The 56,915-nt window shown below is 71.0% G+C and carries 48 protein-coding genes (2 of these 48 running past the window's edge); 28 read left to right on the top strand and 20 right to left on the bottom strand.

The features are described 5' to 3' along the window. The 3 genes from TSO221_RS09775 to panC form a co-directional block, all read left to right on the top strand. Positions 1–1,070: the 3' portion of an aldehyde dehydrogenase family protein gene (locus tag TSO221_RS09775; RefSeq protein WP_109118298.1), read on the top strand. Its footprint begins 427 nt before the window's first position; the window shows 1,070 of its 1,497 coding nt (coding positions 428–1,497); its start codon lies off the left edge, out of view; the stop codon is at positions 1,068–1,070. 311 nt (positions 1,071–1,381) lie between these two features. Beyond that, positions 1,382–1,546 carry a hypothetical protein gene (locus tag TSO221_RS35310; RefSeq protein WP_158284040.1) on the top strand — a complete coding sequence of 55 codons (165 nt, stop codon included), beginning with the start codon at positions 1,382–1,384 and terminating at the stop codon, positions 1,544–1,546. 121 nt (positions 1,547–1,667) lie between these two features. Further along, positions 1,668–2,522 carry a pantoate--beta-alanine ligase gene (gene panC, locus TSO221_RS09765; RefSeq protein ID WP_109118296.1) on the top strand — a complete coding sequence of 285 codons (855 nt, stop codon included), beginning with the start codon at positions 1,668–1,670 and terminating at the stop codon, positions 2,520–2,522. 1 nt (position 2,523) lies between these two features. On the opposite strand, the gene TSO221_RS09760 is transcribed toward panC, so the two are convergent. Next, complete coding sequence (locus tag TSO221_RS09760; protein WP_109118295.1) at positions 2,524–4,146, bottom strand: ATP-binding protein; 1,623 nt, start codon at positions 4,144–4,146, stop codon at positions 2,524–2,526. 238 nt (positions 4,147–4,384) lie between these two features. Here TSO221_RS09760 and TSO221_RS09755 point away from each other — a divergent pair, with 238 nt between their 5' ends. The 4 genes from TSO221_RS09755 (at position 4,385) to gor (ending at position 8,804) form a co-directional block, all read left to right on the top strand. Continuing rightward, on the top strand, positions 4,385–6,070 hold the full coding sequence (locus TSO221_RS09755) for an L-lactate permease (RefSeq protein WP_109118294.1): 1,686 nt from the start codon (positions 4,385–4,387) through the stop codon (positions 6,068–6,070). A gap of 178 nt (positions 6,071–6,248) precedes the next feature. Continuing rightward, on the top strand, positions 6,249–6,716 hold the full coding sequence (locus TSO221_RS09750; protein ID WP_247877985.1) for a flagellar basal body-associated FliL family protein: 468 nt from the start codon (positions 6,249–6,251) through the stop codon (positions 6,714–6,716). Between the two features lie 171 nt (positions 6,717–6,887). Next, on the top strand, positions 6,888–7,355 hold the full coding sequence (locus TSO221_RS09745) for a flagellar basal body-associated FliL family protein (RefSeq protein WP_109118292.1): 468 nt from the start codon (positions 6,888–6,890) through the stop codon (positions 7,353–7,355). A gap of 81 nt (positions 7,356–7,436) precedes the next feature. Beyond that, a complete protein-coding gene (gene gor, locus TSO221_RS09740; RefSeq protein ID WP_109118291.1) occupies positions 7,437–8,804 on the top strand; it encodes a glutathione-disulfide reductase in 1,368 nt (455 codons plus the stop codon). Positions 8,805–8,807: 3 nt separating this feature from the next. Here gor and TSO221_RS09735 read toward each other — a convergent pair whose 3' ends face one another. Further along, positions 8,808–10,169 (bottom strand): AmpG family muropeptide MFS transporter, encoded by a 1,362-nt coding sequence (locus tag TSO221_RS09735; protein ID WP_109118290.1) that lies wholly within the window; start codon positions 10,167–10,169, stop codon positions 8,808–8,810. 87 nt (positions 10,170–10,256) lie between these two features. Next, positions 10,257–11,216, bottom strand: coding sequence for a methyltransferase domain-containing protein (locus tag TSO221_RS09730; protein ID WP_109118289.1), 960 nt, complete (start codon positions 11,214–11,216; stop codon positions 10,257–10,259). 211 nt (positions 11,217–11,427) lie between these two features. Here TSO221_RS09730 and TSO221_RS09725 point away from each other — a divergent pair, with 211 nt between their 5' ends. Then, complete coding sequence (locus tag TSO221_RS09725) at positions 11,428–12,822, top strand: 3-deoxy-7-phosphoheptulonate synthase class II (RefSeq protein ID WP_109118288.1); 1,395 nt, start codon at positions 11,428–11,430, stop codon at positions 12,820–12,822. A gap of 133 nt (positions 12,823–12,955) precedes the next feature. Further along, on the top strand, positions 12,956–14,107 hold the full coding sequence (locus TSO221_RS09720; RefSeq protein ID WP_109118287.1) for a nicotinate phosphoribosyltransferase: 1,152 nt from the start codon (positions 12,956–12,958) through the stop codon (positions 14,105–14,107). A 136-nt stretch (positions 14,108–14,243) separates the two neighbouring features. Here TSO221_RS09720 and egtB read toward each other — a convergent pair whose 3' ends face one another. From egtB to TSO221_RS09705, 3 genes are all read right to left on the bottom strand, one after another. Next, positions 14,244–15,581 (bottom strand): ergothioneine biosynthesis protein EgtB, encoded by a 1,338-nt coding sequence (gene egtB / locus TSO221_RS09715; protein ID WP_109118286.1) that lies wholly within the window; start codon positions 15,579–15,581, stop codon positions 14,244–14,246. Between the two features lie 144 nt (positions 15,582–15,725). After that, complete coding sequence (locus TSO221_RS09710) at positions 15,726–16,340, bottom strand: hypothetical protein (protein WP_109118285.1); 615 nt, start codon at positions 16,338–16,340, stop codon at positions 15,726–15,728. Positions 16,341–16,517: 177 nt separating this feature from the next. Beyond that, positions 16,518–19,121, bottom strand: coding sequence for a glycosyltransferase (locus TSO221_RS09705; protein WP_109118284.1), 2,604 nt, complete (start codon positions 19,119–19,121; stop codon positions 16,518–16,520). Between the two features lie 393 nt (positions 19,122–19,514). On the opposite strand from TSO221_RS09705, the gene TSO221_RS35910 reads away from it, so the two are divergent. Together TSO221_RS35910 and TSO221_RS09700 are read left to right on the top strand one after the other, a co-directional pair. Continuing rightward, entirely contained in the window at positions 19,515–19,685 is a 171-nt protein-coding gene (locus TSO221_RS35910; protein WP_199229427.1) for a hypothetical protein, read from the top strand. A gap of 114 nt (positions 19,686–19,799) precedes the next feature. Next, positions 19,800–20,213 (top strand): hemerythrin domain-containing protein, encoded by a 414-nt coding sequence (locus TSO221_RS09700; RefSeq protein WP_158284039.1) that lies wholly within the window; start codon positions 19,800–19,802, stop codon positions 20,211–20,213. Positions 20,214–20,258: 45 nt separating this feature from the next. Here TSO221_RS09700 and typA read toward each other — a convergent pair whose 3' ends face one another. Next, a complete protein-coding gene (gene typA, locus TSO221_RS09695; RefSeq protein WP_109118282.1) occupies positions 20,259–22,091 on the bottom strand; it encodes a translational GTPase TypA in 1,833 nt (610 codons plus the stop codon). A gap of 252 nt (positions 22,092–22,343) precedes the next feature. On the opposite strand from typA, the gene TSO221_RS09690 reads away from it, so the two are divergent. After that, a complete protein-coding gene (locus tag TSO221_RS09690; protein ID WP_109118281.1) occupies positions 22,344–24,176 on the top strand; it encodes an autotransporter assembly complex family protein in 1,833 nt (610 codons plus the stop codon). Between the two features lie 260 nt (positions 24,177–24,436). Then, the gene (locus TSO221_RS09685) at positions 24,437–28,789 is read left to right on the top strand and encodes a translocation/assembly module TamB domain-containing protein (RefSeq protein WP_109118280.1); all 4,353 of its coding nucleotides are present in this window, start codon (positions 24,437–24,439) and stop codon (positions 28,787–28,789) included. Between the two features lie 7 nt (positions 28,790–28,796). Here the strand turns inward: TSO221_RS09685 and TSO221_RS09680 are convergent, their stop codons facing one another. The 4 genes from TSO221_RS09680 to TSO221_RS09665 form a co-directional block, all read right to left on the bottom strand. Next, positions 28,797–29,624: a methyltransferase domain-containing protein gene (locus TSO221_RS09680; protein ID WP_247877984.1), complete on the bottom strand. Its 828-nt coding sequence runs from the start codon at positions 29,622–29,624 to the stop codon at positions 28,797–28,799. Positions 29,625–29,648: 24 nt separating this feature from the next. Continuing rightward, positions 29,649–29,960, bottom strand: a complete 312-nt coding sequence (locus TSO221_RS09675; protein ID WP_109118279.1) for a hypothetical protein — start codon at positions 29,958–29,960, stop codon at positions 29,649–29,651. Between the two features lie 145 nt (positions 29,961–30,105). Further along, positions 30,106–30,441: a hypothetical protein gene (locus TSO221_RS09670; protein WP_109118278.1), complete on the bottom strand. Its 336-nt coding sequence runs from the start codon at positions 30,439–30,441 to the stop codon at positions 30,106–30,108. A gap of 136 nt (positions 30,442–30,577) precedes the next feature. Further along, positions 30,578–32,155, bottom strand: a complete 1,578-nt coding sequence (locus TSO221_RS09665; protein ID WP_109118277.1) for a gamma-glutamyltransferase family protein — start codon at positions 32,153–32,155, stop codon at positions 30,578–30,580. A 106-nt stretch (positions 32,156–32,261) separates the two neighbouring features. Between TSO221_RS09665 and TSO221_RS09660 the strand changes: the two genes are divergently transcribed. Next, on the top strand, positions 32,262–32,999 hold the full coding sequence (locus tag TSO221_RS09660) for a protein phosphatase CheZ (RefSeq protein WP_146208749.1): 738 nt from the start codon (positions 32,262–32,264) through the stop codon (positions 32,997–32,999). Positions 33,000–33,003: 4 nt separating this feature from the next. Here TSO221_RS09660 and TSO221_RS09655 read toward each other — a convergent pair whose 3' ends face one another. Next, positions 33,004–33,954 (bottom strand): transglycosylase SLT domain-containing protein, encoded by a 951-nt coding sequence (locus tag TSO221_RS09655; RefSeq protein WP_109118275.1) that lies wholly within the window; start codon positions 33,952–33,954, stop codon positions 33,004–33,006. A gap of 664 nt (positions 33,955–34,618) precedes the next feature. On the opposite strand from TSO221_RS09655, the gene TSO221_RS09650 reads away from it, so the two are divergent. Further along, the gene (locus TSO221_RS09650; protein ID WP_247877983.1) at positions 34,619–35,323 is read left to right on the top strand and encodes a sigma-70 family RNA polymerase sigma factor; all 705 of its coding nucleotides are present in this window, start codon (positions 34,619–34,621) and stop codon (positions 35,321–35,323) included. A 209-nt stretch (positions 35,324–35,532) separates the two neighbouring features. On the opposite strand, the gene TSO221_RS09645 is transcribed toward TSO221_RS09650, so the two are convergent. Continuing rightward, positions 35,533–35,697, bottom strand: a complete 165-nt coding sequence (locus tag TSO221_RS09645) for a DUF1328 domain-containing protein (RefSeq protein ID WP_109118274.1) — start codon at positions 35,695–35,697, stop codon at positions 35,533–35,535. Between the two features lie 269 nt (positions 35,698–35,966). Between TSO221_RS09645 and TSO221_RS09640 the strand changes: the two genes are divergently transcribed. Beyond that, the gene (locus tag TSO221_RS09640) at positions 35,967–36,542 is read left to right on the top strand and encodes a hypothetical protein (RefSeq protein ID WP_109118273.1); all 576 of its coding nucleotides are present in this window, start codon (positions 35,967–35,969) and stop codon (positions 36,540–36,542) included. A gap of 24 nt (positions 36,543–36,566) precedes the next feature. On the opposite strand, the gene TSO221_RS09635 is transcribed toward TSO221_RS09640, so the two are convergent. Together TSO221_RS09635 and TSO221_RS09630 are read right to left on the bottom strand one after the other, a co-directional pair. Further along, positions 36,567–38,636, bottom strand: coding sequence for a YjbH domain-containing protein (locus TSO221_RS09635; protein WP_247877982.1), 2,070 nt, complete (start codon positions 38,634–38,636; stop codon positions 36,567–36,569). Between the two features lie 103 nt (positions 38,637–38,739). After that, positions 38,740–39,954 carry a pentapeptide repeat-containing protein gene (locus TSO221_RS09630; RefSeq protein ID WP_109118331.1) on the bottom strand — a complete coding sequence of 405 codons (1,215 nt, stop codon included), beginning with the start codon at positions 39,952–39,954 and terminating at the stop codon, positions 38,740–38,742. Between the two features lie 285 nt (positions 39,955–40,239). Here TSO221_RS09630 and TSO221_RS09625 point away from each other — a divergent pair, with 285 nt between their 5' ends. From TSO221_RS09625 to TSO221_RS09595, 7 genes are all read left to right on the top strand, one after another. After that, positions 40,240–41,892 carry a L,D-transpeptidase family protein gene (locus TSO221_RS09625; protein ID WP_109118272.1) on the top strand — a complete coding sequence of 551 codons (1,653 nt, stop codon included), beginning with the start codon at positions 40,240–40,242 and terminating at the stop codon, positions 41,890–41,892. A gap of 379 nt (positions 41,893–42,271) precedes the next feature. After that, on the top strand, positions 42,272–42,727 hold the full coding sequence (locus TSO221_RS09620; RefSeq protein ID WP_247877981.1) for a DUF882 domain-containing protein: 456 nt from the start codon (positions 42,272–42,274) through the stop codon (positions 42,725–42,727). 85 nt (positions 42,728–42,812) lie between these two features. Next, on the top strand, positions 42,813–43,133 hold the full coding sequence (locus TSO221_RS09615) for a substrate-binding domain-containing protein (RefSeq protein ID WP_109118270.1): 321 nt from the start codon (positions 42,813–42,815) through the stop codon (positions 43,131–43,133). Next, the gene (locus TSO221_RS09610; protein WP_146208748.1) at positions 43,126–45,702 is read left to right on the top strand and encodes an ATP-binding protein; all 2,577 of its coding nucleotides are present in this window, start codon (positions 43,126–43,128) and stop codon (positions 45,700–45,702) included. The genes TSO221_RS09615 and TSO221_RS09610 overlap by 8 nt, the downstream gene beginning before the upstream one ends. Before the next feature lie 84 nt (positions 45,703–45,786). Next, the gene (locus TSO221_RS09605) at positions 45,787–46,329 is read left to right on the top strand and encodes a tetratricopeptide repeat protein (protein WP_247877980.1); all 543 of its coding nucleotides are present in this window, start codon (positions 45,787–45,789) and stop codon (positions 46,327–46,329) included. A 74-nt stretch (positions 46,330–46,403) separates the two neighbouring features. Then, entirely contained in the window at positions 46,404–47,204 is an 801-nt protein-coding gene (locus TSO221_RS09600) for a methyltransferase domain-containing protein (RefSeq protein WP_109118267.1), read from the top strand. Between the two features lie 41 nt (positions 47,205–47,245). Continuing rightward, positions 47,246–48,058 (top strand): AraC family transcriptional regulator, encoded by an 813-nt coding sequence (locus TSO221_RS09595; protein ID WP_199229426.1) that lies wholly within the window; start codon positions 47,246–47,248, stop codon positions 48,056–48,058. Here TSO221_RS09595 and pyk read toward each other — a convergent pair. The 4 genes from pyk to TSO221_RS09575 form a co-directional block, all read right to left on the bottom strand. Further along, positions 48,055–49,494, bottom strand: coding sequence for a pyruvate kinase (pyk, locus tag TSO221_RS09590; protein ID WP_109118265.1), 1,440 nt, complete (start codon positions 49,492–49,494; stop codon positions 48,055–48,057). The two genes, TSO221_RS09595 and pyk, sit on opposite strands and share 4 nt — an antisense overlap. Positions 49,495–49,577: 83 nt before the next feature. Continuing rightward, a complete protein-coding gene (locus TSO221_RS09585) occupies positions 49,578–50,330 on the bottom strand; it encodes a FadR/GntR family transcriptional regulator (protein WP_247877979.1) in 753 nt (250 codons plus the stop codon). A 95-nt stretch (positions 50,331–50,425) separates the two neighbouring features. Further along, complete coding sequence (locus TSO221_RS09580) at positions 50,426–51,343, bottom strand: DMT family transporter (RefSeq protein WP_109118263.1); 918 nt, start codon at positions 51,341–51,343, stop codon at positions 50,426–50,428. A 354-nt stretch (positions 51,344–51,697) separates the two neighbouring features. Beyond that, positions 51,698–52,174: a MarR family winged helix-turn-helix transcriptional regulator gene (locus TSO221_RS09575; RefSeq protein ID WP_109118262.1), complete on the bottom strand. Its 477-nt coding sequence runs from the start codon at positions 52,172–52,174 to the stop codon at positions 51,698–51,700. Positions 52,175–52,229: 55 nt separating this feature from the next. On the opposite strand from TSO221_RS09575, the gene TSO221_RS09570 reads away from it, so the two are divergent. Then, a complete protein-coding gene (locus TSO221_RS09570; protein ID WP_109118261.1) occupies positions 52,230–52,730 on the top strand; it encodes a GNAT family N-acetyltransferase in 501 nt (166 codons plus the stop codon). Continuing rightward, complete coding sequence (locus tag TSO221_RS09565) at positions 52,727–53,083, top strand: DUF488 domain-containing protein (protein WP_109118260.1); 357 nt, start codon at positions 52,727–52,729, stop codon at positions 53,081–53,083. The genes TSO221_RS09570 and TSO221_RS09565 overlap by 4 nt, the downstream gene beginning before the upstream one ends. A 16-nt stretch (positions 53,084–53,099) precedes the next feature. Here TSO221_RS09565 and TSO221_RS09560 read toward each other — a convergent pair whose 3' ends face one another. Beyond that, positions 53,100–53,507, bottom strand: coding sequence for a hypothetical protein (locus TSO221_RS09560; protein WP_109118259.1), 408 nt, complete (start codon positions 53,505–53,507; stop codon positions 53,100–53,102). Positions 53,508–53,616: 109 nt separating this feature from the next. Here TSO221_RS09560 and TSO221_RS09555 point away from each other — a divergent pair, with 109 nt between their 5' ends. The 3 genes from TSO221_RS09555 to TSO221_RS09545 all read left to right on the top strand — a co-directional run. Continuing rightward, positions 53,617–54,504: an N-formylglutamate amidohydrolase gene (locus TSO221_RS09555; protein ID WP_109118258.1), complete on the top strand. Its 888-nt coding sequence runs from the start codon at positions 53,617–53,619 to the stop codon at positions 54,502–54,504. Between the two features lie 3 nt (positions 54,505–54,507). Continuing rightward, entirely contained in the window at positions 54,508–55,656 is a 1,149-nt protein-coding gene (locus TSO221_RS09550) for a carboxylate-amine ligase (RefSeq protein WP_109118257.1), read from the top strand. Positions 55,657–55,871: 215 nt separating this feature from the next. Then, positions 55,872–56,915: the 5' portion of a methyl-accepting chemotaxis protein gene (locus tag TSO221_RS09545; protein ID WP_109118256.1), read on the top strand. The gene runs 924 nt beyond the window's last position; the window shows 1,044 of its 1,968 coding nt (coding positions 1–1,044); its start codon is at positions 55,872–55,874; its stop codon lies beyond the right edge, outside the window.

The raw sequence follows: 56,915 nt of genomic DNA, 5'->3' as shown, positions 1-56,915 counted from the left end.
GCCTGGTCATCAGCGCCTTCAACTTCCCGGTCGCGGTGTGGGCGTGGAACGCGGCGCTGGCGCTGGTGTGCGGCGACCCGGTGGTGTGGAAGCCGTCGGAGAAGACGCCGCTGACCGCGCTCGCCTGCCGGACGATCTTCGAGCGCGCGGTGGCCCGCTTCGGCGACGCGCCGGCGCACCTGCTGCAGGTCGCCGTCGGCGGGCGCGCGTTGGGCGAGGCGCTGGTCGCCAGCCCGGACCTGCCCATCGTCTCGGCCACCGGCTCGACCCGCATGGGGCGCGAGGTGGCGGCGGTGGTCGCCAGCCGCTTCGGCCGCTCCATCCTGGAACTGGGCGGCAACAACGCCATGATCGTGGCGCCCAGCGCCGACCTGGAGCTGGCGGTGCGCGCCATCCTGTTCTCGGCGGTCGGCACCTGCGGCCAGCGCTGCACCACGCTGCGCCGGCTGATCGTCCACAAAGACGTGCGCGACCGGCTGCTGCCGCGCCTCAAGGCCGCCTACGCCTCGGTTCCCATCGGCAACCCGCTGGAGGCCGGCACGCTGGTCGGCCCGCTGGTCGATGCCGGCGCGTTCGAGGCGATGCGGCGCGCCCTGGACTCCGCCCGCGCCGACGGCGGCACGGTGACTGGTGGCGAGCGCGTGCTCTCCGACCGCTTCCCGGAGGCCTTCTACGTCCGTCCGGCCATCGTCGAGATGCCGGCGCAGACCGCCATCGTCCGGCACGAGACCTTCGCGCCGATCCTCTACGTGCTGTCCTACGAGACGCTGGAGGAGGCCATCGCCCTGCAGAACGCGGTGCCGCAAGGCCTGTCGTCCTGCATCTTCTCCACCGACGTGCGGGAGACCGAGCGCTTCCTGTCGGCGGCCGGCTCCGACTGCGGCATCGCCAACGTCAACATCGGCCCCTCGGGCGCCGAGATCGGCGGCGCCTTCGGCGGCGAGAAGGAGACCGGCGGCGGGCGCGAGTCCGGCTCGGACTCCTGGAAGGCCTACATGCGCCGACAGACGGCGACGGTGAACTACTCCGACGCGCTGCCGCTGGCACAGGGGATCAAGTTCGAGCTGTAGGGGCCGCGGTCTTTTGGATGGTGTCTGCGCCGGGCCCCCACCCTGACCCTCCCCCACTTCGCGGGGGAGGGAACTCCGCCGTTCTGCTCCCTCCCCCGCGAAGTGGGGGAGGGATGGGGTGGGGGTCGGACGAAGAGACGCCACCGGAGTCGACGTCCGCGCCCCAGTTCCGAGAACTAATAAGCGCCGCCCATTGCTGACGTGACGAACAGTATTCGTCACGCTGCGGCCACTTGATGCGCGACATTCTGGCGCGGAAACGCTATAACGCGCCCAACATTTATCAACCCCCAATTCCGGATTCGAGTCGCATGGAAAACCTCCGCACCACCCTGCTGTCCGTCGTCGCCCTGCTCATCGTGCTGAGCCTGATCGGCGCTTCCGTCGTGTTCGCGCCGCACCTGCTGGTGCTGGTGATGTCGCTGGCCGCGATGACCTACATCGGCGGCATGGTCTTCATGACGCTCGGCAAGTAACGCACTGTTCGTGCGGGCGGAGGCTTTCTTCCGCCCGCCGGCCTCCGCCTCAAGCTGGACAAGGCACCGTCTGGCAGACTATTGGAGCGCACCGATCTTCCCGGAGCGACAGGAGGCCGCCATGGACACCCTTCCCATCGTGCGCACGGTGGCCGACCTGCGTGCCCAGGTCGCAGCGTGGCGCCGCGCGGGTTTGACGGTCGCCCTGGTGCCGACCATGGGGGCGCTGCACGCCGGGCACATGGCCCTGGTCGAGCGCGCCTGCACGCTGGCCGACAAGGTGGTCGCCAGCGTCTTCGTGAACCCCACCCAGTTCGCCCCGCACGAGGACTTCGAGCGCTACCCGCGCGACGAGGCCGGCGACGCCGCCAAGCTGCTGGCCGCCGGCTGCCACCTGCTCTACGCCCCCTCGGTGGCCGAGATGTACGCGGAGGGTCGCTGCACCACCGTCGCCGTCGGCGGCCCCGCCGAGGGGCTGTGCGGCACCTTCCGCCCGCAGATGTTCGGCGGCGTGGCGCTGGTGGTGACCAAGCTGTTCCTGCAGGCGCTGCCGGACGTCGCCGTGTTTGGCGAAAAGGACTACCAGCAGCTCCAGGTGATCCGCCGCTTCACCCGCGACCTCGACATCCCCGTGCGGGTCGATGGCGCGCCGACGGTGCGCGAGGCTGACGGCTTGGCCATGTCTTCGCGCAACGCCTACCTCGGCGCCGACGAGCGCGCCCGGGCCCCGGCGCTGTACGCTGCGCTGACCGAGGCGGCGGCCGCGCTGTCCGGCGGTGCCGCTGCCGGCCCGGTGCTGGAGGCGGCGAAGGCGCGCATCGCCGCCGCGGGTTTCGGCTCCATCGACTACGTCGAGCTGCGCGACGCCGACACGCTGGCGCCGGTCGGCCGCGTCGAGCGCCCGGCCCGCCTGCTCGCCGCCGCCTGGATGGGCAAGGCGCGGCTGATCGACAACGTGCCGGTGGTGACGGCGTAGCCTAGTTCCCCGCCAGCGCCTGCCGCAGGGCGGGCGGGGCGACCGGCTTGTGCAGCACGGCGCAGCCCAGCGAGCGCGCCTCATCCAACAGTGCGCTTCCGGTTTCGCCGGTCAGCAGGATGCCGCGCATCGGCGTCACGCCGCGGCGGGCGAGGGCCGCCAGCAGGTCGATCCCGGTGGTGCCGTCGCCCAGGCGGTAGTCGGTGACCACCAGCTCCGGCGGCGGTACGGCGTCGAGCTTGGCCTCCGCCTCGGCGCGCGAGCCGGCGTCCACCACCTCGTAGCCCCAGTGGCGGATCATCGACGACAGCGCCGTGCACAGCAGCGGATCGTCGTCCACCACCAGCACCCGCTTCCCGGACGCGGCCGGCGCCTCGCCGGGTGCGGCCGGCACCGGCTGCGGCGCCTGGTGGGCGGCGCTCGCGTCGCCCAGCGGTACGCGCACGGCGAACACCGACCCGGCGCCCGGCGTCGAGCGCACCGTCACCGGGTGGTCGAGCAGGTGCGACAGGCGTCGCACGATGGCGAGCCCCAGGCCCAGCCCCTTGTCGCCGCCGGGCACGGTGTCGGCGGTGCCGATCCGGTGGAACTCCTGGAAGATGGCTTCCTGGCTGTCCTCGGCGATGCCGGCGCCGGTGTCGCGCACCTCGATCAGCAGGGCGCCGCCTTCGGTGCGCGCGTTCACCTCCACCACGCCTTGGGCGGTATAGCGCAAGGCGTTCTCGATCAGGTTGCGCAGGATGCGGCCCAGCAGGTCGGGGTCGCTGCGCACCGTGGTGGCGGCCGGCGTCACCCGCCACGCCAGCCCCTTGAAGGCGGCGCGCGGCGCGTAGGCGACGTCCAGCTCGTCGAGCAGCCGGCCGATGGGGAAGGCCGCGACCACCGGCTTCACCACCCCGGCGTCGAGCTTGGATATGTCGAGCAGCCGGTCGAGCAGCGTGCGCAGCGACTCCAGGCTCCGGTCCAGGCTGCCCAGCACCTCGCGCCCGCGCGGGCCGGCGACGTGCGGCGCCAGCGCGGCGGCGAACAGCAGCGCCGATTGCAGCGGCTGGCGCAGGTCGTGGCTGGCGGCGGCCAGGAAGCGGGTCTTGGCGTCGTTGGCGCGCTCCGCCTCCTTGCGGGCCAGCGCCTCGGCCTCGGCGGCGATGACCGCGCGCTCGTGCGCCTTGCGCTCGGTCAGGTCGGTGGAGACGCCGACGAAGCCCAGCAGCTCGTCGCCCTTGCCGTACAGCGGCGACACGCCGAGCAGCACCGGGAAGCGCGAGCCGTCCTTGCGGAGGTAGGTCCATTCCCGCTCGGTCGGGTGGCCGCGGCGCGGGCGGGCGACGAACACCTCGAATCCCGGCGGGATGCGCTCGCCCAGTTCGGCCGACAGCCGCTCCGCCTCGGCGGCGATCTCGCTCATGTCGTGCAGGCGGATCGGCGTGCACAGCCCGACCAGCTCGTCGCGGCGGTAGCCGAGCGCCCGTTCGGCCGCCGGGTTGACGTCGATGATGGTGCCGGTGGCGTCGGTGGCGATGATCAGGTGGCTGGCGCCATCGAAGATCGCCTTGCGGATGGCGCGCTCACGCTCTTCCCCGGCCCCCGGTTCCGGCAACGGAAGATGTCCGTCGTCGCCGCCCATCCGCTGCTCCACTCCGCTCGCCACGATATGTAGGGATTGAAGGGTACCCCATCCGTATAGGGTCCGAACAGACCCGGCGAGAGCTGCGTCCCATTGTCGCGGCAGAGTGCGGTCCCGGGATGGTGATTGCTCCGCCCGCGTGGGACGGGCGTTCACCAAGCGTTGATTGTTCGCTGGCTTAACAATATGGTAGGACCAATCGAATCACGCAGCAAAAAAACAAAAGAGGGGGTAGGGAATGTGGAGCCAAGTCTATAATCCGACGGGGAGCGCCGTGCTCTCCACCGTCATCGCCGCGGCGCCGGTCGTGGTGCTGCTGGGTCTCATCGCGTTCGCGAAGATGCAGGCGCACCTTGCGGCGCTCATCACGCTGGTGGTGGCGCTGACCGTCGCCATCGTCGTGTTCACCATGCCGGCCAGCATGGCCTTCGAAGCGTCGTTCCTCGGCGGGCTGACCGGCCTGTTCCCGATCGGCTGGATCATCCTGAACGTCATCTTCCTGTACCGGCTGACGGTGGAGAACGGGTCGTTCAAGGTGCTGCAGGACTCGATCGCCGGCATCACGCCCGACCGCCGGCTGCAGCTGCTGCTGGTGGCCTTCTCCTTCGGCGCCTTCTTCGAGGGGGCGGCCGGATTCGGCACGCCGGTGGCGGTGACCGGCGCCATCCTGATGGGCCTGGGCTTCTCGCCGCTGGCGGCGTCCGGCCTGTCGCTGATCGCCAACACGGCGCCGGTGGCCTACGGCGCGCTCGGCACGCCCATCGTCACGCTGGCGGCGGTGACGGGGCTGGATGCCTTCCAGCTCGGCGCCATGGCGGGCCGGCAGCTGCCGTTCTTCTCGCTGCTGGTGCCGTTCTGGCTGATCTGCGCGTTCGCCGGCTGGCGCGGCATGATGCAGATCTGGCCGGCGATCCTGGTGTGCGGCGTGTCCTTCGCGATACCGCAGTTCCTGGTGTCCAACTACCACGGCCCGTGGCTGGTGGATGTGGTGGCGGCTCTGGTGTCGATGGGCTGCCTCGTCGCCTTCCTCAAGGTCTGGAAGCCCGACACCGTCTGGACCAGCCCGGCCCTGCGCCATCACGACATCAGCGCCCCCGACGCCCGTCCGTCCTCCGTCGGCGCCGCGGCGACCCCGCCGCGGTTCCAGCACCACGACACCGGCGAGGTGATCCGGGCGTGGGTGCCGTGGATCATCCTGTGCGTGTTCGTCTTCATCTGGGGCACGCAGACCTTCAAGGACATCGTCAATCCGCTGTTCTTCCCGAAGTTCCCCATCGAGGGCCTGCACAACATGGTGCAGAAGGTGCCTCCGGTGGTCGCCAAGCCGCTGGCCGAGGCGGCGGTCTTCAACTTCAACATCCTGACCATGACCGGCACCGGCATCTTCCTGGCGGCGATCGTCAGCGGCTTCGTCATGGGCTACGGGCCGGGGCGCCTGATCCGGGCCTACGGCGAGACGCTGTGGGTGGTGCGCTACTCGCTGATCACCATCGCGGCGATGCTGGCGCTGGGCACGCTGACCCGCTACTCGGGCGTGGACGCCACGCTGGGTCTGGCGTTCGCCGGCACCGGCGTGCTGTTCCCGTTCTTCTCGGCGCTGCTGGGCTGGCTAGGCGTGGCGCTGACCGGGTCCGACACGGCGTCCAACGTGCTGTTCGGCGGGCTGCAGAAGATCACCGCGGAGCAGCTGGGGCTGTCGCCGACGCTGATGGCGGCCACCAACTCCTCAGGCGGCGTGATGGGCAAGATGATCGACGCGCAGTCCATCGTCGTCGCCTCGACCGCCACCGGCTGGTTCGGGCACGAGGGTGAGATCCTGAAGTACGTGTTCTGGCACTCCATCGTGCTGGCCTGCCTGGTCGGCGGGCTGGTGATGCTGCAAGCCTACGTGCCGCCCTTCACCGCCATGGTGGTCGGCGGATAGCGGACGTTTCGACGGCCGGCGGCGCGGATGCGTCCGTGCCGCCGGCCGTTCGGCCGCCTTCGCGGTGCCGGAGTCCACCAGGCGGAATATGGCGACGGCGGCGTTTGACCCATCCCCCGATTCGGCCCATAGTGGCCCAGTTGGGACATCAGGCTCCACGCGGGGCAGGCGGGGCGTTGTGCGGATCGTATTTCGGCGGAGCAACGGCGAAGCCATCGCGCTCAGCTTCCCGATCATCGTCACGGCGCTGCTGGTCCTGCTGGCGCTTCTGGGCGGCGTCGGCGTGGCGGTGGTGAACCGTTCCTCCTCCCGCATCGACGAACGCGACGTGGTCGCCCGCATGGGCGCCAAGAAGAACTACGCGGTGCTGCCGGAGATGTCGGTGGCGCTGGGCGGTGGCAACCGCACCATGGACCTGCGCGTCCGCCTCGAACTGGACCCCCAGGTCGATCCCAAGGTCACCGACCCCTACGCCGCGCGCATCGCCGACCGCCTGAGCGACCGCATGCGCGAGGTCGAACCGGAACGCCTCGCCGGCGCCGACGGTGCCAAGCTGATGAAGAACACCATCACGTCGGTCGTCGACCGCGAGGTCCGCGCCATCAAGGTGCGCGACGTGCTGCTGGAAAGCATGGTCATCCGCTGAGGGCGGCCGGCATTCCCCTAAAATCCGCTACGAATTCCGAACCATTTTCGTTGCAAAGTAAAACAACAGTGCTTTGCAAAGGTAAATAGCATCCAACACTCTAAAATACCTATATTTGACGTTTGCGTCAGGTCTCCCTAAGGTCAAGTCTGTGACCTCGGAGAGAAGATCATGGCCATCACCACGAAACCGGCGACCGAAGCCGCCACGTCGGAGCGTTCGCTTCGCCGCGGCGTGCTGATGCTGGCCGTCCTGATGGTCGGACTGGCGATCACCGGGGTGGGCGGAGCAGCACTGTTCGGCATCAAGTCCGCGCAGGCCGGCAAGGCTCCGGCTGGTCCGGTCTTTGCGCCGCTGCCGCCGCTGGAGTTCGCGCTGTCCGACGGGGAGCGCACCCGGCAGGTCGATCTCGACGTCGTGCTGGAATTGCCGCAGGGCATGGAGAAGGCGCAGCTCGCCACCCACGTCACCCGCATCGCCAACGCGCTGAACGCCCGCCTGATCGAGGTGGAGCCCGGCGACCTGTCCGGCCCGGCCGGCACCCAGCGCGTCAAGGACGTGGTCAGCGCCACCGCCGACCGCGAACTGCGCCCGATGCGGGTGCGGCAGGTGCTTTTGCAGAAGCTTGTGATGCGCTGAACGCGGGAGGTTCCCCCTCGACAGCCCGCCCGCAAAGCACCACCATCCCTGCCAAGCACAGGCGAAGGCAAGGAGACCGGCGTGGCGGAGTTCGATTTTGACCTGTTCGTGATCGGGGCCGGGTCCGGCGGCGTGGCGGCCAGCCGGCGTGCGGCGTCCTACGGCGCCCGCGTGGCGATCTGCGAGGGCAGCCGGGTCGGCGGCACCTGCGTGATCCGCGGCTGCGTGCCGAAGAAGCTGCTGGTCTACGCCAGCCAGTTCCGCGACGCCTTCGCTGACGCCTGCGGCTACGGCTGGGGCAGCCACGTGCCCGCCTTCGACTGGCCGACGCTGATCGCCAACAAGGACAAGGAGATCGACCGGCTGAACGGCATCTACATCAAGATGCTGGAGGGCTCGGGCGTCATCCTGTTCGAGGGCCACGGCCGGCTGATCGACCGCCACACCGTGGAGGTCGCCGGGCAGCGTTACCGCGCCAGGGCCATCCTGATCGCCACCGGCGGCTGGCCGTCGCTGCCCGACATCCCCGGCATCGAGCACGCCGCCACCTCCAACGAGGCGCTGCACCTGGAAACGCTGCCGCGCTCCGTGCTGATCCTCGGCGGCGGCTACATCGCGGTGGAGTTCGCCAGCATCTTCCGCGGCCTGGGCGCCGAGGTCACGCTGATGATCCGCGGCGAGGAACTGCTGAACGGCTTCGACGACGACATCCGCGTGGCGCTGGCGCAGGAGATGCGCAAGCGCGGCATCGAGATCATCGCCCGCACCAAGCCGGTGAAGGTGGCGGAGGGGGCAGGGGGCTGGACGCTGACCGACCACTTGGGCCGCGAGCACTCGGCAGGGCTCATCATGGCGGCGACCGGCCGGCGGCCGAACACCAAGGGCCTCGGCCTGGAGGAGGTCGGCGTCGCGCTCGACGAGGGCGGGGCGGTCAAGGTCGATGAATGGTCGCGCACCAGCGTGGACAACATCTACGCCGTCGGCGACGTCACCGACCGCATGGCGCTGACCCCCATCGCCATTGCCGAGGGCCGCGCCCTGGCCGAGACGCTGTACAACGACAACCCGATGACGATCCGCTACGACAACGTGGCGACCGGTGTCTTCTCGCTCCCGCCCTTGGGCACCGTCGGCCTGACCGAGGCGGAGGCGCGAGCCCGGTACCCGAAGGTGGACATCTACCGCACCGGCTTCCGGCCCATGAAGCACACGCTGTCCGGCCGGGACGAGCGTGTGCTGATGAAGCTGGTGGTGGACGGCGAATCGCAGCGCGTGCTGGGCTGCCACATGATGGGCATGGACGCGCCGGAGATCGTCCAGGGACTCGCCATCGCGCTGAACATGGGCGCCACCAAGGCCGACTTCGACCGCACCATCGCGCTGCACCCCTCCACTGCCGAGGAGTTCGTGCTGATGCGCGAGAAGGTGGCGGAGCCGGCCAAGCTGTGAGCGTCACTCGGCGGAGCCGGCCGGCGCCGGCTCCGCGACCGGCTCGGCACGCACCTGTCCGATCAGCCACAACAGGATCAGCAGCCCCGGCAGCGCCCCGGCCATCGACAGCAAGAAGAAGCTGACCCAGTCCATGCGGTCGGCCAGCATGCCGGAGAACGACCCGAACAGGTCGCCGCCCAGCTTATAGAAGCTGGACAGCAGCGCGTACTGCGTCGCCGTGTAGGCGGCGTCGCACAGGCTGGACAGGTAGGCGACGAAGGCGGCGGTGGCGATGCCGCCGCAGACGTTCTCCACTGCCACCGCGGCGGCCAGCGCGCTCACGTCGTGGCCGGCCTTGGCCAGCAGCACGAAGCCCAGGTTCGACACCATCTGCATGACGCCGCCGATCAGCAGGCCGCGCAGCACGCCGACGCGGCTGACCACCACGCCGCCGATCAGCCCGCCGATGATCGTCGCCCACAGGCCGAACAGCTTGGTGACGTTGGCGATCTCCGTCTTCTCGAAGCCCAGGTCCACATAGAACGGCGCCGCCATCACGCCGGCCAGCACGTCGCCCAGCTTGTAGCAGGCGATGAACAGCAGGACGGCGATCCAGGCGCGCCGCGTCATGAACTGCGCGAACGGCGCCACCACCGCGCCGTACAGCCACGCCAGCAGCTCGGCCCGCCGGCCGGTCAGGTGCGGCCGGGCCTCCAGCCAGTCGGCGACGTGCCGCTCGCGCGCCGCCGAGTCCGCCGAGACGGCGACCTTCGGCTCGCGGTTCAGCAGGATGGTGACCATGCCCACGGCCACCAGCGCCGCCATGGTGTAGTAGGCGACGTGCCAGCCGAAGAACTCCGCCACGTACAGCGCCCCGGCCCCCGCCGCCAGCATGCCGAAGCGGTAGCCGAGCACCAACGTCGCGGCGCCGGCCCCCTGCTGATCCTCGTTGAGGCTCTCGACGCGGTAGGCGTCAATGACGATGTCCTGGCTGGCCGAGCAGAAGGCGACCACCACCGCCAGCATCGCCGTCCACCACAGGTCCTTCACCGGGTCGGTCGAGCCCAACCCGACCAGCGCCAGCATCAGCGCCGCCTGCGTCACCAGCGCCCAGCCGCGCCTCCGCCCGAAGACGCGCGTGATGACGGGCAGCCGCAGCCGGTCGATCAGCGGCGCCCAGACGAACTTCAGCGCGTAGGGCATGGTGACCAGCGCGAACAGGCCGATGGCGGTCTTGCTGACGCCGCCCTCGCGCAGCCACACCGACAGCGTGGACCCGGTCAGCGCCAGCGGCAGCCCCTCGGAGAATCCCAGGAACAGGATGGCGATGATCCGGCGGTCGAGATAGACGGCGGCGGCTTGGCCCCAGGACGACGCTTTCACCGGTGCGGATCCCTCGCAGCGCAGGACGATGCCTGTTTATAGGCGTGTGCGCGTGCGGCGGCGAGGGTGGTTTTTGGGCCCGTTCCGCTATTCCTTCAAGGTCCAGGACGGGGCCTGCATCTTCTCCAGAACGAGTTCAATCTCGTAGCATCCGACCGGATGCGTGTCTGGGGTCAGGGAATAGTCATAGAACAGGTCGTTGTCCGCGAGGTGCCTGACCCGATAATGGTTGGCCGGAAGCGCGTCCTCGACCAGCGCAAGCAGCTTCGCCGGGGTGAAGAAGTGCTTGTGGCCGGGGTGGTCCGACGGGAGGACCGCCTTCCTCTCATAAAGGTACTGGTGCGGCACGACGATGACCGCGTAACCGCCAATCCTGAGGACCCGAAGCCACTCCCTCATGACGGCGTGGAGCTGGTCCATGTGTTCCAGGCAGTGGCTCGTGTAGATGGCGTCCTGGCTGTTGTCGGGGAACGGCAGATGGACTCCGTCGTAGCCCGGGTAACCCAGGTCGATACCGATCGCCTGTGGCACGATCGGTTCGGCCTCGCCGAATCCGCCGCGGTATCCTATGTCGAGGATGTGGTTCCCGGACAGGTAGGTCTTGAAAAACCCCGAATGGACCTTGGCGGAAAAGCTCTTGGAAGCCTCCCGCCCGATTCTTCTTCCGGTCATTGCAAACAGCCACTGCTCAAGCAGCATCTGGCTGTGCAGTTCCCGTACGTATCCGTCCTTTGGGAACAGAGACGTGCACTGGCGATAACATTCCGCGGCGTCGTGTATCCGGCCGAGGATCTGGTACACCATGCCAAGCTCCAGCAGCAGAGCCCGTTCCGCCGGATGCTTCTCGGACGCCTTGAGCAGCACCTCCAGGGCGGCGAGCGGCTGGCCCAGCCGCGCCATCATCTGCCCGATCAGAAGCGGCACGTTCGCGCTGTCCGGATGCTCGTCGAAGACCGATCCGGCGAGGGCCAGGGCCTCCTCGCCTCTCCCCTGCTGGAAACAGGTCAGCGCGGTCTCGAGACGTGGATCGGCGACATAGACAGCCACGGTGTGTCTCCCTCGATGCGCAAGCGCCGGGGCCAGCGCGGCCGGTACGATGTCATACCCCCTGGGGGGTGGCAAAGAAATGTCGTTGCCGTTTCCCCCCTCGACTCGGGAAGGGGTGGAAAAAAACCGTCCCAGGACGTATAGGGTTGACCCCCAGGGCCGGCGATCGGCCTAATGCCCGGGCGAGTTTCGAGCGGAAAGAGCGGACGTCATGGTTGAGCGTTGGACCCCCGACAGCTGGAAGAGCAAGCCGGTCAAGCAACTGCCGGCCTATCCCGACCCGAGCAAGGTCGATGCCGTCGTCGAGCGCCTCTCCGCCTATCCGCCGCTGGTCTTCGCCGGGGAGGCGCGGCGGCTGAAATCGGCGCTGGCCGCGGCGGTGGACGGGCAGGCGTTCCTGCTGCAGGGCGGCGACTGCGCCGAGAGCTTCGCCGAGTTCCACCCCAACAACATCCGCGACACCTTCCGCGTGCTGCTGCAGATGGCCATCGTGCTGACCTTCGGCGCGGCCATCCCGGTGGTGAAGGTCGGCCGCATGGCCGGCCAGTTCGCCAAGCCGCGCTCGGCCGACATGGAGACCGTGGACGGCGTCGAGCTGCCCAGCTACCGCGGCGACATCATCAACGGCTTCGACTTCACCTCCGATGCCCGCGTGCCCGACCCTGAGCGCATGATGCAGGCCTACACCCAGGCCGCCTCCACGCTCAACCTGCTGCGCGCCTTCGCCCAGGGCGGCTACGCCGACCTGCACAAGGTGCACCAGTGGACGCTGGGCTTCGTCGAGCGCTCGCCGGCCGGCGAGCGCATGCACGACCTGGCGCAGCGGCTCGACGAGGCGCTGGCCTTCATGGCCGCCTGCGGCATCACCGCCGAGACGACGCCGCAGATCCGCGAGACCGACTTCTTCACCAGCCACGAGGCGCTGCTGCTGCCGTTCGAGCAGGCGCTGACCCGTGTCGACAGCACGTCGGGCGACTGGTACGACGTCTCCGCCCACATGCTGTGGATCGGCGACCGCACCCGCCAGCTGGACGGCGCGCACGTCGAGTTCTTGCGCGGCGTCAAGAACCCGATCGGCCTGAAGTGCGGCCCGACCACCGACCCGGACGAGCTGATCCGCCTGATCGACCTCCTGAACCCGGGCAACGAGGCCGGGCGCCTGACGCTGATCGTGCGCATGGGCGCCGACAAGGTGGCGGAGAAGTTCCCGCCGCTGCTGCGCAAGGTAACGCGCGAGGGCCGCAAGGTGGTGTGGTCGTGCGACCCGATGCACGGCAACACCGTCAAGTCGTCGAGCGGCTACAAGACCCGTCCGTTCGACAAGGTGCTGGCCGAGGCCAAGGCGTTCTTCGCCGTGCATCAGGCCGAGGGGACGCACGCCGGCGGCGTGCACTTCGAACTGACCGGCCAGGACGTCACCGAGTGCACCGGCGGCGCCCAGGCGATCACCGACCACAAGCTGGCGCTGCGCTACCACACCGCGTGCGACCCGCGCCTGAACGCCAGCCAGTCGCTGGAGCTGGCCTTCCTGCTCGCCGAGGAGCTGAAGCGCGCCCGCGTCGAGCGCGAGGTGGAGCGCCGCGCCGCGTCGGCCGCCGCGCAGTAGGCGTCCCGCAGGACAAAAAGGCGCGCGTCCCATGCGGGTCGCGCGCCTTTTCCTTTTGCGAATTCCCCCCTACAGTGCGCGCCCACGGCGACGAAGATCGCCGGGGGCTGTTCGAGTGAGGGAAGAGCAAGCGATGGACGAGACCATGCGGAAGGGCGTTCCCACCCATCCCTGCGCCGCAGCGGTGAGCGACTGGACCGACACCTATTTCCGGCGCACCAAGGAAGCCGCCGGCAAGTTCGGCGACAAGCGTGTCACCTACGCCGTGTTCATGCGCCGCCCGGTGATCTGCGCCCCGCGCCTCGCCGTCGAATGGCTGCAGGGCGTGTGCAGCGAGCGCGGTGCCGAAGTCGACGTCCAGCTCAACTACCCGGAGGGCAAGTGGGTCGGCGCCGGCGAGCCGATGATGTACATCACCGGCTCCTTCTACCATCTGGTCGATCTGGAAACGATCCTGCTGATGAAGCTGGGGCCGGCCTGCGTCGCCGCCTACAACGCCTTCACCATGTGCGCCGACCTGCCGAAGGTCTCCTTCCTGGCCATGGACGCCCGTCACTGCGCCGGCACCGAGATGGCCGAGATCATGGCCTACGCCGCCTCCGTCGGCTCCGATCGGGCGCGGCGCAAGGTGGGCGCCAAGGGCTTCACCGGCAACGCCACCGACGCCACCGCGCATTATTTCGGCCAGAACAGGGGCATGGGCACCATGCCGCACGCGCTGATCGGCTATGCCGGCTCGACGCTGCGCGCCGCCGAGATGTTCCACGAGACCTTCCCGGACCTGCCGCTGACCGTGCTGGTCGACTATTTTGGACGTGAGATCACCGACGGTTTGGAGGTCTGCCGCCGCTTCCCCAAGCTGGCGGCGGCCGGCAAGCTGTCGGTGCGGCTCGACACGCCGGGCGGCCGCTTCGTCGAGGGGCTGGATCCGCCCGGCTCCTACGCGGTGCTGGAACGCCACGCCCCGCACGCCGTGCGCGGCTACCGCGACGAGACGCAGCTGCGCTACCTGATCGGCACCGGCGTCTCGGCGGCGGCGATCCATTACGTGCGCGAGAAGCTGGATGAGGCCGGGTTCCCGGCGGTGAAGATCGTCGCGTCCTCCGGCTTCGGCCCGGCCAAGTGCCGCGTCATGGCCGAGGCGAACGCTCCGGTGGACCTCATCGGCACCGGCAGCTACCTGCCCGAACGCTGGGCCGAGACCTACGCCACCGCCGACATCATCGAGTACGACGGCGAGCGGCGCGTGAAGGTCGGCCGCGAGTTTCTGTTTAGGCGAAGCTGACGATCCCTCCCTCGCCCCCGGCGGGGGAGGGAAGGGGCCCGCGAAGCGGGAAGGGTGGAGGGCTACGGCCGCCCCGAGAATTCGTTGCCCCTACCCAACCCTCCCCCGCCGGAGGCAGGGGAGGGCTTGACAGCGGCTACGCGTCCTCGGCCAGCCGGATGCCAGTGAAGGCGGTGCGGGTGGTCGGGCGCAGGAAGTGGCGGGTGGTCGGCGTGGCGTAGTCGAACGGCGTCACGCAGCTGCCGCCGCGCACCACCATGCGGTTGGCCATGAACCGGCCGCTTTGCGCGCCGTCGCTTTCCACCGGGGTGTAGCCGGGGTAAGGCATGAAGGCGCTGCGTGTCCATTCCCAGACGTCGCCGAACATCTGCCAGGGGCCTTCGGTGCCGCGGCAGACGCCGGGGCGCGGATGGCGGTGGCCGTTGCCCAGCAGGTTGCCGATGCACTCCTTGCCGGCGGCCACCGCCTCCCATTCGGATTCGTCGGGCAGGCGCTTGCCGGCCCAGCGGGCGTAGGCGTCGGCCTCGTACCAGCTGACGTGGCAGACCGGCTCGTGCAGATCGAGGGCGCGCATGCCGTACAGCGTGAAGACCTGCCAGCCGCCCTCCCGCCATTCCCAGTACAGCGGCGCCTGCCAGTCCTCGGCGCGCGCCGCCTCCCAGCCATCGCCCAGCCAGCAGGTCGGCTTGGCGTAGCCGCCGTCCTGCATGAACGCCAAGTACTCGCCGTTGGTCACCGGCCGTCCGGCCAGCGCGAACGGGCGCAGCATCACGGCGTGCCGCGGCCGTTCATGGTCGAAGCCGGGGGAGGGATCGTCGCGGCCGATCTGCACCACGCCGCCTGCGTGGCCGACCCATCTCTGCTCCAGCGGCGGCGACGGGGGCAGGGTGGCCGGCGGCTCGTAGGTCGGGCGCAGCGGGTTGCTCCAGAACGCATGCTTGACGTCGGAGAGCAGGCGCTCCTGGTGCCGCCGCTCATGCACGATGCCGAGCTGGACGCGCTCGGAGATGTTCTCCAGGCGCTCCTCCGGGACCTGGTCAATGAGGTGCAGCACGGCGCCGTTGACGTGGTCGCGGTAGCGCATGATCTCCGCCGCCGTGGGGCGCGACAGCAGGCGCAGCACGGGGGCGGGCAGGTGCTGGCCGAAGCGGTCGTCGAGCGCGGTGAACAGCTGGTGGAAGACCGGGTCGAAGGTGCGGTAGCCGGGCGCGCAGGGCTCCAGAACCGTGCTCTCGAAGAACCAGGTGGTGTGCGCCAGATGCCATTTGGCCGGCGCGCCGTCGGGCAGCGACTGGACCATCAGGTCTTCGACGCCCAGCGGCGCCACCAGCTCCGCCGTGCGCTGGCGGGCCTTGTGGAAGCGGGTGGACAGCCAGAGGCGCAACGCGTCGGGGGTGCCCTCGGCGGGCGGCGGGAGATCGGCGGCGACCGGTGCGACGCTGGGCGCGGGCGCGGCGAGAGGCTTGGCGGGCATGGACGAACCTCCTCGCGGGATGGCGGCCCTGTCGGGTGAGGGGCCGCGCGTCCTCATTGTCGTTTGCCCACAAGTGTGCCGCAGGTGCGAGCGCGTGGGGGGCGCGCATCGGAGGTATGACGTGTCGCCGCGCCCGCTCGGATGTCAGATGTCCAGCACCAGGGTGGGCCGGACGCCGTGGTGCATGCTCAGCAGAACATGCAGGTACACCGCCAGTTTGCGCGCCCGTTCGGTGTGCTGGGCGAGGCAAAGGCGTAGCTGCTCGGCGAGGATGCGGTTCTCCTCGGCCTCGGTCAGTGGCTGGTGGGGGTGCACCGGGGCGGCGACGTTGACGATGCGGTCGTGGTCGACCGGCACCTCGGCCTGCGGGTCGGCCAGCAGCTGTTCGGCCGCGTGCGTCTCGTCGTGCCCGGCGTCGGCTCCTGGCGGCGGGGGCGCGTCCGGTTCGGGCGGCGGCGCGGCCGGCGGCTCGACGGACGGGGCGGCGCCGACGACGTGGTTGCGGATGTTTTCCTTGACGCGCGCCCGCTGCTGCTCGCTCAGGCTGTCGAGCTTGTCTACCTCGTCGAACAGCAGGTCGTAGACCCGGCGGCGCCGCGGGTTCGGCGGCTCCTTGCGGCGGCGGTCGGAGGCTTCCTGCTGCTGCTGCTGGCGCTGCTGCTCGCGCCGGGGGCGGCGGTCGGTAACGGACTCCGCCCGCTCCACCACGCCGGTGGGGCGCACGAAGTGGTTCGACGAGCCGACCGATCCATCGCCCATTGTGGGCACGTCCTTCAGCGGCGGTCGATTCGACCGCACACGTAAAGGCTACGCTCTTAGGTGGCGGAGTCAAGATCGGCGGGGGGTGGGTGAGCGCCGCTTCTCGTCATATACTCCCCCCAAAAAAAACGGGCCCCGCACCGCGGAGCCCGTTTCCAAAGCAAGATCGCGCTGCCCTCAGTGCGCCGCCTCGACCGGGACCGGCTGCGGCCGGCGGTGGCCGAAGTGGAACTCCCGGAAGACGTTGATCAGCGAGGTGATCAGCGCCGCCAGATAGGGCAGCGACTGCACCACCAGCAGGCCGGACCACATGAAGGCGTCGCGGTTCTCGTGGCCGAACACCAGCACGATGGCCAGCGCCGCGCCCCACAGCGCGACCAGCAGCGCGATCTCCTCCTGCGCCATCAGGAAGACGGCCATCAGCGCCGGCTTGTCCTCGCACTTCGGCGTGCGGACGAACGGCCGGCCGGAGGTGAACATGCCCAGCCACATGGCGCGGCCCACGGTGTGCGTCAGTGCCATGCCGGCGACCGCCGCCCCCACCTTGTCCCAGAAGCCGCACTTCACCCGCGCCTCGTAGAGCCACAGCGAGGCCGCCACCTTGAAGGCGAAGACGCTCAGCGTCGGGATCATGAAGGCGTTGGGCGGGAATTCGAAGTACTTGGGGAACAGCAGCAGACCCAGCGACCAGATGATGCCGGCGATGCCGAAGATCATATGCGCGGCATCGGCGAACCACGGCAGCCAGCCGGTGATGAAGTGGTACTTCTGCCCGCCGTTCAAACGCTTGCCGCGCGGCGCCAGCTCGCGCCAGTGGTGCTTGAGGATCTGCACGGCGCCGTAGGCCCAGCGGAAGCGTTGCGTCTTGTAGGCCGAGAAGCTGTCCGGCACCAGACCCTTGCCGAAGCTCTCCGGCATGTAGACCGCCTCGTAACCGTGCTCGAACAGGCGCAGGCCGAGGTCGGCGTCCTCGGTGATGCACCACTCGCCCCAGCGGCCGGTTTCCTCCAGCGCGGTCTTGCGGATGATGGTCATGGTGCCGTGCTGGATGATCGCGTTGCGCTCGTTGCGCTGGATCATGCCGATGTGGAAGAAGCCGGCGTATTCCCAGTTGATCATCCGCTGGAACAGGTCCTCGTCCCACTCCCGGTAGTCCTGCGGCGACTGCACGAAGCCGACCTCCGGCCGGTCGAAGTGCGGGATCGTCGCCTTCAACCAGTCCGGGTGCACCTGATAGTCGCTGTCGATAACGGCGATGTGCTGCGCGTCCTCCGCCGTCACGGTCAGGCCGAAGTTCAGGGCGCCGGCCTTGAAGCCCGGCCAGTTGTCCAGGTGGAAGAAGCGGAAGCGCGGGCCGAGCTGCCGGCAGTACTGCTCGACCGGCTTCCACACCTCGGGATCCTTGGTGTTGTTGTCGAGCAGCAGCACCTCGAAATTCGGGTAGTCGAGGCGGGCCAGGGCGTCCAGCGTCTCGATCACCATGTGCGGCGGCTCGTTGTAGCACGGCACGTGGATCGAGACCTTGGGCGCGGTCGGCAGCGGGGCGGCGGAGCAGGGCTGGAACTTGCGGCGGAAGCTCTCCTGCCACACCACCTCGGTCAGCTCCAGCCCGTCGATCAGCATGACGCAGAGCAGCACCAGCTGGCAGAAGATCAGGAAGCCCCAGGCGATCTCGGTGGTGGTGGCGAGGCCGGCGGCGGACGCCGCGGTCACCGTGAACACCAGGACCGAGCCGACCGCCTGGATCAGCGCGCCGTAGAACAGCAGGCCGCCCACCTTCAGGTCGCGCCGGCGGCCGAGGAAGAACACCAGCGGCAGGAACGACACGGCGATCGAGGTGGCGCACATGTACGGCCAGTTCTTGACCTCCAGCACCTCGCCGGCCATCGGGAACTTCGGCGCGCGCCACGCGTCCCACAGGCCCCAGGAGGTGCCGGCGGTGCCTTCGATCTCGCGCTTCCAGGGCTGGTCGAACGCTTCCATGATGAAGTAGTCGAGCCGGTTCTGCGCCGCGACGTTCAGGAATGTGCGGATGAACTTGGCCTGGTTGACCTGGCTCGCCTCGGCGCCACGGCGCCACGGGCCGTCGGCCGGCCAGCCGATTTCCGAGATCAGGATGTGCTTGTTCGGGTACTTGGTCTTCAGCTCGTTGTACCGGAACATGGCGTAGTTGACGGCGTCGTCGATCGGCACGCCTTCCCAGTACGGCAGCAGGTGGATGGCCAGGAAGTCCACCGCCTCGGCCAACTCGGGGTGCTGCAGCCAGACGTGCCACGGCTCGGCGATGGAGACCGGGACGGCGACCTTCTTCTTGACGCGCTTGACCAGCTCGATCGCCTGCGGGACCGAGATGTCGGTGCGCAGGATCGCCTCGTTGCCGACCAGCACGCGGCGCACGTTGTTGTTCTCGCGCGCCAGCTTGATCAGGCCGTTGATCTCCGGCTCGTCGATCTCCGGCTTGCCGGCGATCCAGGCGCCGGCGGTGACGGGCAGGCCGTACTTGCGGGCGACTGGCGCCACCTGCTCGGAGCCATCGGTGGTGGAGTAGGTGCGCACCCCCTTCACCGAGCCCTCGAGGGTCGCCATGTCCTTGTCGATGTCGTCGGCGTTGCCGCGGTCGCCGCGGGTCGGGCTCTTGTTGGGGTCGTGGAACGGCGTGTAGGAGACGCCATTGATGGCGCCGCCCCACGACCGCTCGGCCACCGGCCGGTTCCACAGCGCCCAGGCCCCGACGTTGCCGAGGATCACCAGGATCAGGACCGCAATCGCTCTCTTGCGCATCGGTATCGACGTTCCCCGCACCTAATTGCCCGGCACAGCTCGGTTGTTCCGGTCGCAGTCCAGTGCCATCCGAAGCCATCGCGACGATACGGACAAAATCAGGACCGCACCCGCTTCGACCTCGGACCGAACCCGGCACGCCATTGGTTGCTGAAATCCGCCGCAAACCCAAAGGCTTGCGTCATGTCGACCGGTTCTGTGGGAAACGGTCGTACATTTTATACACTTTTCGGTGCGGTGCAACCATGGCCGCTCATGAACGCTTGCCGCAGGGCTCCTATTCCATCCCGGGCGCGTTCGCCGCATCAACGCGCGAAACCGCTTTCTGTGCCCTGACCGAAATCAAACCGCCGCTGTTTATGGGGCAGCGACCATCAAACCCAGGAGGAGGTCATGGAGGACAAGCGGAAGGACGACGCCCCGTCGCGCACCGCCCAGCGCATCGAGGACGAACTGGTCGACAAGACCGGCCGCGCCGCCGGCGACGCCGACAAGCCGGTGCAGGAGAAGTTCGACGACCTGGGCGAGCGGGACGCGGTGAAGCGGTCGGGGGGGCGGGCGTAGCCGCCCCCTACCCAAAAGAGGTGCGCGGATCTGCCGCCTGTTCGGCGGATTGCCGGTGCTGATACGCTGATGGTCCGCCCATACGACAATACCAATCCGGGAGGAGGCGGTATCATGACCACGCACCACGCCTATCGCCGCCAGCACGGCGAGATCCAGGCGGCCATCGGCGCGCTGACCACCCTGCTGCGCGCCCAGGACGCCGCCAGCCGCACCTTCGACATCCGGGTCGCGCTGAACGACCTGTCGTCGAAGGTGAGCGACCACCTGATCCTGGAGGACCGGGTCCTCTACCCGAAGCTGCGCGAGCACCGGGACGAGCGCGTCCGCGCCGCGGCCGCCGAGTTGCAGGACGAGTTGAACGGCCTGCACACGGTGTGCGACCACTACTTCAAGGCCTGGTCGAACGTGACGAGCATCGCCGCGCGCTTCCCCACCTTCCGCGCCGAGACGCGGGCGGTTCTGGCGCGGCTGGAGGAACGGATGAAGCGCGAGGACGAGACGCTGGGGCCGGTGCTGGAGCAATAAAAAAGCGCCCTCCCCGCGAGGGGAGGGCGCTTTGCGATGCGTTGCTCAGCCCTCGGCCGCCGCGCGCTGGTGGCGCTTGCGCTCGTTCGGGTCCAGGTAGCGCTTGCGCAGGCGGATCGACTTCGGCGTCACCTCGACCAGTTCGTCGTCGGCGATGTAGGACAGCGCGCGCTCCAGCGTCATCTGGATCGGCGGGGTGAGGCGCACCGCCTCGTCCTTGCTGGTCGTGCGGATGTTGGTCAGCTGCTTGCCCTTGATGACGTTGACCTCGAGGTCGTTGCCGCGGGTGTGCTCGCCGACGATCATGCCCTGATAGACCGGAACGCCCGGGTCGATCAGCATCGGACCGCGGTCCTCCAGGTTCCACAGCGCGTAGGCCACCGCGGTGCCGTCGGAGTTGGAGATCAGCACGCCGGTGCGCCGCGCCGCGATCGTCCCCTTGTAGGGGGCGTAGCCGTGGAACAGGCGGTTCATGATGCCGGTGCCGCGGGTGTCGGTCAGGAACTCGCTGATGTAGCCGATCAGGCCGCGCGACGGCGCGTGGAACACCAGGCGGGTCTTGCCGCCGCCGCTGGGCCGCATCTCGATCAGGTCGGCCTTGCGCTCGGCCAGCTTGTTGACGACGGCGCCCGAGAACTCCTCGTCCACATCGACGACGACCTCCTCGATCGGCTCCAGGCGCTGGCCGTTCAGCGGGTCGTTCTGGAACAGCACGCGCGGCCGGCTGATCGACAGCTCGTAGCCCTCGCGGCGCATGGTCTCGATCAGGATGCCCAGCTGCAGCTCGCCGCGGCCGGCCACCTCGAAGGCGTCGCCGCCCTCGGTGTCGCGGACGTGCAGGGCGACGTTGCCCTCGGCCTCGCGGTACAGGCGGTCGCGGATCATGCGGCTGGTGACCTTATCGCCCTCGCGGCCGGCCAGCGGGCTGTCGTTGACCGAGAAGGTCATCGCCAGGGTCGGCGGGTCGATGGGCTGGGCCTCCAGCGCCTCGGTGACGGCGGGGTCGCAGATGGTGTCGGCGACGCTGGCCTCCGACAGGCCGGCGATGGCGACGATGTCGCCGGCGACCGCCTCATCGACCGGCACGCGCTCCAGGCCGCGGAAGGCCAGCACCTTGGAGATGCGGCCCTGCTCGATCAGCGTGCCGTCGCGGCTCAGCGCCTTGACCGCCATGTTCGGCTTCGCCTTGCCCGACTGGATGCGGCCGGTGAGGATGCGGCCCAGGTACGGGTTGGCCTCCAGCGTGGTCGCCAGCATGGAGAAGGGCGCGTCCGCGCTCTCGACGTGGTGCGGCGGCGGGACGTGGTCGCGGATCAGCTCGAACAGCGGGTTCAGGCTGTCGCGGGCGCCGTTCTCCAGGTCCGTGGTCGCCCAGCCGTTGCGGCCCGAGGCGAACAGCGTCGGGAAGTCCAGCTGCTCGTTGGAGGCGTCCAGCGAGGCGAACAGGTCGAACACCTCGTCGTGCACCTCGTGGGCGCGGGCGTCGGGGCGGTCCACCTTGTTGACGACGACCATCGGGCGCAGGCCGAGGCGCAGCGCCTTGCCCAGCACGAACTTGGTCTGCGGCAGCGGGCCCTCGGCCGCGTCGCACAGCAGCACCACGCCGTCCACCATGGAGAGGATGCGCTCCACCTCGCCGCCGAAGTCGGCGTGGCCCGGGGTGTCGACGATGTTGATGCGCAGGTCGTTCCACAGCACCGACGTGCACTTGGCCAGGATGGTGATGCCGCGCTCGCGCTCCAGGTCGTTGGAGTCCATGGCGCGCTCGGCCACCTGCTGGTTCTCGCGGAAGGTGCCCGACTGCTTGAGCAGCTGATCCACCAGCGTGGTCTTGCCGTGGTCGACGTGGGCGATGATGGCGACGTTGCGGAGATTCATGAGTCTGTTCGGTCTCGGTCGGCCGGCGCCCTTCGTTGCGGGCGGTATGCCCATAACAAAACGGCCCGCCAAGTTGTCCTGGTGGGCGCCGCCGGGTGGTGTGTCTGTGCGCCGCAATATAATGATTCGGACGCGCGGGGCAAGGGCGGATGCATGACGGTGCGGTGACAGGGCCTAGATCAAAGGTGGGAAGGGGTTGAAACCGGGGCCGCGGCTGCGGATGTTCAACCTGCCACGCTCAAGCCCGGACGAATGACCCGCGCCCGCTTCCCCGCCGCCCTGCTTCTCGCCCTCGCGCTGCTGCCATCCGCCGCCCGCGCGCAGGACGAGGTGTCCAAGGTCCCCTACGAGGTCGAGCTGACCGGCCTGGAGGGGGACGACACGCTGAGCACGCTGCTGCGCGAGTCCTCCTCGCTGTTCGAGCTGAAGGAGGACCCGCCGCCCTCGGTCATCGGGCTGGAGCGGCGCGCCGACGCCGACCGCGACCGGCTGGAGACGGCGCTGCGCTCCGCCGGGCACTACGACGCGCGGCTGGAGATCCGCGTCGATCCGTCGGTGCAGCCGGCCAGGGTGTCCATCGCCGTCGAGCCCGGCCCCGCCTACCGCTTCAAGGCGGTCACGGTGCGCACCGGGAGCGGCGCCCCGCTGCCCGGCCCGGCGATCACCGCCGACGAGTTGAGCCTGAAGCCCGGCGAGCCGGCCCGCGCGCCGCAGGTGGTGGATGCGCAGAACAAGCTGGTGCAAACGCTGGCCGGCCGCGGCTACGCCTTTGCCAAGGTGACCGACCGCCGTGCCGTGGTCGACCATTCCGACCGGACGATGGACGTCACCTTCGTGGTCGAGCCCGGCCCGCTCGCCCACTTCGGCAGCACCCGCATCGAGGGATTGGAGCAGGTCGATGAGAGCCTGGTCCGCGGCCGCCTGCCCTGGACTCCCGGCGAGCCCTACCGGCCGGCCCTGATCGAGCGGGCGCGCACCGACATCGCCAAGCTCGGCGTCTTCGACACGGTGCGGGTGCAGCTGGCCGACCAGCCGGGCCCCGACGGCACGACGCCGGTCACCGTCAGCGTCGCCGAGCGCAAGCGGCACGTGCTGGGCGCCGGCGTCGTCTACTCGACCACCGACGGGCTGGGCGGCAACGTCTACTGGGGGCATCGCAACCTGTTCGGCGGGGCGGAGCAGCTGCGCCTCAGTCTGGAGGTCGGCCGCCTGACCGGCGACAGCAGCAGCACCAGCAAGCTGGACCTGCCGGACCTGCGCTTCGGCGTGAACTTCCGCAAGCCGGACTTCCTGGCGCCGAAGCAGTCGCTGGTGCTGGACTTCTCGGTGGTCACCGACAACCCGCCGGCCTACGAGCGCGTCGCCGGCCTGCTCACCGCCGTGATCGAGCGCGAGATCAGCGACGCCCTCAAGGTCTCCGCCGGCCTGACGTCGGAGCGCGGCCGGGTGCGCACGGCCGAGCGCACCTACCAGGTGTCGCTGCTCGGCGTGCCGCTGGGCGCCACCTACGACGGCACCGACAACCTGCTGAACCCGACCAGGGGCTATCGCCTCGCCGGTACGCTGACGCCGTGGTTTCCGGTGGGCGGCAACGAATCCACCCGTCGCTTCCTGGCGGGCACCGTCACCGGCTCGGCCTATTACGACGTCGTCGGCGACGGGCGCTATGTGGCGGCGGCGCGGGTCGGGCTGGGCAGCATCGTCGGCGCGCCGCTGGCCGACATCCCGCCGGACCGCCGCTTCTACGCCGGCGGCGGCGGCTCGGTGCGCGGCTACGGCTTCCAGAAGGCCGGGCCACGGAACATCGCCAACGACCCGACCGGCGGGCGCTCGCTGGTGGAACTGGGCGTCGAGATGCGCGTCAAGATCACCGACACCATCGGCCTCGTGCCGTTCCTCGACGCCGGCACGGTCAGCGACCGCAGCGTCCCCGGCCTGCAAGGGCCGCTGCGCGTCGGCACCGGGCTGGGGCTGCGCTACTACACCGACTTCGGCCCGCTGCGGGTGGATGTCGGCGTGCCGCTGAACCCGGAGCCCGGTGATTCCCGCTGGCAGCTGTACCTCAGCCTGGGGCAGGCGTTCTGACGGGAATAATTTTGTCATTTCCGGATCGGCGGGAATCCGGGCGACCGTTCCCGTGTTCACCCTGCAACATCCTCCCCCGCCTCCGGCGGGGGAGGATGGGACCCGCGCCGCAGGCGTGGGAAGGTGGGGGCGACGACGCGGGTGGCAGGCGTTGATTCTCGCGCGCCGCTGCCCCCACCCTCCCGCGGCGGGGCCGCGGGTCCCTCCCTCCCCCGCCGGAGGCAGGGGAGGGGTTAGGGCGGAAGAGGAAAGATGCGGTCTTGAAGGTTCTGCGTTACGCGCTTTTCGGGCTTGCCGGCCTGCTGCTGCTGGTCGTCGTCGCTATCGCTGCGGGGGCGGCGTGGCTGCAGTCGGACTCCGGCCGGCGTTGGCTGGTCGCCTCCATCGAGGGTGCCGCCTCCGGCCCCGACTCCTCGTTGCGGCTCGGTACCCTCACCGGCGGCGTGCCGTTCGACCTGACGCTGTCCGAGGTGCGCATGGCCGACCGCGACGGCGTCTGGCTGACGTTGCGCGACGCCCACGTCGCCTTGAACCCCTGGGCGCTGCTGCACCGTCGCGTCGAGGTCACCGCGCTGACCGCCGCCCAAGTCGCCGTCGAGCGTCCTCCGGCCCCCTCCAGCGAGCCGCAGCCCACCAGCTCCTCCCAGCCTAGCCTGCCGCGGCTGCCGGTGTCGGTCGCGGTGGACCGCCTGTCGGTCGGCGAACTGCGGCTGGGCGAGGCGCTGCTCGGCGAGGCGGCGGTGCTGAGCATCGACGGCGACGCCCGGCTCGCCGGCGGAGGCGGCGGGCTGGACGCCCGGCTGGCCGTGGCGCGCATCGACGACCGCCCCGGCCGCGCCGCGCTGACGCTCCGCTTCGCGCCGGACGACCAGCGCCTCGGCCTCGACCTCAAGGCGTCGGAGCCGGCCGGCGGCGTCATCGCCCGCCTGTTGAACATCCCCGGCCTGCCGCCGGTCGAGGCGACGCTGGACGGCGAGGGCACGCTGGCCGACTGGAAGGGGCGCCTGACCGCCACCGGGGGCGACGTGGTCAACCTCACCGCCGACGCCGCGGTGAAGGCCGATCCCGGTGGCCACGTGGTGACGCTGGACGCGCGCGGCGACGTGGCGCGGCTGCTGCCGTCCCCCGTCGCCGACCTCGTCGGCCCGGCGCCGACGCTGACCGCCGAGGTGCTGGTTGCCCCCGACCGCACGCTGAGCCTGCGTCCGGTCACCGCCGCTGCTGCCGCCGGCACCGTGCGCCTGAGTGGCACGGTCAACCCGGAGTCCCCGCGGCTGAATCTCAGGGCCGAGGTCGAGGCCGGGCCGGACTCCGCCCTGCACGCCCTGGCACCGGTACGCTGGCGCGACGCGCGGGTGACGCTGACCGCCGACGGCACCACCGCCGACCTGCCGTTCACCGTCGCCGTGCGCGTCACCGACGTCGCCGCCGACGACCCCAAGTTGGCCTCCGTCACGGGACCCGAGGTGGCCTTGGACGCCAAGGGCCTCGTGCAGACAGACGGCGGGCGGCTGCGGCTCGACGGCCTGACGCTGGCGACGGCTGCCGGCACGGTAACGGCGAGCGGCTCCGCCGCCGGCTGGGGGCAGACGGCCGATGCGGCGCTGCGCGTGGCGTTGCACGACCTGTCCAGGCTCTCCGCCCTCGCCGGCCGCCCTCTGGGCGGAGCGGCGGTGATCGAAGGCCCGGTTGCGGTGCGCGACGGCGCGGTGAGCGCCGACCTCGGCGGCCGGGTGGCGAACTTCTCCACCGGCACGCCGGCCGACGCGCTGCTGGGCGACGAGGCGCAGCTGACCCTGAAGGCCGCCACCGCGCCGGACGGCCGCGTCACCGTCAGCGACCTGCACGTCGAGGGCGCCGACACCACGCTGACCGGCACCGCGGCGCTGGCTGACGGCCGGCTGGAGGCCGACGCGACGCTCGCCCTGCCGCGACTGGAGCCGGTCGGCGCCGTGATCGAGAAGCAAGTGCAGGGCGGCGCCACACTGGACCTTTCGGCGCGCGGTCCGCTCGACGCGCTGGAAGCCCGGGCGCACCTCACCGGCCGCGGGCTGGTGTTCGACGGCCGCCGCCTCGGCGACGCCGAGCTGACCGTCACCGCCGCCGGCCTGCCCGCGGCGCCGCGCGGCACGGTGCGGGCGCGTGTACACTTCGCCGGGACCGGGCTGGCGCTCGACGGCGGCTACGCGCTGGACGACAACACGCTGAAGCTCTCGGATCTGGCGCTGGTCAGCGGACCGAACCGGGTGGGGGGCTCCGTCGCCGTGGCGCTCGACGCCGTGACCGCCACCGGCCGGCTGGAGGGCACCCTGCCGGCACTGCGCGCCCTGTCGGAACTCGCGGGCATGGGGCTGGACGGTGCGGCGGGTTTCGCGCTGGCACTCGACGGCAAGGGCGGCAGGCAGGCGGCGACGCTCACCGCCGACGCCAGCGGCCTGCGTGTCGAGGGCGCCGACGGGCCACTGCTGGCGGCGCAGAGCCTCGCCGTGTCCGGTGACGTGGCCGACGCTCTGGGTGCCGCCGCCGGCAAGGCGCGTGTCGAGCTGCGGGACAGTACCCTGGCCGGCATGCCGGTGAGCGGCCTCACCGCGTCCGTCGACGGCTCGCTCGCCAAGGCGCGCTTCCAGGTCCAGGGCAGCGGCGGCGGCGGGCGCGAGCCCGGCACGCTCGACCTCGCCGGCACCTTTGCCCAGGAGCGCGGCGTCAACCGCATCCGATTGGAGCGGTTGGAGGCCCGCGCCGCGGGTCAGGCACTGCGCCTTGGGCAGCCGGCGTCCGTCGACGTGGCCGAGAACCGCTACGAGGTCAGCGGCCTGCAACTGCTCAGCGGCAACGCACGCCTCACCGCCGACGCGGCGCTGACCGGCAGCCGGATGAAGGGCACGGTGCGGGTGGACCAACTGCCGCTGGCGCTGGCCCGGCTGTTCGACCCCACCTTGCAACTCGACGGCGTGCTCAACGCCACCGCCGACCTGTCGGGCACGCCGAAGGCGCCTTCGGCCGACGTCTCGGTGCGGGTGGCGGGGCTGCGCGCCGCGGCGACGCAGCAGGCCGGCGTGCCGGGCCTGGACGTCACCGTCGACGCGCGCTGGCGCGGCGAGCGGCTGAACGCCACCGGCGCGATGGTCTCGCGCGGTGGCGACGGGCGGCTGAACCTGACGGCGACGCTGCCGCTGGTGCTCGACCCGCAGACGCTGGTGCCGGCGGTGCCGGAGCGCGGCAAGCTCGACGCCACCGCCACCGGCACCCTGCAGCTCAGCCTCGCCAACGACCTGCTGGCGGCGTCGGGCGACCGGACGACGGGCACGCTGGCGCTCGACGTACGGGCCGGCGGCACGGTGGGGGCGCCGCAGCTCGGCGGCACCGTCACCATCGCCAACGGCCGTTACGAGAATCGGGCGTCGGGCGCCGTCATCACCGACATCGCGGCGCGCGTGGTCGGCAGCGGCGACGTCTTCACCGTGCAGTCCTTCTCCGGCCGCACGCCGGGCGGCGGCACGCTGTCGGCCGAGGGCGTCATCCGCCCGGCCCCGCGTGAGCCACGGCAGCTCGACCTCAAGGTGCGGACGCGCGGCGCGCGGCTGGCGCAGATCGACATGGTCACCGCCAGCGTCGGCGCCGACCTGACCCTCACCGGCACCTTCGCCAAGTCCGCGCTCGCCGGCACCGTCACCATCGACGAGGCGGAGGTGCAGCTTCCCGACCGCCTGCCGCCCAACGTGGTGGACCTCAAGGTCGTGGAGATCGGGCGCGGCGCCCCGGCGCCCAAGGACTACGCGGTGATGGCCGGCAGCTCGCGCACGGCGCCGCCGAAACGCAAACCCGGCGCGCGCGCCACCCCGGCCTCCGTGCCGGCCGAACCGCCGCCCGCCGCCGCGCCGGCCGGGCCGGAGATCGGCCTGGACGTGACGGTCGCCGCCGACAACCGGATCTTCGTGCGCGGCCGCGGCCTGAGCGCAGAGTTCGGCGGCCGGCTCAAGGTCACCGGCACCGCCGACCGGCCGTCGGTCACCGGGCGCTTCAGCATGCTGAAGGGTACGTTGGACCTGCTGGCCAAGACCTTCACCTTCAAGCGCGGTTTCCTCGACTTCGACGGCAACTGGCCGGTGGATCCGCGCCTCGACCTGTTGGCCGAGGCCACCGCCAACCAAGTAACCGCGCAGGTGCAGATCAGTGGCACCGCCAAGCAGCCCAAGCTGGAACTGACCTCGCCGCAGGGCCTGCCGCAGGACGAGGTGCTGGCCCGCGTGCTGTTCGGCAAGTCGGCCGGCTCGCTGAGCGCGGTGGAGGCGGTGCAGCTGGCGCAGAGCGCGGCGGCGCTGGCCGGCATCGGTGGCGGCTCCGGCCTGCTCGACAAGGTGCGCAAGGGCCTCGGCGTCGACCGGCTGGAGTTCACCGGTGGCGAGGACGGCAAGGGCGGCGCCGTGCAGGCCGGCCGCTACGTCAACGACCGCGTCTACGTCGGTGTCGAGCAGGGGGTGGGCGCCGGCAACGCCCAGAGCCGCGCCAAGGTCGAGGTCGACATCACCAAGAACCTCAAGGCGGAGGCCGGTGTCGGCACCGGCACCAACAACGACACGCGCCTCGGCCTGAAGTTCGAGTGGGATTACTGACGGGAACTCACGCCACGCCCACGCCGATGCGGACGTGCGCCGGCAGGGGCACCGTGTCGTCCTGGGCCAGCGCGTCGAAACGGGCGGCGATGTCGGCCTCCAGCGCGGCCCGTTCGCGTGCATCCAGATCGGCGATGCGGGCGCCGAACAGCATATCCAGCGTGGCGCGCCAGAAGGGCTGGCCGCGTGGCGCCTTGCGCGTCGGGGTGAGCGCGGTCTCCGCCGCTTCGGCGAATCCCGCCCTGGCGAGGTCGGCGGCGAGGCTGCCGGGCTCGGCGTAGCGGAACAGCGGGCCGATGCCGTGCACCGGGTCGGGGCCCAGACGGTCCTCCACCGCGCCGCCGACCGCTGCGAACAGCGCGTTCTCCGCGCGCGGCCCCCACACCATGAAGGCGGCGCGCCCGCCGGGCTTCAGCACCCGCCGCACCTCGGTCAGCGCGCCCACCGCGTCGGGCACGAACATGATGCCGAAGCGGCAGGTGACGGCGTCGAACGCGCCCGCACCGAAGGGCAGGGCCGTCATGTCCGCCGCGGCGAAAGCCGGGCGCGGCTCGGCCGCGGCGGCGCGACGCACCGCTCCGGCCAGCATGGCGGGCACCAGATCGGTGCCGAGCACGAACCCCTCCGCCCCCGCGCGCCTGGCGGCGCTCAGCGCCGGTTCCCCGGCGCCCGAGGCGAGGTCGAGCACCACGGCGCCCGGCCGCACCCCCGCGGCGTCCAGCAACGGCTGGTTCAGCTTGTCGGCCAGTTCGGCCATCGGGTCGGCCCAGCGGTCCCACAGGTCGGCGCTGGCGGTCCAGCGCGCCTTTTCGGCGTCGGCGTTCGGAAGGGTCATGGCTGGATCGTCAAGGGGGCATCGTCAATGCAGCAGGCGGGCGGATCCGCCGGGGCCGCGCAGCGCGTCGCCGTCGGCGAGACGCTCGCCCAGGGCCGCCAGTTCTTCCGACAGGCGGCGGTTGGAGTCCGTCAGCGACTGGATGCGCAACTGGGCGGCCTGCTGGTCGGCAGTGAGCGCGGCGACGTTCTCGGCCAGGCGCTTCACCTGCTGCGCCTGCCGTACCGTGCCCTCGTTGAGGCTGCGGCGGATCGAGCCGACGGCCACCAGCACGACGACGCTGATGGTCACGCCGGCGACGATGGAGACGATGGCGAGCCCGGTGACCCAGTTCATGGCCTTTGCCGTTCATCCGGTACAACGGATCAAGCGGCAAGCATCGGCCGATTCAGCGGGCGGGTCAACACGTCCGAACAACGAAAACGCGCGGACCGGGGCTTTGATGCCCTGATCCGCGCGGTGGTGGAGCCCGGACGATGGATCAGAGGATGCCGTCGGCGGTGCGCGGCTCGACGGCGACCTTCATCTCCTTGAGGTGGTCGGCGAAGGCGCGGACCACCGGCATGATGCGCTGCGTCTGGTCGGGGGTGACGTGGGCGTCGGTCTTCAGCACGATGGTCGGCGCCTCGCTCATCAGGCGCTTGGCGCGCATCGGGCCGACCTTGTCGTCCAGGAACATGGACAGGCCCATCAGGATGCCCAGCGTCACGTCGTCGGGCTGCTTCGGGAGGGCGAGCACCTCGTGCAGTTCCTTCAGGAGCGTGTAGGCGACGATGGAGGTGCGTTCGATGGTATCGACGTCGGCGGCCATGGGCATCAGGCAGGTCCTTCGAAACCGGGCGGTGGGGCTGTAACCGCCACGAGGCTAATCCGGTTTTCGTAACCAAAGCATTAACCATCAGCTTGACCATTCGCCCGAGTCGCCGCGGCATGTCCGGGGCCGGACGCCGCGTTCACCAGCCCAGCGCGCAGCCGTCCTTGCGCGGGTCGGAGCCGCCGATCAGCACGCCGCGCCGCCGGTCGATGCGGATCGCCTGCCCGCCGCCGATCGGGCGCGGCGACCATTCCATGCGGTGGCCGCGGCGCGCCAGATCCTCGTATACCGCGGGAGGATAGGTGGTCTCGATCGACAGCACGCCGTCCCCGGCGAAGCTGCGCGGCAGCTCCAGCGCCTGCTGCGCGTCCAGCCCGCGGCCCAGCACGTCGACCAGGAACTGGGCGTGGCCGGTCGCCTGGTACTGGCCGCCCATGACGCCGAACGGCATCACCGCGGCGCCGCCCTGCGTCACCATGCCGGGAATGATGGTGTGCAGCGGACGCTTGCCCGGCGCCACGCTGTTCGGGTGGCCGGGCTGCAGCCGGAAGGCGCGGCCGCGGCATTGCAGCAGCACGCCGCTCTCCGCGTCGGTGATGCCGCTGCCGAAGGAATCGAACAGCGAGGCGATGAACGACACCGCGTTGAGATCGCGGTCGACGGCGCACAGGTACACCGTGTCGCGGTGCGGCACCACCGGCGGCGGGAAGGGCAGGGCGGCGTCCGGCCGGATCCCGGCGCGAAGCTTGGTGGCGTAACGGTCGGACAGCAGCTCCGCCACCGGCACGTCGACGTGGCGCGGGTCGCCGACGGTGGCGTCGCGGCAGGCGTAGGCGAGCTTGGTCGCCTCGGCCAGCCAGTGCACGCGCTCCGCCTCATCCTCCGCGGTCTCGGCGGGGGTGCCGTTCAGCGCGTTCAGCATCATCAGCGCGGCGATGCCCTGACCGTTCGGCGGGCACTCGTGCACGGTGAAGCCGTGGTAGTCGGTGGAGATGGGCTCGACGTACTCGCAACGCTGGGCGTCGAAGTCCTCGGCCGCGTGCAGGCCGCCCAGCGCGCTCAGCGTGCGCAGCAGACCGTCGCGCACCGGCCCTTCGTAGAATCCGGCGCGTCCGGACCGGGCGATGCGGCGCAGCGTGTCGGCCAGCGCCGGGTTGCGGAACCGCTCGCCGACCTGGAACGGCCGCCCCTCGGACAGGAACAGCGCGCGGGTGGCCGGGTGGTGGCTCAGCCGATGGGCGTGCACCCCCCAGTCGCGCGCCACCCGCGGGTGGACGGGGCAGCCCTCCTCGGCCAGCTCGACGGCGGGGCGGAACAGCGCGTCGAGCGGGGTGCGGCCGTGGTCGGCGTGCAGCCGGCACCATGCGTCCACCGCGCCGGGGATGGTGACGGAGTGCACGCTGTCCATGCCGATGCCGGTGACGCCCAGCGCGGCGAAGCGCTCGGGCGTCGCCGCCCCCGGCGCCCGGCCGGAGCCGTTCAGCGCCAGCACCCTGCCGCCGGCCGGCGCGTACAGCACGAATCCATCACCGCCGACGCCGGTCATGTGCGGCTCGGCCACGCACAGCACGGCCACCGCGGCCAGCGCCGCGTCCACCGCATTGCCGCCGGCGCGCAGCGCGTCGAGGCCGGCGAGCGTGGCCAGCGGGTGCGAGGTCGCCACCATGCCGCGCTCGCCCACTGCGGCCGACCGGCCGGGCCGCTGGAAATCCCGCATCGCCTCTTCCTCTCCCTTTTTTGCATACAGCCATGTTGTACCGCCGGTGATTTTTGGCAAATACTCCAGGCCTGGAATTTCCGCGGGACGGCAGGGGGCGTGGGGGATGCGCGAGGAGGACTACCGCCAGCTCGAGGCGTTCATCGGCGGCACGCCGCAGGGACGCGCCTTCCTCGACGAGCACGCGCGGCGATCACGCTCCATGGGGATCGATGAGGTGCAGACGCTGCTCGGCGACCTGCGCGCCGCCTGGACGCGGCACGAGGCGGCGAGCCACGCGACGCGCCACATCACCGTGCTGCGCCACGAGTTGCAGGACATGAGCGCGTCCATCGTCCAGGCGCGGCGCGAGATCGCGGCGATCCGCCCGAAGGACGACGGCGACGACCGCATCGCCACCGCCGCCAACGAGCTGGACGCCATCGTGATGTCCACCGAGCGCGCCTCCATCGAGATCCTCGGTGCGGCCGAGCACATCATGGCGGCGCTGCCGGATCTGCGCGCGCTGCCCGGCGCGGCGGCCGCCTGCGACCAGATCGAGCACGAGGTGATGGGCATCTTCACCGCCTGCTCGTTCCAGGACCTGACCGGCCAGCGCACCACCAAGGTGGTCAACGCGCTGCGCTACATCGAGCAGCGCATCCTGAAGCTGATGGAGATCTGGGGCACCGACGGCGTCGCCGCCGCCGACCTGCCGTCCGGTCCGGTGGACGTCCGCCCGGACGCCCACCTGCTGAACGGCCCGTCGTCGGACGGCGTCGACCAAGACGAGGTGGACCGCCTGCTGAACGACGCCGTGCCGGCGCCGCTGGACCAGAACTCGATCGACGCGATGTTCGGGTAGGGCCTCATTCCGCCACTGTCTGCTCGGCCTTCTCCGCCACGGTGACCGGCGCCCTCTCCTTGCGCTTGCCCACCGCCTGCACCGCCGTCTTCGGCGCCGAATAGCTCAGCTCCGCCACCAGCTCCCGCGAGCCGGGGACGCCCGACGGATCGACCACGCCCTTGTCGTACGGGTGCCGGCGGATGGCGTAGACCGTGCGGATCTTCGCCACGTAGTCCTGCGTCTCGCGGTAGGGCGGCACGCCCTTGTACTGCACCACCGCGCCCTCGCCGGCGTTGTAGCCGGCCAGCGCCAGCGTCACGTCGCCCTGGAAGAAGGCGAGCAGCCAGCGCAGGTACTTCATGCCGCCGCGGATGTTCTCCTCCGGCTGGAAGACGTTGCGCACGCCGAAGCGCTCCGCCGTCTCCGGGATCAGCTGCATCAGGCCCATGGCGTTCTTGTTCGACACCACGTCGTTGCGGAACGCCGATTCCGCCGAGATCACCGCCAGCACCAGCTCCGGGTCCAGGCCGTAGGTCGGCGCCATCTTCTGCACCAGTGCCTTGATGTGCGCCGGCGGCGGCGTCGGCACCGCGTAGTAGCGGATCTGCGGCGGCTCGCAGCGGTCGGGTGCCTTGGCGCCGCCGGTGGAGGCCTTGTGGATCCAGGCGTTGCCCAGCTCCTCGTCGCGGAAGCCGGCGCCGCCCTTGAGGATCAGGCGCCCGGCCCGGCGCGCCGCGTCGGCGTGGCCCTGCCGGGCCGCCTTGCAGTAGAGGTAGAGCGCGCGGCGGCCGTCGCGCGCCACGCCCTTGGCGTCCTCGAAATGCTCGGCCAGCTCGAACTGCGCGCGGGCGCTGCCCTTGGCGGCCAGCGCCTCCAGCGCGCGGATGGTGCGGTCGATCATGGCGGCCTGCGCGGGCGCGGAGACGGCCACGGCCACTCCGGCGAGCAGCAGTCCGGCGAGGGTGCTTTTCATCAGGGAAAACCCGTGGTTTTGGCCGGCCCGGATGCCGCGCCGCGCCCTCGCGCGAACGGGGCAATCCGGGCGGACGAGGGAGGTATGAAGGAAGGCGTTGTGCGTAGTTCCAATGTCCGGATGGTCGGGACACCGGACATTCTGTATGGTCCCTTTCGGGCGGGCTCGCAGCGACGAAAGAAGAAAAAAGCCAACCAAAGAATCAACACAAGGGAGGAAACGCGGCATAATTGGCGGCATCGAACCGCTGATGGCTGCGACAGGGAGGGTTAGGCAGCTCACGCGATCAATCGTATTTCGCTTCGTCATCCCGCACTCTCTTACAAGGACCGGATGGGCGCGCCCATCCGGTCTTTTTCTTTTTGAAGATGCGGTCTCAGCCGCGCCGATGTGCGGGCGAATACGCAGCTACTCAGTAAAAGTTCCGGCGGCAACCCCAAAAGGGGGTAGAGGTAACCGGCAATCTCACAAAATTGGACCTATCCCTAGCCTTTTTCCCAACTGGCAGGGATCCGGCGCGGCCATTACGTACTGACAGAGCAGAAATTGTCTTGGGAGCATCTGGCGATACCTCCGGTGTGGTGCATCGGGAACGCCGAAATGATTGCTCCAATCGTCCGAATTCGGACGATTTGTCCGCAGACCGGGAGGCAACGTCTTACCGATGGGGAACACAGTTGCGCGCACTCCGCGCACCTCGGCGCTCGACCCCGTGCCCGCTGCTCCGGCGGCGCTGGAGGCCGAGGACGGCGTCACCGATCCGTCGCTGGCGCCGCTGGCCGAGGATGCGCAGACCGGCGACGAGAGCACCGAGGAGGGTGCCCCCGAGGGCGTCGATGCGCCGCCCGCACCCTCCGGCCCGCCGGACCCGGCGGTGATCGCGCAGATCGAGGCCGAGATCCCGCGCCTGCGCCGCTTCGCCCGCGCCATGGTGCGCGACGCCACGCTGGCTGACGATCTCGTGCAGGAATGCCTGGAGCGGGCGCTGAGCCGCCTGCACCTGTGGCGGCCCGGCAGCAACCTGCGCGCCTGGCTCTTCACCATCCTGCGCAACCTGCACATCAACGGCATCCGCCGCCGCCAGGCGGTGGTGGACATCGACGGCGAGGGGCAGGCGGCCATCGGCGCGGCCAGCGGCGCGCAGATCGTACGCCTGGAACTGCGCGATCTGCGCCGGGCGCTCGGCATGCTGCCCAACGAGCAGCGCGAGGTGGTGCTGCTGATCGGCCTGGAGGGGATCTCCTACGGCGAGGCCGCCGACATCCTGGGGATCTCCATCGGCACCGTGAAGTCCCGGCTGTCGCGCGGCCGGCGTGCGCTGCGCCTGCTCATGGAAGGCCACATACCCGGCGAGGACGAGGAGGATTAGCCTCGGCGCACAGACAAAATCGGCGACGCCCTTATGGGGCGTTGCCCCCACACAAACAAAATCGGCAACGCCCTTGCGGGGCGTTGCCGAGGTGCGAGGCTAACATCGAGAGGCTTAGGGGTACTCACACACGCGTCCGGCCGGGGAGGCCGGGCGCGGGCGCCCGCAGCGGAAAACCAAGCCGCCCGCGAACGGGCGGCCGGCCGGGTCTAGCGGCGCCGAACCAGACCCAAAATCAAGCTCGCCGCAAACAACACGATGAACAGGAAGAACAGAATCTGCGCGACGCCCGACGAGGCCGACGCGATACCGCCGAACCCCAAAGCGCCGGCCACCAGAGCGATGACGAAGAACACCAGAGCCCAGTACAGCATCTCGTCCTCCTTGTGCCGTACGCGCCGCGTTCCGGAACTCCCCGTCGGCGGCGTGTGATGTCAACAACACAAAGGGCGGGCCAAGGTTCCCGTGCGGTGCACGAAGTCTGTCGTGGGCGCCCGCCGGAGTTGCCGCGGCGCGTCCGCGGGACGGCTTTCGGCTTACCGAGGGCGCGTGCGCAACGCGCCGGCCTTTCCCGGTGTTAAGGGGCGCGAGGGCGCGCCGACCCCGGTGCGGCCCGATCCCGTTCAAGGGAGGATGGAGAACGATGACACGCACCCTTCTGCTCGCCACCGCCGCAGCGGCGCTGATCGCCGCGCCGGTGCAGGCGCAGACCACCGGCAGCGACGCCGGCACGTCCTGGAGCACGCCGCACCGCAGCAGCGCGTCGGGCCTGCCGACCGAGAGCCCGCAGGTCGAGAGCATCCACAACGACAACACCTATGGCACCGGCGTGGGCAACCGCGCCGCCAGCGGCAGTTCGACCACCACCGCCCCGGCCGGCCGGGTGACGACGCAGAGCGGTCAGCCCGGCGGCACCGCCGGCTGGTCGCGCAGCCAGCCGACGACCTCCAGCGGCAGCACCGGCTACAGCACGTCCGGCACGGGCAGCGGCTCGGCGGTGAGCCGCGACGACATCACCTCGCGGCGCGGCCGCGGTCAGAACGACCTGGAGCTGAAGCAGACTTCGTTGCTGAACGAGTTCAGCGCCCAGGGCTACACGGCCGTCCGCGACTTCCGCAAGAACGGCCAGAACTACATGGCCAACGTCCAGGACCAGCAGGGTCAATGGATGACCGTCGAGATCGACCCGCGCACCCGCGCCATCTCGCCGGTGCGGTGATCGGGGTGCGGTGATCGGGTTGCGCTAATCCAGCAACCGCGACCAGGTGCCGGCCAGCCGCCCGTAGCCGGCCGGCACCAGCGTCTCGTAGAGCGGCAGCGGCGTGCGCAGCCGTTGCCCGGCGTCGCGGCCCAGCGTGCGCGTCGCCACCTCCAGCGCCCCGCCGTCGGGCAGCCAGGGGCGCTCGCCGATCGGCACCACCAGCGCGATGCCCTGGTCCAGCCGGCCGCCGATCCGGCTCTGGCCGCCGTCCGGCCCTTCCGTCCAGGTCATCTGCGCGCTCAATCGCACGCCGTTGTCGAAGCGGTGCGCCAGTTCCGCCGTGCCGCCCCAATCGCCGCCGAGATAGCGGCCGAGGCGTAGCACCGCCGTCCGCGCCGCACCATCCGACTCCCAGTACAGGCTGAGATGCCCCGTGGTGTGCCCGTCCAGCCCGTCGACCCGCCAAGCGTCCCACGCCGGCCGCTTCCACACCCGGTTGAGGTCGAGCCCGGCCGCCCAGCGCGCCGTCGGCGGCTGGTACAGCGCCTCGGCGCCGAAGCCGCCGAACATCTCCTCGAAATGCCCAACCGACAGCCGCGTGTGCAGGCCCGGCGCCGGGCTGGCCAGCCAGGAGGCGTGCAGGTGCTCGATCCCGGCGACGCGCGCGGTGTAGAGTGCGAGGTCGCTGCGCACCGGCTGCTCCGCCGGCAGCGCCTGGGTGTCGAGCAGGGCGACGCTGCTGGCCAGGTTGATCCGCACCCCGCCGCCGATCACCAGCCCGCGCCACGGCGCCACCGACAGGGCGGCGTCGGTGTAGGTGCGCGAGGCGTAGGGAACGCCCTGCTCGAACAGACTCTGCTCCAGCGTCGGGCGCAGGGTGAAGCGCCAGACCGCCCGGCCGGGCGGCGGCGGGCCCTCGGCCGAGGCCGGTTCGACGCGGGCGGTGCGCAGGATCTCCTCGGCGCTGCCGCGGCGGCGCAAGGCCCGTTCCAGTTCGCGGCGCTGCAGGGTGACGGCGATGCCGTCCAGGCCCTGCGCGCCGGTGACCACGGTGAGAGCCTCGATCTCCGCCGGGGCGCCGTCGGCCAGCACGCGCGCGGCGCGGCCGAGGATGCGGGCCGGGACGAAATCCCCCGTGTCCTCGTCGTCGGTGTCGAGCCACAGCACGGCGCGCTCGCGCGTCACCACGGCGCCGCGCGCCGGCAGCCCTGCGGCGCGGGCATCGCCCAGGACTTCCTCGGACGTGGCCGGACGGCCTTCCGGGCGCGGGCCGACGCCGGGCGGCGGCAGCGGCCTGGCGGCCGGAACGTCCTTGAGCGCCAGCGCCACGGCGAGGCGCAGCACGGCGCGCTTGCCCTGCTCGACGCCGGCGCCGATGTCCAGCCATGGCCAGGGCCGGTAGGCGAGGCCGACGTTCACCGGCAGGCCGCGAACGAAGGTCGGGTCGTCCTGCCGCTCGGCCCGCATGCCGTCGCCGGAGTATTCGAGCTTCAGCGACAGCCCGCGCAGCGGCGTGTGCCACTCAACGCCGCCGAAGGGCGCGATCTCGCGTCCGGTGAACCACGCGCGCGGGCCGCGGCTGCGTGGGTCGTTCGGGTCGCGGTCGTGCGCGAAGCGGCCGCCCAGCGGGTTGACGACCCCGCCGCCGCCAGCGAAGCGCCCCCAGCCGAGCCCGAGGCTGGCGTCCAGGTTCCAGAAGCGGCGCGACAGCACCACGTACTCCCCGGCGAAGCGCCCCTTGCCCGGCAGGTCGTAACCGGAGCCGGTGACGTCCCGCCCGCCGACCGCGACCGCCGGCCACCACGGACCCTCGCGCAGCAGCCGCACCTTGACGTCGAGGCCGGGATCGCTGAGGCCCCACCAGTTGGGATACATCGTGTCGCGCGCGGTAACCTCCAGCCAGGGCAGCAGCTGCGCCCCGGCGAACAGGTGGCGGTGCAGGCTGCCGACCAGCGTGACGCCGCCGGTCGCCGTGCCCTCCGGCATCATCCGCGCCGTCGGGTTGAGCATCAGCCCGGCCCCGCCCCAGTCCGACAGCGATGGCGCCAACCCTTCAGCGTGCAGCGGGGCGGTGAGGAGGGCAAAGGCGATGGTCGTGGCGAGGCGATTCACGCTGTGGTCGTGAAAGTGGTGGAGCGATCTTCCACGCTTCACGAAACATGCGTATGAATGCAACCGGAAAAAGAATGCCTCTCCCGGGGCGGGAGAGGGGGGGTTACCGCCGCCGCACTCCGGTGCCCGACAGCTGCGTGCGCAGCAGCTTCGCGCCGGCGAGATCGGCGCCCTCCAGGTCGGCGCCTTCCAGGTTGGCGTCGCTGAGGTTCGCCTGCACCAGGCAGGTGCCGGTCAGGAAGGCCCGCGCCAAGTTGGCGCCCATCAGGTTGGCGGCCCAGGAGCGGCCCGTGGACTTGCCGCTGGGGTCGCGGATCTCCGCCGGGCCGAGGTGCACGGCGGTGAGGTCGCAGCCCTCCAGCCGCGCGTAGCTGAGGTTGGCGCCGGCAAGGTCGGCGCCGATCAGATTGGCGCCCTCCAGGTTGGCGCCGGAGAGGTCGGCCATCATCAGCCGCGCCCCGCCCAGCGCCGCGCCGGCCAGGTTGGCGCCGCGCAGCGCGGCGGCGCTGAGGTTCACCCCGCGCAGATCGGCGCGGCTGAGGTCGGCGCCATCCAGCTCCGCCCGCTCTCCACGCTGGCCACCGCTCTCGATCCAGCGCTCGTGGTCGAAGATGGCGCGCTGGATCTCCGAGCCCATGGCGTCGATCGGCCGGGTCATCCGAGCCCCGGCCAGATCGGCCTGCGCCAGGTCGACGTCGGCCAGCCGCGTGCCGACGAGATCCGCGTTGCGGAACACCGCCCCCGTCAGCGTCGCCCCCGACAGGTTGGCGCCGTTGAGGCGCGCGTTGCTCAGGTTGGCGTTCAGCAGCACGGCGCCGCTGAGGTCGGCGTTCTGCAGGATGCTGTCGCTCAGGTCCGCCTCGGTCAGCACCGCCTTGCGCAGCACCGCGCCGGTCATGTCGGTGCACACGCCGCGCTCGTTGCGTGCGGTGGCGGGGGCGACACGCTCCAGCACCATGGTGCGCAGCTCGGCGTGCACGCCGTCGCGGTCGGGGCGAAGCGCGGCTTTGCTGGCCGCGGTGCTGCCGGCGGAGAGGTCGGCGCCGCGCAGGTTCGCCTCGGTGAAGTCGGCGGCGCGCAGCCGGGCGCCGCGCAGGTCGGTCTGCGACAGGTTGGCCCGCGTGATGTCGGCCTCGTACAGATCGACGCAGAAGAGGTCGGCGCCGGCGAGGTTGGTGGCGTGCAGCCGGCACTTGACGAGCCGCGCTCCGACCAGCCGTGCCGCGCGCAGGTCGCGGTTCGTCAGGTCGGCGCCTTCCAGGTCGGCCAGCGCCAGGTTGGCGCGCACGCCGCCCGGCTGCCCGGTCACCCAGCGCATGTGCCGGTCCAGCACCTCGGCGAGGCGCTCCGGCCGAAGGGAGGAACCCGGGGGGGGGATTACTACGGTCTGCGTCGACACGGAGGCACACCGCAACGCACGGTTTCGCTGCTGTAACTATGCACGCACATTCCTTACCGAAGCCTAAACGAAATCGATCGCGCGAAAGGGGGGGGGGATGCTGCGCAGTGTTGCGTGCATGTCACGGTGTGCGGCGTATGGGAAACACCTTCTGGACAGGCGTCAATTGCTTGGCCTAAGCAACCGGCCTACCCAGAGGCTCCGATGACCCGTCTCGCGCGACTGCTGCTCGTCCTTTTCGTCCTGGCGCCAGCCGGCGCATCGGCGCAGGAGTCCGAACGGCTGTCCGCCGCCATCGCCGCGCGCCTCGGCTCCGATGACCGCGCCGTCTCGGGCCGGCCGCTCGACCTCGCCGCCGTCCGCCGCGTCTACGCCGAGCGCGGGTCCCGTCCGCTGTGGCTGGCCGCGGACGGCGCGCCGAAGCCCTCGGTAGCACCGGTGCTGGAACTGCTGCGCGCCGCCGGCGCGGAGGGATTGAACGCCGCCGACTACCATGCCGACGCCCTCGCCGCGGCGCTGCCCGACGCCGACACCGACGCGGAGCGCGTGGCCCTCGACCTGCTGCTGACCGACGCGGTGATGAAGTACGCTGCGCACCTGCGCGCCGGGCGCGTCCCGCCCAAGGCGATCAGCCCCGATTACGCCGACGTCAAGCCGCCGTCCATCGACGCCGCCGCGCTCGCGGTGCGCGCCGCCGAGACCGCGGACCCGCGCGCCGTGCTGGCCGAGGCGATGCCGGTACGCCCCGAATACGCCCCGTTGCGCGCCGCGCTGGCCCGTTTCCGCGCGCTGGAGGCGTCCGGCGGCTGGCCCGCGGTGCCGGCCTTCCGCGTGGCGAAGCTGGAGCCGGGCATGCGCAATCCGGCGGTGCCGGCGCTGCGCCGCCGCCTTGCCGTCACCGGCGAGTTCGAGGGCGACGCCAACGCGACGGCCGACCTCTACGACCCCGCGCTGCGCGCGGCGGTGGAGCGCTTCCAGGCCCGGCACGGGCTGCTGGCCGACGGCGTGATCGGCGCCGGCACGCTGGCGGCGCTCAACGTGCCGGTGGGCGAGCGCATCGGCCAGATCGTCGCCAGCCTGGAGCGGCTGCGCTGGATGCCCGACGACTTCGGGCTGCGCCACCTAGTGGTGAACATCCCCGACTATTCGCTGAAGGCGGTCGAGGACGGCGCGCCGGTGCAGGAGATGCGCGTCATCGTCGGCACCAAGGCGCGCCGCACGCCGGTGCTGTCCAGTTCGATCGGCTCGATCATCCTGAATCCGACCTGGACGATGCCGGTCAAGCTGGCCAAGGAGGACTATCTGCCGAAGCTGCTGAAGGACCCGGGCTATCTGGAGAGCCATGGGATCTCCGTCTTCGCCAGCTGGTCCGCCGACGCGCCACGGGTCGACACGCGCGAGATCGACTGGCAGAGCCTCGGCGGCGGCATCGGCAAGCTGCGCCTGCGCCAGGACGCCGGCCCGGGGAACGCGCTCGGCCGGGTGAAGTTCAACATCGCCAACGACTTCGACGTCTACCTGCACGACACACCGGAGCGCTGGAAGTTCGAGAAGAGCATGCGCGCCCTGTCATCCGGCTGCGTGCGCGTCGGCAAGCCGATGGAACTGGCGGACTTCGTGCTGGCCGGCACCACCGAGTGGCCGCCCGAGCGCCGGCAGCGCCAGATCGACACGCGCGAGACGAAGACGGTGGCCGTAAAGCGCCCGGTGGCGGTGCACATCGTCTACCAGACCGCCTGGGTGGACGCGGCCGGCACCGTGCAGTTCCGCGAAGACGTCTACGGCCGTGACGCCGAGATGCTCGAGACCTTCGCCCGCCGCAGCACCGCCCCGCAACGCGTTGCGGAGATGCGTTAGCCGCTGCCGTCGCAATTGCGATTCATTCTTAATCTCCGATTCGCCCCCGAGTCGACGCATTTTGCGCACGACGCAGACTTTTTGTGCCCTTTTCGTTACAGGAACGAAACACGAAAAGGGGCGGAAATGGGAGCGTTAACGTGGCCGTTAACCTTTGGTCGCTTGACAAGAAGGAGGTAGCACCCGCCTAAAGAGCCCGTTCGTTCGGAGTAGAGGCCCGTCCTAGACGGGCGGGCTAGTGTGTGAAGGAGGCCATATGGCGGATGAGGGCACCCTCTCCAATCCGGCAATGACCATCGGTCGTCGGGAGCTTTTGCGTTTCGGGTTTGCCGCGGCCGCCGCGGCTACGGTGCTCCACCCCGAAGAATCCCACGCCCTGATGAAGGTGCCGCCGCGGCAGCTCTCCTTCGTCAACCTGCACACCGGCGAACAGGTCCGCGCCGCCTACTGGTCGCAGGGCCGCTACCTGCGCGAGGGCATGCGCGAGATCAACCGCCTGATGCGCGACCACCGCAACGGCGCCGTGCATCCCATCGACCCGCGGCTGATGGACGTGCTGTTCCATCTGCAGCACCGCGTCGGTGCGCGCGGCCCGATCCAGGTGGTGTCCGGCTACCGTTCGCCGCAGACCAACGCCCTGCTGCACGAGAGCGACCCCGACGGTGTCGCCACGCACAGCTACCACATGGACGGCAAGGCGGTGGACATCCGCCTGCCCGGCCTGCCGCTGCGCACCCTGCACAAGGCGGCGCTGAGCCTGCGCGCCGGCGGTGTCGGCTACTATCCCAGCAGCAACTTCGTCCACGTCGACGTCGGCCCGCTGCGCCGGTGGTAATCACCCGTATTCGGCGCAATCCTTGCGCTTGGCCGCCCCGCTGGACTAAACCTTTACCCAACTAAGGTTTTTGGGGGGAAAGGCCATGGTCGGCGCGCGGTCACGGGCACGCTGGGTTGCCGCGTTGCTGCTCGCCGCCGTTTTCGGCGGTCCGGCCGCCGTTCGGGCCGAGAGCCTGACCATGGGCGGCAGCGGCTGGCCGCTCGGCATCATGCGCGAGCTGGCCGCGGCCTACAGCCGCCGGCATCCGGACGTTTCCATCACCATTTCCGCCAGTGTCGGCAGCGCCGGGGGTATCCGCGCCGTCCTGGGCGGCACCTTCGATCCCGCCTTCGTCCGCCCGGCCGAGGGACGGGAGATCATGCTTCGCCACGGCGTGCTGCCGGCCGATGGCGCCGATGGATAGGCTGCCCCTCCAGCTGCTGTCGGAACCCTTCGTGCGGCGCGCGCGCTGGCTGCGCCGTGTGCTGATGTGGGTGCTGATGGCGGTGTCGGCGGTGGTGGCGGTGGCCCTGCCGCTCGGCGTCTTCGTCGCCGGCTACGTCGAGACGGCGACGCGCGCCCAGGCGCACGTGGAGTTCTCCGCCGACGGCGCGTCGCGCCTCGTCGGCACCTATCCGCAGCACTGGTCCTTCATGGTCGAGCGGCTGCGCGACATCCTCGCCAACCAGCCACTGGCCGAAAACACCTACGCCGAGCTGCTGTACGACGGTGCCGGCCGGGTGGTGGCGCGGGTGCCCGGGGCGCCGTCCTGGCCGACGCTGACGCGCGAGGCGGCGGTGGTGGACGGGCTGCGACCGGTTGGCCGGGTCGAGCTGACGGTCAGCCTGTGGCCGGTGCTGGTCAACGCGGTGATCGCCTTCGTGGTCGGCGCCGCCATCGCGCTGGCGCTGTTCCTCACCCTGCGCATCCTGGTCTTCCACTTCATCGGCGACGCCGTGTGGGAACGCACCCGCGCCCTCACCGCCGCCAACGAGCGGCTGGAATCCGCCATGGCTGAGCTGCGTCAGGCCAAGGAGGCGGCCGACGTCGCCAACCGTGCCAAGTCGCGCTTCGTCGCCAACATGAGCCACGAGATCCGCACGCCGATGAACGGCGTGATGGGCATGCTGGAACTGCTGCAGGAAGGCGACCTGACGGACGAGCAGCGCCAGCTCGCCTCCATCGCCCGCGGCTCCGCGGTGACGCTCATGGGCATCATCAACGACGTCCTCGACTTCTCGAAGATCGAGGCCGGCCGCCTGACCCTGACCGTCAGCGACTTCGACCTCTGGCGTCTGGTCGAGGATGCGGTGGAGCTGTTCTCCGGCGCGGCGCGCAAGCGGCGGGTGACGCTGTCCTGCGACTTCGCGCCGGGCCTGCCGCGCTGGGTGCGCGGCGATCCGGTGCGGCTGCGCCAGGTGATCGGCAACCTGCTGTCCAACGCCGTCAAGTTCACCGAGGACGGCCAGGTGACAGTGCGCGCGGTCCCGGCGGTGGCGGAGGGCGGTGAGCGGCTGATCCGCTTCGAGGTGGCGGACACCGGCATCGGCATCGACCGCGACACCCAGGCGCGCATCTTCGCCGCCTTCGTCCAGGCCGACGATTCCGTCACCCGCCGCTACGGCGGCAGCGGCCTCGGCCTCGTCATCAGCAAGCAGCTGGCGACGCTGATGGGCGGCGCCATCGGCGTGGAGAGCGCGCTGGGCGTCGGCTCCACCTTCTGGTTCACCGCGCAGCTCGAGACGGCCGCACCCGCCGCCGAGCCGCCGCCGACCGGCCTGACCGTGCTGGCGGTCGCCGGCGACCCCGCGGTGCGCGAGCGGCTGGAGCGCGCGCTCGCCGTCCTCGGCGTGAGCGCGCTGGCGGTTGGTGAGCAGAGCACGCTGGTCGAGGTGGTGCGGGCGCAGGCGCGCGGGGCGGAGACGCCCGTCCCCGCTGTCGTCTACCTCGGTCCCGACGACCGGCCGGCGTCCGACCCGCTGGCGGTGCTGGCGCGGGCGCTGCTGCGCGGGCGGATGCCGCTGATCCTGGTCGGCCGTCCGAACTCGACCGTCGATGCGGCGTTCCAGGACGACCACTCCGTCGCCGGCTGGATCGGCGGGCCGGTCCGCGTGTCGGACTTGGCCGACGCTTTGGCCGGCGCTCTGGCCGAGCCCACGGCCGACCGGCGTGAGGCCGTCTTCCCCGCTGCCCCGGTCGAGCCGGCCGAGCCACGCGCGCTGCGCATCCTGGCGGCGGAGGACAATGAGGTGAACCGCACGCTGCTGGGGCACCTGCTGCGCTCGCTCGGCCACCAGGCCGACATGGTCAACGACGGCCAGCAGGCGGTGGAGGCGTTCTGGCACGCGCGCTACGACATCGTGCTGATGGATTGCCACATGCCGGTGATGGACGGCTTCGAGGCGACGCGCGCGTTGCGCGCGCTGGAGCACGAGGCCGGTGGCCGGCACGTCCCCATCGTCGCGGTGACCGCCAGCGTGATGGAGGAGGACCTGAAGCGCTGCCGCGCCGTCGGCATGGACGACTGGCTCGGCAAGCCCTACTCGCAGCGGCAGCTGCGCGCGATGATCGACCGCTGGACCGCCGGAGCCGAGCCATCCGCCCTGGTTCCCCCGTCGCCATCCGTGACTCCGCCGCTGCTGGATCCCGAGGTCCTGGCGGAGCTGCGCGAGGCCGGCCGGCACGCCCGCGTCGACCTGCAGGGCCGCACGGCCGCGGTCTTCCTGCACGACATCGAGGTCAAGCTGGCGGAACTTGCCGCTGCCGCCGAGGCCGGCGACGCCGCGCTGGTGCAGACCACCGCGCACTACGTCAAGGGGGCCTGCGGGCAGGTCGGCGCGCGGGCGCTGGCGGAGTCCTTCGCCGGAGTGGAGGCGATGGCGCGGAGCGGGCGGCTGGCCGAGGTGCCGGCGGTGCTGCCGCGGCTGGCCGGCGCCTTCGCCGCGGTGCGCAGCGCGCTGGCTGCGGCGCTGGAGGCCACCCCCAACGGGTGAGCCACAAAAGCGTCCCTGGTTGCGGGTGCGCGCACCTCCCACCCTTGATGCATGACGCTCGCTCGCACCTTTCTTCGGGCCGCCATGGCCGCGTTCGTCCTGGCCGGCTCCCTCGCCTTCGCCACGCCCGCGGCCGCCCGGCAGGACGACACGCGGCTGGGCGATCTCTTCAACCAGCTGCGCACCGCGCCCACGGACTCCGCGGCCGACGCCATCGAGGACCAGATCTGGACGATCTGGCTGGACTATCCCGGCCGCGAGGTGCTGACGCTGATGCACGCCGGCGTGCAACTGCTGCACAAGGACGACTACACGGAGGCGGTCGCGCTGTTCGGGCGCATCACCACGATGGCGCCGGACTACGCCGAGGGCTGGAACAAGCGGGCCAACGCGCACTACCTGCTCGGCAACTACCCGGCGGCGGTGGCCGACATCGGCAAGACGCTGGCGCTGGAGCCGCGCCACTTCGCGGCGCTGGCCGGGCTGGGGCTGGTCTACCTCGCGATCGACGAGCCGGCCGGCGCGCTCAAGGCCTTCGAGGCGGCGCTCGCCATCAACCCGCACATGACCGGCGTCCGCGACCAGGTCGACAAGCTGCGCAAGCAGCTGGCCGGAGCGGCGTTATAGCCCCTGCAAGAACGTTCAAGACGTCCCACCGCCCGTCCCGCTAGCCTTCTCCCGTCACGGCGATGGGGGAGGGCATGGGCGGTTACGTGCACGGCTATTCGACGCGCGAGGCGGAGCGGCTGTCGGATCAGGCGGCGATCCTGCGCCCGCTGCTGCACCACGACACCGCGTTTCCGCCCGGCAGCCGTGTGCTGGAGGCCGGCTGCGGCACCGGCGGCCAGACGGCCGTCCTGCTGGACGGCACGCCCGGCATCCGCCCGACCTGCATGGACATCGACGCCGGGCAACTGGACCGCGCCCGCGCCCGACTCGGCAAGCGGGCTGTGGAGGTGACGTGGCGGCAGGGCGATCTGCTGGCCGGGCCGTTCCCGGACGCCTCCTTCGACCACGCCTTCGTCTGCTTCCTGCTGGAGCATCTGGCGCAGCCCGGGCCGGCCCTCGCCGCCTTGCGGCGCATGGTGCGGCCGGGCGGTACCGTCATGGTGGTCGAAGGCGACCACGGGTCCTGCCGCTTCCACCCGGAGACGCCGGAGGCGCTCGCGGCGTGGGACGAACTGGTGGCGGCGCAGCGCCGGCTCGGCGGCGACCCGATGATCGGGCGGCGGCTGTATGGATTGCTGGCCGGCGCCGGCTTTGCCGACGTGCGGGTGTCGCCGCGGATGGTCTATGCCGACGCCGGCAATCCGGCGCTGCGCGAGGGCTTCGTGCGGCGGATCATCGTGCCGATGCTGGAGGGCGTGCGCGCCCAAGCGCTCGACCATGGCTTCGGTCCGGAGGCGTGGGAACGCGGCATCGCCGACCTGCTGGCGACCGACGCGGACGGGCAGGGCGCGTTCTGCTATACCTTCTTCAAGGCCACGGCACGCGTGCCGTGAGGCTTCAAGGCCACGGCGCGGGTGCCGTGAGGGAGGCGGCGGTGGACGGCGACCGGGTGCGGTTCTGGCGGCTGGCCGACGTGCTGGGCGGCGTCGAGGTGCTGCGCGCCGACGTGCGCCGCTCGTTCCCCAAGCATTTCCACGACGACTACACGGTCGGGCTGGTGACGCGCGGCGCCAACCGCTTCGCCTACCGCCGCGACCGGCTGGTGGCGCCGGCCGGCACGCTGTGCCTCGCCGACCCTGGAGAGGTCCACACCGGCGAGGCCGACGAACGCGGCTGGTCCTACTGGACCATGCACATCGCCCCTGCCGCCCTGGCCGGCCTGCGCGCCGAGCTGGACGACCGGGCATCCGGCCCGCCGGACTTCGCCTCCGGCGTCATCGGCGACGCGCGGGCGGTGCGGCTGGTCGCCGGCTTCTTCCGCACGCCGGGCGCCGCCGGGCCGCTGGAGCGCGAGAGCCGGGCGGTGGCGGCGCTCGGCCACCTGATCCGCGTGCATTCGGCGCAGAGTCCGCGACCGTTGCCCGGCGGCCCCGACGAGGGGGTGGCGTCGCGGGTGCGCGAGCAGCTCGCGGACCGGCTGGCCGAGGCGGTCACGCTGGCCGACCTGGAGGCGGCGACCGGGGTGGGGCGGTTCCGCCTGCTGCGGGCCTTCCGCCGCGCTTACGGCCTTCCGCCGCACGCTTGGCAGATGCAGGCCCGGCTGGCCCGCGCCCACGCGCTGATCGCCGCAGGCGCGGCCATCGCCGACGCCGCGGTGGACACCGGCTTCGCCGACCAGGCGCACCTGACGCGGCTGTTCAAGCGGAGCTACGGGTACACGCCGGGGGTGCTGGCGCGGGGGCGTTAACCCTCCACCCACGCGATCCTGAGGATGTTGGTGTTGCCCGGCGTGCCGAAGGGCACGCCGGCGGTGATGACCAGGCGCTGGCCCTCGCTCGCCAGCCCGTCGGCGAAGGCGATGCGGGTGGCCTTCTGAACCATCTCGGAGAAGTTCTCGACGTCCTCGGTCTGCACGCTGTGCACGCCGTAGGCCAGCGCCAGCCGGCGCGCCGTCTCGATGCTGGAGGTCAGGCAGAGGATCGGCACCTCGGGGCGCTCGCGCGCCGCGCGCAGCGTGGTCGAGCCGCTGGTGGTGTAGGTAACGATGGCCGCCGCCTCGATGGTGTGCGCCACCTGCCGGGCCGCCGCGGTGATGGCGTCGGCGGCGGTGTGCTGCGGGTCGGGGTGCTGGGCGTCCATGATGGTGCGGTAGATCGGGTCCTGCTCGACCCGGCGCGCGATGCGCTCCATCATCGACACCGCCTCGATGGGGTAGGAGCCGGACGCCGTCTCGGCCGAGAGCATCACCGCGTCGGCGCCGTCGAACACCGCGGTTGCCACGTCCGAGGCCTCGGCGCGGGTCGGGGCGGGGGCGGAGATCATCGATTCCAGCATCTGCGTCGCCACGATCACCGGCTTGCCGGCGCGCCGCGAGTCGCGGACGATGCGCTTCTGGATCGACGGCACGTCCTCGGCCGGCAGCTCGACGCCCAGGTCGCCGCGGGCGACCATCAGGCCGTCCGACAGCTCGATGATCTCGTCGAGGTGCTGGATCGCCTGCGGCTTCTCCATCTTGCACATCAGCGCGGCGCGCCCGGCGACCAGCCGGCGGCCCTCGGCGACGTCCTCGGGGCGCTGCACGAAGCTGAGCGCCACCCAGTCCACCCCCTGGTCGAGGGCGAAGGCGAGATCGGTGCGGTCCTTTGCGGTGAGCGGCGACAGCGGCAGCACGACGCCGGGCACGTTGACGCCCTTGCGGTCGGACAGCCGGGTGCCGCTGACCACCACGGTGTCGGCGTGGTCGGGCCCGCAGGAGACGACGCGCAGCCGGACCTTGCCGTCGTCGAGCAGCAGCTCGGCCTCGGGCTCCAGCGCCGCGAAGATCTCCGGATGCGGCATGCCGACGCGCGCGGCGCCGCCGGGCTCCTTGGAGAGGTCCAGGCGGAAGCTCTGCCCCGGCGCCAGCTCGATCGGGCCGCCGGCGAAGGTGCCTAGCCGCAGCTTCGGCCCCTGCAGGTCGGCGAGGATGGCGATGGGGCGGCCGGTCTCGCGCTCCAGGGCGCGGATCGCCTTGACGCGCTCGCCGTGGTCGGCGTGGCTGCCGTGGCTGAAGTTCAGGCGGAACATGTCGACGCCGGCCTCGAACAGCCGGCGGATCATCTCCGGCGAGGACGACGCCGGCCCGAGCGTCGCAACGATCTTGGTCAGGCGGAAGCGGCGGGTCGGGCTGCCTGTGCGGGTCATGGTGGTCTTCCTGGTCGGCGGCGCGGGGAGGGGCGGTGACGGGAGCCGGTCGGCCAATCACCTGAAGCGTATGGTCGCGGATGTCAACCGGGGGTGCCGGTTCCCGTTCCCCCCGACAGCGGCGTCGGGCCGTCGGAGCCCATCTCCTGATACCGGCGCAGCACCCAGGCGAGGTGCTCGCGCATCGCCTCGGCGGCGTCGTCGGGGCGGTGGGCGGCGATGGCGGCGTGGATGGCGACGTGGTGGCGGTACATCCGCTCCTCGTCCACCGCGAAGGCGGGGGAGTGGTGGAACTCCACCATCTGGCCCAGCGTCTCGCGGATGGTCGAGAGCAGGTGCAGGTACACCGGGCTCGACGCCGCGCGGCCGATGGCGAGGTGGAAGTCCATGTCGTCGGCGCTGCGGTTGCCGCCGGGCTTCGACATGGTGGCGACGATGTGGCCGATGGCGGCGATCTGCTCCTCGCTGCCGCGCTCGGCGGCGCGGCGGGCGGCCCAGGTCTCCAGCTGGATGCGGATCTCGACCAGGTCGTAGAGGTTGCCCAGCTGGACGCGCACCATCTCGGTCAGCGCGCCGTCCATGCCGCCGGCCGAGGACACCACCCGGGTTCCGCCGCCCTGCACGGCGGTGAGGAAGCCCTGCGTCTTCAGCTTCTGCAGCGCGGCGCGGACGGACACGCGGGAGACGTTCAGCTGCTCGGCCAGCTGACGCTCGCCGGGCAGGCGCTGGCCGGGCTCGAGATCGCCCTTGCCGATACGGTCGAGGATGCGCTCCGCCACCCAGTCGGAGATGCGCTGCGTGCTGTCGGAACCCGTGGCGGGACAGTCATCGGACACGCTGGAAACTCCCGTCATCGAACTCACTCCGGATTCCGTACCCGTGCGAAGGTGGTGCGTCAACCCGTGAGGATTACTGACAGCCTTGCGCGTTTTCATCGGGACCCCCGTCGTGCCAACAGGATTCCCAGCAGAACGATCACCGCCCCCGCCGCCTGCCACGGCCCCAGCGGTTCGTCCAGCAGCGCCCAGGCGAGCACCGCCGCGGCGGCCGGCTGCACCAGCAGGCTGACCGAGGAGAAGGACGCCGGCAGGTGTGCCAGCGCGTAGGCGATCAGGCTCTGCCCGCCGGCGTGGCTGAACAGGGCGAGGCCCAGCAGGATCGCCCAGCCGTACGCGGTGCCGACGACCAGACTCTCGCCCGAGTACAGCGCGAGGGGCAGCAGCGCCACAGCGGTGACGCCGCCGCTCCAGGTCATGATGGTGGCGGTCGAGAACTCGGAGCGCAGGCGGCCGACGGCCAGGATGTAGCCGCCGTAGAACATGGCGGTGACGAGGCCCAGCGCGTCGCCGAACAGCGCGTCCGTGGACAGCTTGAAACTCTGCCCCATCAGCACGACGGCACCGGCGATGGCGAGCACGAGGCCGGCCACGAAGGTGCGGGTGAAACGCTCCTTGAACAGCAGCCAGGACACCGGCGCCACGAAGATCGGCGCGAAGTTGGCGAGCAACGTGGCGTTGGCGACCGAGGTGTACTTGATCGACCAGTGCCAGCTGGCGAGGTCGCCGGCGAAGAACAGCCCGACCGCGGTCAGCCGCAGGTAGTCGGCCATGGTGGAGGGCCGGCGGGAGCGCAGCCCGGAGTCCGGCTCCAGCCGCATCCACAGGGCCAGCGCCGGCACGGCGAAGGCGACGCGCCAGAAGGCGGTGGCGGTCGGCCCCAGCTCCGACAGGCGGACGAAGATCGGTGAGAAGGCGATGCCCAGCGCGCCGGCCAGCAGCGCCGCAAGGGCGATTCGGGCGGTGCGGTCGGCGTGGCTGTGCGCGGTGGCGGCATGGCTGGCGTCGGGCATGGGGGCCTTATAATCGGGCAACCGAGCGGACGCCAGACGGGGCGACGGCATGGCTCGTTTGCGCGACGCACTGTGCGTGCCGTGATGCACCGTTGTGCAGGCGGCGGCGGACGCACAACGGTGGCCATGGGTGAACTTTCCTATCGCCGCAACGGGTTGCGCGGGACCGTCCGTGTACGGCCGCGCAGCGCATGGTTCGGGTGCTGAGGGATCGGCATGAAACGGAATGAGACGCCATGAAACGAACTGCGGTGGTGTGTTTCATCGCGGAGGCGCCGGATAACGCGGACAAGGACTGTTATCCTATCATCTTGTCCCCGGCGGCGCAACGACGGGGCGGTTCCTTGCGGGGGCTCACCCGTCGATCAGGCGTTCGCTCTCCGCCGCCAGCCGGTGGGCGAGGTCGGGGGAGAGGCGCGCGGCCAGCTTGTCGTTCGCGGCCCGCCACAGCGGCAGTGCCGCCTCCAGCCTGCGGGCGCCGGTCTCGGTCAGCCAGACGGCGCGGCGGCGGAGGTCGCTCTCCACCACCGCGATCTCGATCAGGCCGGCGGTCTCCAGCGTGCGCAGATTGCGCGACAGCGTCGATTGGTCCAGCCCGCTGCGCCGCGCCAGTGCGCCCAGCGTGTCGTCGGACGCGGCGGCGATCTGCGCCATCAGGCCGAGCTGCGCGGTGCTGAACCCGCTCTCCGCCAGTTCGCGGTCGAGGAACTGGCTGATGCGGCGGGCGGCGAGGCGGCTGCTCCAGCCGGCGCACGCCGCGCCCAGCGCCGCCGCGTCGGTGCGGAGGGTCTTCCGGAGCGAAGTATGGCGGTGTTGCGTGCGGGTCGTCATGGATGTATGTATCTACATCATTTGCAGATACAAATAAAGACGGGAGGTGCAGGCGATGAGCAGGGAAACGTCGGTCAGGCGGCTGGAGGCCGCCGACGCCGAGGCGTACCGGGCGCTGCACCTGGAGGCGCTGCGCACCCACCCCGCGGCGTTCGCCGCGTCCTACGAGGAAGAATGCGACCTGCCCACCCCGGCCTTCGCGGCGCGGCTGGAGCAGCTGGCGGTGTTCGGCGGCTTCGTGGACGGTGAGTTGGCGGGGATCGCCACCCTGCAGCGGTTTCCGCAGCTCAAGCGCCGGCACGTGGCGATGATCTGGGGCATGTACGTGCGCGAGGCGCAGCGCGGCTCCGGATTGGCCGGCGCCATCCTGTGCTCGGTGCTGGCGCACGCCGAGCGGGAGGTCGATCAGGTGGAGCTGTACGTCGCCGTCGGCAACGACCGCGCCAGCCGCTTCTACCGCAATCTTGGATTCGAGCCGTACGGCGTGATGCGGCGCTCGCTGCGGGTGGACGGCGTCGACCACGACGCGGAGATGATGGTGAGGATGTTCCGATGAGCGTGTTGGCGATCAAGCGCGTGTACGACGCGCCCGGGGCGGGCGACGGCGTGCGTATTCTTGTGGACCGGCTGTGGCCGCGCGGGATCTCCAAGGACAAGGCGGGCATCGACCTGTGGCTCAAGGACATCGCGCCCAGCGATGCGCTGCGCAAGCGGTTCCACGGCCATCCGGAGGATTGGGAGGAGTTCCGCGCGGCCTACGCGGTGGAACTGCAGGGCGATGCGGCGCAGGCGGCGGTGGCGGACCTGCACGAGCGGCTGCGCGACGGGCCGGTGACGCTGCTGTACGCGGCGCGCGACGAGGCGCGGAACAACGCGGTGGCGTTGAAGATGTGGGTGGAGGCGGGCTGATGGCGGGTGCGGCCCCTCACCCGCAATTCGCCACGCACACCTGCGTCTCCGTCACCGTCCCGCCGCACGCCTCGAAGCAGCCGCGGTACGTCGCCACGCAGGTGTCACGGCACCCCTGGAAAGAGCACAGCCTCCGGTACCGGTCCGCGTAATCGAAATAGGTCCGGCTCGACCCGCTGCGGCGGGCGTCGTTGTAGCGGTCGGCTTCCAGGTTGTAGTCGCGCATCGCCCGCGATTCGGCATCGCTCCGGCACAGCCGCTCGCGGCGGTCGCAGGACTGCACGCAGGGGGCGCGGTCCGCCTGGCAGCGGGCGACGCACTGCCGGCCCTCCTCGCCGGCGGGCGGGGCGAAGTGCAGGGCGGTTTCCATCACCGGGGCGCAACCGGCGAGCAGCAACAGCAGGGCGGCCGGCCGCGTTCGCATGGCGCGGGCTTCCCGGAGTGACAGGACGGAATAAAGCTGGCGGCCCGCCGGTTCTCCGGCAAGCCGGCTTCGGCTTGCCCTTTCGTTCGTCCGCGATACAGTTGGTGCCATGACCCTGCGTTCCTCCCCCTGCGAGCCCGCCAGCGACGACGCCCCGGCCGACGCCGCGCCGTCCGGGCACAGCCTGCCGCCGCTGCTGGGCGACGGCGACCCGCCGGCGGTGCGCGTCCTCAACGGCGACGGCACGGCGCCCTTCCTGCTGGTCTGCGACCACGCGTCGTGCGCCGTCCCGAAGGCGCTCGGTACGCTCGGCCTGCCGCCGGAGCAACTGGTCCGCCACATCGCCTGGGACATCGGCGTCGCCGAGCTGACGCAGTTGCTCTCCGCGCGCTTCGACGCGCCGGCGGTGCTCTCCGGCTACTCGCGTCTCGTCATCGACCCGAACCGCGATCTTTCGGACCCGACGCTGGTCCCGGCGATCAGCGACGACGTGGTGGTGCCCGGCAACCGCGGCCTGCGGCCGGAGCAGATCCGGCAGCGGGTGGACGCGCTGTTCCGGCCCTACCACGACACCGTCGCCACCATGGTCGCGTCCATGCACGATAAGGACGAGCGCGGCTGGGTGGTGCCGGCGATGGTCTCCATCCACTCCTTCACGCCGGTGATGCGCGGGTTCGAGCGGCCGTGGCACGTCGGCGTGCTGTGGGACCGCGACCCGCGCATTCCCCTGCCGCTGATAGAACGGCTGCGCGCGCAGGGGCGCTGGGTGGTGGGCGACAACGAGCCCTATTCCGGCCGCAACACGCTGGGCGGCACGGTCGAGCAGCACGCCACCCCCGCCGGCCTGCCCAACGTGCTGATCGAGGTGCGCCAGGACCTGATCACCGACAGCGCCGGCGTGGCGGAATGGGCGGAGGTGCTGGGCGACGCGCTGGCGCCGATCCTCGCCAACCCCGGCCTCTACCGCATCGAACACCATCCGCGACGGGACGATTGACGCATGCAGGAACCCGCCTTCACCCTGGGTCTCGAAGAGGAATACCTGCTGGTCGACCGCGCGTCCCGCGACATCGTCCCCTCGCCGCCCGAGGAGATGCTGGCCGCCTGCCAGGACCGGGCGCCCGGTCAGATCCACCCGGAGTTCCTGCGCTGCCAGATCGAGGTCGGCACGCCGGTCTGCCGCAACGTCCAGGAGGCGCGGACCGAGCTGGCGCGGCTGCGCGGCACGGTGGCCGGGGTGGCGGACGCCTACGGCCTCGCGCCGATCGCCGCCTCGACGCACCCCTTCGCGGCGTGGGAGCCGCAGAAGCACACCAACCGCGACCGCTACAACATGCTGGCGCGCGACCTCGGCGCGCCGGCGCGGCGGCTGATGATCTGCGGCATGCACGTGCACGCCGGCGTCGAGGACGACGACCTGCGCATCGACCTGATGAACCAGGTCCGCTATTTCCTGCCGCACCTGCTGGCGCTCAGCACCTCCTCGCCGTTCTGGCGGGGGCGGGTGATGGAGCGCAAGAGCTACCGCCTGTCGGTGTGGCACGAGCTGCCGCGCACCGGCATGCCCGACGCCTTCGACAGCTACGGCGAATACCTGCACCACGTGAACGTGCTGGTGAAGACCGGGGTGATCGAGGACGCCAGCAAGCTGTGGTGGGACATCCGCCCGTCGACGCGCTTCCCGACGCTGGAGATGCGCATCACCGACATCTGCACCCGCCTCGACGACGCCATCACCGTCGCGGCGCTGTACCAGTGCCTGCTGCGCATGCTGTGGCGGCTGAAGCTGCGCAACGTGGCGTGGCGCCCCTACAAGAACCTGTTCATCGAGGAGAACCGCTGGCGCGCCCAGCGCTACGGCCTCGACGACGGGCTGGTCGATTTCGGCCGAGGCGAGATCGTCGCCTACCCCGACCTGCTCGAGGAGCTGCTGGAGCTGGTCCGCGAGGACGCCGAGCATTTCGGCTGCCAGGCGGAGCTGGAGAACGCCCGCGACATCGTCCGCCGCGGCACCAGCGCGCACCGCCAAGTCGCCATCTACAACGACGCCCTGGAGGCCGGCGCCACCGGCTGGGAAGCGCTCCACAGGGTCGTCGACTGGCTGGCCGAGGAGACGGTGCTGGGCGTGGAGCCGGTGGCGTCGCCCTGACGGCGACCTTCCGCCGCAGGCGTCGCCTCCGTCCCAGCCATTCCAATTCGACAGTCCCCGCAGTCGGCCCGAAGGCGCACGATTCGAGGGTGCAATTGCTCGCGCGCGCCAGTACATTCATTATCTCTTAATTAGAGATTAGCAATTTTGAAGGTGTAACTGTTTCTTCTTCTTGTTGTTGTCGGGCGCGGCGCCGCCGTGCGGGAGGGGATCCCATGTTCGGCTCGCTTTCCATCAAGATCCGGGTGGCGCTCGCCTTCGCCACGCTGCTGACGCTGGCGGTGGGCACCCTGGTGCCGGTGATGCTCGGCAGCCTGTCGCGCGCGACCGAACGCGCGGAGGAGCGCGAGCTCAAGGGCTACCTCGACGCCTTCAAGGCGGTGACGGCGATGCGGGCCAACGCCGGCGCCGTGCTGTCGGCCTTCGTCGCGGCGATGCCGGAGGTGCAGGCGCGCTTCGCCGCGGGCGAGCGCGACGCGCTGGCCGCGCAGTTCGCCGAGCCGTTCAAGGCGGTGAAGACCGGCTACGGGGTGGAGCAGTTCCAGTTCCACAAGCCGCCGGCCACCTCGTTCCTGCGCCTGCACATGCCGGCCAAGTCCGGCGACGACCTGTCCTCGTTCCGCCGCACGGTGGTCGAATCGAACGCCGCGAGGAAGGCGGTGGTCGGGCTGGAGAAGGGCGTGGCGGGGCTCGGCGTGCGCGCGGTGGTGCCGGTGGCGCGGGGCGGCGCGCACCTCGGCACGGTCGAGTTCGGCATGGAGTTCTCCAAGGCCTTCGTGGACGAGTTCAAGGCGCGCTTCGGTGTCGACGCCGCGGTGTTCATCGAGGACGGCACGGGCTTCAAGCGGCTGGCCACCACGGACGGGCAGCTGGTCGCCGACGACGCGGCGCGCCGGGCGGCGCTGGCCGGCGCGCCGGTGCTGCGCCGGGCGGAGAGGCAGGGCGTGCCGCAGACCGCGCTGGTGGCGGCGGTGCCCGACTATTCCGGCACGCCGGCCGCGGTGGTCGAGATCGTCATGGACGCCAGCGAGTTCGCCGCCGGCTACGCGCAGGCGCGCACCACCGCGCTGGCCATTGCCGCCGGCGTGCTGCTGGCCGGGCTGGGGCTGGCGTGGCTGATGGCGCGCTCGATCAGCGGGCCGCTGCTGATCGTGACGCGGGTGATGCACGCGCTGGCCGGCGGCCAGCTCGGCGTCGCGGTGCCGGCCACTGAGCGGCGCGACGAGGTGGGCGAGATGGCCCGCGCCGTCGCCGTGTTC

This window comes from Azospirillum sp. TSO22-1, assembly GCF_003116015.1.
Taxonomy (GTDB): Bacteria; Pseudomonadota; Alphaproteobacteria; order Azospirillales; family Azospirillaceae; genus Azospirillum.
Note: the sequence above shows the minus strand (reverse complement) of the source record. Positions and strands in the feature narration are given on the sequence as shown.

What these genes read in the sequence shown, in the direction of transcription:
- TSO221_RS09575 (WP_109118262.1), bottom strand. Translation starts at nt 52,174, where the DNA reads ATGACGACCCGCACGCAACACCGCCATACTTCGCTCCGGAAGACCCTC.
- TSO221_RS09675 (WP_109118279.1), bottom strand. Translation starts at nt 29,960, where the DNA reads ATGAACTGGGTCACCGGGCTCGCCATCGTCTCCATCGTCGCCGGCGTG.
- panC (WP_109118296.1), top strand. Translation starts at nt 1,668, where the DNA reads ATGGACACCCTTCCCATCGTGCGCACGGTGGCCGACCTGCGTGCCCAG.
- TSO221_RS09605 (WP_247877980.1), top strand. Translation starts at nt 45,787, where the DNA reads ATGGCCGCGTTCGTCCTGGCCGGCTCCCTCGCCTTCGCCACGCCCGCG.
- TSO221_RS09710 (WP_109118285.1), bottom strand. Translation starts at nt 16,340, where the DNA reads ATGGGCGATGGATCGGTCGGCTCGTCGAACCACTTCGTGCGCCCCACC.
- TSO221_RS09570 (WP_109118261.1), top strand. Translation starts at nt 52,230, where the DNA reads ATGAGCAGGGAAACGTCGGTCAGGCGGCTGGAGGCCGCCGACGCCGAG.
- TSO221_RS09645 (WP_109118274.1), bottom strand. Translation starts at nt 35,697, where the DNA reads ATGCTGTACTGGGCTCTGGTGTTCTTCGTCATCGCTCTGGTGGCCGGC.
- TSO221_RS09650 (WP_247877983.1), top strand. Translation starts at nt 34,619, where the DNA reads ATGGGGAACACAGTTGCGCGCACTCCGCGCACCTCGGCGCTCGACCCC.
- TSO221_RS35910 (WP_199229427.1), top strand. Translation starts at nt 19,515, where the DNA reads ATGGAGGACAAGCGGAAGGACGACGCCCCGTCGCGCACCGCCCAGCGC.
- pyk (WP_109118265.1), bottom strand. Translation starts at nt 49,494, where the DNA reads ATGACCCGCACAGGCAGCCCGACCCGCCGCTTCCGCCTGACCAAGATC.
- TSO221_RS09665 (WP_109118277.1), bottom strand. Translation starts at nt 32,155, where the DNA reads ATGCGGGATTTCCAGCGGCCCGGCCGGTCGGCCGCAGTGGGCGAGCGC.
- TSO221_RS09555 (WP_109118258.1), top strand. Translation starts at nt 53,617, where the DNA reads ATGACCCTGCGTTCCTCCCCCTGCGAGCCCGCCAGCGACGACGCCCCG.
- TSO221_RS09720 (WP_109118287.1), top strand. Translation starts at nt 12,956, where the DNA reads ATGGACGAGACCATGCGGAAGGGCGTTCCCACCCATCCCTGCGCCGCA.
- TSO221_RS09700 (WP_158284039.1), top strand. Translation starts at nt 19,800, where the DNA reads ATGACCACGCACCACGCCTATCGCCGCCAGCACGGCGAGATCCAGGCG.
- TSO221_RS09640 (WP_109118273.1), top strand. Translation starts at nt 35,967, where the DNA reads ATGACACGCACCCTTCTGCTCGCCACCGCCGCAGCGGCGCTGATCGCC.
- TSO221_RS09680 (WP_247877984.1), bottom strand. Translation starts at nt 29,624, where the DNA reads ATGACCCTTCCGAACGCCGACGCCGAAAAGGCGCGCTGGACCGCCAGC.
- TSO221_RS09760 (WP_109118295.1), bottom strand. Translation starts at nt 4,146, where the DNA reads ATGGGCGGCGACGACGGACATCTTCCGTTGCCGGAACCGGGGGCCGGG.
- TSO221_RS09565 (WP_109118260.1), top strand. Translation starts at nt 52,727, where the DNA reads ATGAGCGTGTTGGCGATCAAGCGCGTGTACGACGCGCCCGGGGCGGGC.
- TSO221_RS09655 (WP_109118275.1), bottom strand. Translation starts at nt 33,954, where the DNA reads ATGAAAAGCACCCTCGCCGGACTGCTGCTCGCCGGAGTGGCCGTGGCC.
- TSO221_RS09615 (WP_109118270.1), top strand. Translation starts at nt 42,813, where the DNA reads ATGGTCGGCGCGCGGTCACGGGCACGCTGGGTTGCCGCGTTGCTGCTC.
- TSO221_RS09620 (WP_247877981.1), top strand. Translation starts at nt 42,272, where the DNA reads ATGAAGGTGCCGCCGCGGCAGCTCTCCTTCGTCAACCTGCACACCGGC.
- TSO221_RS09705 (WP_109118284.1), bottom strand. Translation starts at nt 19,121, where the DNA reads ATGCGCAAGAGAGCGATTGCGGTCCTGATCCTGGTGATCCTCGGCAAC.
- egtB (WP_109118286.1), bottom strand. Translation starts at nt 15,581, where the DNA reads ATGCCCGCCAAGCCTCTCGCCGCGCCCGCGCCCAGCGTCGCACCGGTC.
- TSO221_RS09690 (WP_109118281.1), top strand. Translation starts at nt 22,344, where the DNA reads ATGACCCGCGCCCGCTTCCCCGCCGCCCTGCTTCTCGCCCTCGCGCTG.
- TSO221_RS09600 (WP_109118267.1), top strand. Translation starts at nt 46,404, where the DNA reads ATGGGCGGTTACGTGCACGGCTATTCGACGCGCGAGGCGGAGCGGCTG.
- TSO221_RS09725 (WP_109118288.1), top strand. Translation starts at nt 11,428, where the DNA reads ATGGTTGAGCGTTGGACCCCCGACAGCTGGAAGAGCAAGCCGGTCAAG.
- TSO221_RS09630 (WP_109118331.1), bottom strand. Translation starts at nt 39,954, where the DNA reads ATGCGCTGGGTGACCGGGCAGCCGGGCGGCGTGCGCGCCAACCTGGCG.
- TSO221_RS09660 (WP_146208749.1), top strand. Translation starts at nt 32,262, where the DNA reads ATGCGCGAGGAGGACTACCGCCAGCTCGAGGCGTTCATCGGCGGCACG.
- TSO221_RS09755 (WP_109118294.1), top strand. Translation starts at nt 4,385, where the DNA reads ATGTGGAGCCAAGTCTATAATCCGACGGGGAGCGCCGTGCTCTCCACC.
- TSO221_RS09550 (WP_109118257.1), top strand. Translation starts at nt 54,508, where the DNA reads ATGCAGGAACCCGCCTTCACCCTGGGTCTCGAAGAGGAATACCTGCTG.
- TSO221_RS09670 (WP_109118278.1), bottom strand. Translation starts at nt 30,441, where the DNA reads ATGCCCATGGCCGCCGACGTCGATACCATCGAACGCACCTCCATCGTC.
- TSO221_RS09580 (WP_109118263.1), bottom strand. Translation starts at nt 51,343, where the DNA reads ATGCCCGACGCCAGCCATGCCGCCACCGCGCACAGCCACGCCGACCGC.
- typA (WP_109118282.1), bottom strand. Translation starts at nt 22,091, where the DNA reads ATGAATCTCCGCAACGTCGCCATCATCGCCCACGTCGACCACGGCAAG.
- TSO221_RS09625 (WP_109118272.1), top strand. Translation starts at nt 40,240, where the DNA reads ATGACCCGTCTCGCGCGACTGCTGCTCGTCCTTTTCGTCCTGGCGCCA.
- TSO221_RS09610 (WP_146208748.1), top strand. Translation starts at nt 43,126, where the DNA reads ATGGATAGGCTGCCCCTCCAGCTGCTGTCGGAACCCTTCGTGCGGCGC.
- TSO221_RS09560 (WP_109118259.1), bottom strand. Translation starts at nt 53,507, where the DNA reads ATGCGAACGCGGCCGGCCGCCCTGCTGTTGCTGCTCGCCGGTTGCGCC.
- TSO221_RS35310 (WP_158284040.1), top strand. Translation starts at nt 1,382, where the DNA reads ATGGAAAACCTCCGCACCACCCTGCTGTCCGTCGTCGCCCTGCTCATC.
- TSO221_RS09745 (WP_109118292.1), top strand. Translation starts at nt 6,888, where the DNA reads ATGGCCATCACCACGAAACCGGCGACCGAAGCCGCCACGTCGGAGCGT.